This is a genomic window from Acidovorax sp. LjRoot204 (assembly GCF_056175785.1).
On the sequence record NZ_JBGFFF010000013.1, the window covers coordinates 1 to 53,249 of the forward strand.

The 53,249-nt window shown below is 66.4% G+C and carries 60 protein-coding genes, 1 tRNA gene and 1 riboswitch; of the genes, 40 read left to right on the forward strand and 21 right to left on the reverse strand.

Annotated elements, in window-relative coordinates; genetic code table 11:
* Window positions 1–42: 42 nt before the first annotated feature.
* The 12 genes from rplF (at window position 43) to AC04MI_RS04565 (ending at window position 7,081) form a co-directional block, all read left to right on the forward strand.
* Window positions 43–570 (forward strand): 50S ribosomal protein L6, encoded by a 528-nt coding sequence (rplF, locus tag AC04MI_RS04510; protein ID WP_192201780.1) that lies wholly within the window; start codon window positions 43–45, stop codon window positions 568–570.
* 29 nt (window positions 571–599) lie between these two features.
* Window positions 600–956, forward strand: a complete 357-nt coding sequence (gene rplR / locus AC04MI_RS04515) for a 50S ribosomal protein L18 (protein ID WP_055941298.1) — start codon at window positions 600–602, stop codon at window positions 954–956.
* 156 nt (window positions 957–1,112) lie between these two features.
* Window positions 1,113–1,655 (forward strand): 30S ribosomal protein S5, encoded by a 543-nt coding sequence (gene rpsE, locus AC04MI_RS04520; protein ID WP_055941300.1) that lies wholly within the window; start codon window positions 1,113–1,115, stop codon window positions 1,653–1,655.
* Window positions 1,648–1,839, forward strand: coding sequence for a 50S ribosomal protein L30 (gene rpmD, locus AC04MI_RS04525; protein ID WP_055941302.1), 192 nt, complete (start codon window positions 1,648–1,650; stop codon window positions 1,837–1,839). The genes rpsE and rpmD overlap by 8 nt, the downstream gene beginning before the upstream one ends.
* A 5-nt stretch (window positions 1,840–1,844) precedes the next feature.
* Window positions 1,845–2,282, forward strand: a complete 438-nt coding sequence (gene rplO, locus AC04MI_RS04530; protein WP_476497169.1) for a 50S ribosomal protein L15 — start codon at window positions 1,845–1,847, stop codon at window positions 2,280–2,282.
* A 7-nt stretch (window positions 2,283–2,289) separates the two neighbouring features.
* Entirely contained in the window at window positions 2,290–3,651 is a 1,362-nt protein-coding gene (gene secY, locus AC04MI_RS04535; RefSeq protein WP_296279028.1) for a preprotein translocase subunit SecY, read from the forward strand.
* A gap of 341 nt (window positions 3,652–3,992) precedes the next feature.
* Window positions 3,993–4,349, forward strand: a complete 357-nt coding sequence (rpsM, locus tag AC04MI_RS04540; protein ID WP_056878872.1) for a 30S ribosomal protein S13 — start codon at window positions 3,993–3,995, stop codon at window positions 4,347–4,349.
* A gap of 12 nt (window positions 4,350–4,361) precedes the next feature.
* Window positions 4,362–4,754, forward strand: coding sequence for a 30S ribosomal protein S11 (rpsK, locus tag AC04MI_RS04545; RefSeq protein ID WP_476497170.1), 393 nt, complete (start codon window positions 4,362–4,364; stop codon window positions 4,752–4,754).
* A 14-nt stretch (window positions 4,755–4,768) separates the two neighbouring features.
* Window positions 4,769–5,398, forward strand: coding sequence for a 30S ribosomal protein S4 (gene rpsD, locus AC04MI_RS04550; RefSeq protein ID WP_055941309.1), 630 nt, complete (start codon window positions 4,769–4,771; stop codon window positions 5,396–5,398).
* Window positions 5,399–5,457: 59 nt separating this feature from the next.
* Window positions 5,458–6,435 carry a DNA-directed RNA polymerase subunit alpha gene (locus AC04MI_RS04555; protein ID WP_476497193.1) on the forward strand — a complete coding sequence of 326 codons (978 nt, stop codon included), beginning with the start codon at window positions 5,458–5,460 and terminating at the stop codon, window positions 6,433–6,435.
* Window positions 6,436–6,589: 154 nt separating this feature from the next.
* The gene (rplQ, locus tag AC04MI_RS04560; RefSeq protein ID WP_008906513.1) at window positions 6,590–6,982 is read left to right on the forward strand and encodes a 50S ribosomal protein L17; all 393 of its coding nucleotides are present in this window, start codon (window positions 6,590–6,592) and stop codon (window positions 6,980–6,982) included.
* A gap of 22 nt (window positions 6,983–7,004) precedes the next feature.
* Window positions 7,005–7,081: transfer RNA gene (locus tag AC04MI_RS04565), tRNA-Met, on the forward strand.
* Between the two features lie 158 nt (window positions 7,082–7,239).
* Here AC04MI_RS04565 and nhaR read toward each other — a convergent pair.
* On the reverse strand, window positions 7,240–8,136 hold the full coding sequence (nhaR, locus tag AC04MI_RS04570; RefSeq protein ID WP_056065394.1) for a transcriptional activator NhaR: 897 nt from the start codon (window positions 8,134–8,136) through the stop codon (window positions 7,240–7,242).
* Between the two features lie 150 nt (window positions 8,137–8,286).
* On the opposite strand from nhaR, the gene AC04MI_RS04575 reads away from it, so the two are divergent.
* Window positions 8,287–8,835, forward strand: coding sequence for an Rrf2 family transcriptional regulator (locus AC04MI_RS04575; RefSeq protein ID WP_436076906.1), 549 nt, complete (start codon window positions 8,287–8,289; stop codon window positions 8,833–8,835).
* 83 nt (window positions 8,836–8,918) lie between these two features.
* Here the strand turns inward: AC04MI_RS04575 and AC04MI_RS04580 are convergent, their stop codons facing one another.
* From AC04MI_RS04580 to AC04MI_RS04600, 5 genes are all read right to left on the reverse strand, one after another.
* The gene (locus AC04MI_RS04580; RefSeq protein ID WP_015016008.1) at window positions 8,919–9,512 is read right to left on the reverse strand and encodes a MarC family protein; all 594 of its coding nucleotides are present in this window, start codon (window positions 9,510–9,512) and stop codon (window positions 8,919–8,921) included.
* Window positions 9,509–9,922 (reverse strand): VOC family protein, encoded by a 414-nt coding sequence (locus tag AC04MI_RS04585; protein ID WP_436076907.1) that lies wholly within the window; start codon window positions 9,920–9,922, stop codon window positions 9,509–9,511. The genes AC04MI_RS04580 and AC04MI_RS04585 overlap by 4 nt, the downstream gene beginning before the upstream one ends.
* A 51-nt stretch (window positions 9,923–9,973) precedes the next feature.
* On the reverse strand, window positions 9,974–10,348 hold the full coding sequence (locus AC04MI_RS04590; RefSeq protein WP_099729098.1) for a hypothetical protein: 375 nt from the start codon (window positions 10,346–10,348) through the stop codon (window positions 9,974–9,976).
* A gap of 64 nt (window positions 10,349–10,412) precedes the next feature.
* Window positions 10,413–10,784 carry a TraR/DksA family transcriptional regulator gene (locus AC04MI_RS04595; protein WP_056065406.1) on the reverse strand — a complete coding sequence of 124 codons (372 nt, stop codon included), beginning with the start codon at window positions 10,782–10,784 and terminating at the stop codon, window positions 10,413–10,415.
* 123 nt (window positions 10,785–10,907) lie between these two features.
* The gene (locus AC04MI_RS04600) at window positions 10,908–11,555 is read right to left on the reverse strand and encodes a glutathione S-transferase (RefSeq protein ID WP_436076908.1); all 648 of its coding nucleotides are present in this window, start codon (window positions 11,553–11,555) and stop codon (window positions 10,908–10,910) included.
* Window positions 11,556–11,677: 122 nt separating this feature from the next.
* Between AC04MI_RS04600 and AC04MI_RS04605 the strand changes: the two genes are divergently transcribed.
* From AC04MI_RS04605 to AC04MI_RS04630, 6 genes are all read left to right on the forward strand, one after another.
* Entirely contained in the window at window positions 11,678–12,049 is a 372-nt protein-coding gene (locus tag AC04MI_RS04605; RefSeq protein WP_436076909.1) for a DUF2946 family protein, read from the forward strand.
* Between the two features lie 80 nt (window positions 12,050–12,129).
* Window positions 12,130–14,460 (forward strand): TonB-dependent receptor, encoded by a 2,331-nt coding sequence (locus AC04MI_RS04610; protein ID WP_476497171.1) that lies wholly within the window; start codon window positions 12,130–12,132, stop codon window positions 14,458–14,460.
* Window positions 14,461–14,474: 14 nt separating this feature from the next.
* A complete protein-coding gene (locus AC04MI_RS04615; RefSeq protein WP_436076911.1) occupies window positions 14,475–15,035 on the forward strand; it encodes a YcnI family copper-binding membrane protein in 561 nt (186 codons plus the stop codon).
* 63 nt (window positions 15,036–15,098) lie between these two features.
* Window positions 15,099–15,584 carry a copper chaperone PCu(A)C gene (locus AC04MI_RS04620; protein ID WP_099729103.1) on the forward strand — a complete coding sequence of 162 codons (486 nt, stop codon included), beginning with the start codon at window positions 15,099–15,101 and terminating at the stop codon, window positions 15,582–15,584.
* Between the two features lie 105 nt (window positions 15,585–15,689).
* Window positions 15,690–16,559 carry a PhaM family polyhydroxyalkanoate granule multifunctional regulatory protein gene (locus tag AC04MI_RS04625; RefSeq protein ID WP_192421981.1) on the forward strand — a complete coding sequence of 290 codons (870 nt, stop codon included), beginning with the start codon at window positions 15,690–15,692 and terminating at the stop codon, window positions 16,557–16,559.
* 78 nt (window positions 16,560–16,637) lie between these two features.
* On the forward strand, window positions 16,638–17,972 hold the full coding sequence (locus AC04MI_RS04630) for an FIST signal transduction protein (RefSeq protein ID WP_476497173.1): 1,335 nt from the start codon (window positions 16,638–16,640) through the stop codon (window positions 17,970–17,972).
* Window positions 17,973–18,030: 58 nt separating this feature from the next.
* Here the strand turns inward: AC04MI_RS04630 and AC04MI_RS04635 are convergent, their stop codons facing one another.
* Both AC04MI_RS04635 and AC04MI_RS04640 read right to left on the reverse strand, forming a co-directional pair.
* The gene (locus AC04MI_RS04635) at window positions 18,031–19,356 is read right to left on the reverse strand and encodes a hemolysin family protein (RefSeq protein WP_099729105.1); all 1,326 of its coding nucleotides are present in this window, start codon (window positions 19,354–19,356) and stop codon (window positions 18,031–18,033) included.
* Window positions 19,357–19,436: 80 nt separating this feature from the next.
* On the reverse strand, window positions 19,437–20,612 hold the full coding sequence (locus AC04MI_RS04640; protein ID WP_436076913.1) for a rhodanese-like domain-containing protein: 1,176 nt from the start codon (window positions 20,610–20,612) through the stop codon (window positions 19,437–19,439).
* A gap of 221 nt (window positions 20,613–20,833) precedes the next feature.
* On the opposite strand from AC04MI_RS04640, the gene sorT reads away from it, so the two are divergent.
* Both sorT and sorU read left to right on the forward strand, forming a co-directional pair.
* Entirely contained in the window at window positions 20,834–22,048 is a 1,215-nt protein-coding gene (gene sorT, locus AC04MI_RS04645) for a SorT family sulfite dehydrogenase catalytic subunit (protein WP_436076914.1), read from the forward strand.
* Window position 22,049: 1 nt separating this feature from the next.
* Entirely contained in the window at window positions 22,050–22,388 is a 339-nt protein-coding gene (gene sorU / locus AC04MI_RS04650; protein WP_056065430.1) for a SorU family sulfite dehydrogenase c-type cytochrome subunit, read from the forward strand.
* Window positions 22,389–22,444: 56 nt separating this feature from the next.
* On the opposite strand, the gene AC04MI_RS04655 is transcribed toward sorU, so the two are convergent.
* Window positions 22,445–23,764, reverse strand: a complete 1,320-nt coding sequence (locus tag AC04MI_RS04655; protein ID WP_476497175.1) for a D-amino acid dehydrogenase — start codon at window positions 23,762–23,764, stop codon at window positions 22,445–22,447.
* 95 nt (window positions 23,765–23,859) lie between these two features.
* Window positions 23,860–23,971, reverse strand: a riboswitch (glycine riboswitch).
* A gap of 228 nt (window positions 23,972–24,199) precedes the next feature.
* Between AC04MI_RS04655 and AC04MI_RS04660 the strand changes: the two genes are divergently transcribed.
* Complete coding sequence (locus AC04MI_RS04660; protein WP_436076916.1) at window positions 24,200–24,982, forward strand: 2-keto-4-pentenoate hydratase; 783 nt, start codon at window positions 24,200–24,202, stop codon at window positions 24,980–24,982.
* Window positions 24,983–25,048: 66 nt separating this feature from the next.
* Here AC04MI_RS04660 and AC04MI_RS04665 read toward each other — a convergent pair whose 3' ends face one another.
* From AC04MI_RS04665 to AC04MI_RS04695, 7 genes are all read right to left on the reverse strand, one after another.
* A complete protein-coding gene (locus AC04MI_RS04665; RefSeq protein ID WP_436076917.1) occupies window positions 25,049–25,504 on the reverse strand; it encodes a YXWGXW repeat-containing protein in 456 nt (151 codons plus the stop codon).
* Window positions 25,505–25,660: 156 nt separating this feature from the next.
* Window positions 25,661–26,113, reverse strand: coding sequence for a YXWGXW repeat-containing protein (locus AC04MI_RS04670; RefSeq protein ID WP_056065441.1), 453 nt, complete (start codon window positions 26,111–26,113; stop codon window positions 25,661–25,663).
* 203 nt (window positions 26,114–26,316) lie between these two features.
* Window positions 26,317–26,718 carry a hypothetical protein gene (locus tag AC04MI_RS04675; protein ID WP_146872062.1) on the reverse strand — a complete coding sequence of 134 codons (402 nt, stop codon included), beginning with the start codon at window positions 26,716–26,718 and terminating at the stop codon, window positions 26,317–26,319.
* Window positions 26,715–28,046 carry an ABC1 kinase family protein gene (locus AC04MI_RS04680; protein WP_436076918.1) on the reverse strand — a complete coding sequence of 444 codons (1,332 nt, stop codon included), beginning with the start codon at window positions 28,044–28,046 and terminating at the stop codon, window positions 26,715–26,717. Before AC04MI_RS04680 ends, AC04MI_RS04675 begins: the two co-directional genes overlap by 4 nt.
* Window positions 28,033–28,608, reverse strand: coding sequence for a DUF2867 domain-containing protein (locus AC04MI_RS04685; RefSeq protein WP_436076919.1), 576 nt, complete (start codon window positions 28,606–28,608; stop codon window positions 28,033–28,035). Before AC04MI_RS04685 ends, AC04MI_RS04680 begins: the two co-directional genes overlap by 14 nt.
* Window positions 28,605–29,498: a TetR/AcrR family transcriptional regulator gene (locus tag AC04MI_RS04690; protein ID WP_476497177.1), complete on the reverse strand. Its 894-nt coding sequence runs from the start codon at window positions 29,496–29,498 to the stop codon at window positions 28,605–28,607. Before AC04MI_RS04690 ends, AC04MI_RS04685 begins: the two co-directional genes overlap by 4 nt.
* Window positions 29,499–29,786: 288 nt before the next feature.
* Window positions 29,787–30,518, reverse strand: coding sequence for a helix-turn-helix domain-containing protein (locus tag AC04MI_RS04695; protein WP_476497179.1), 732 nt, complete (start codon window positions 30,516–30,518; stop codon window positions 29,787–29,789).
* A gap of 133 nt (window positions 30,519–30,651) precedes the next feature.
* Between AC04MI_RS04695 and AC04MI_RS04700 the strand changes: the two genes are divergently transcribed.
* Both AC04MI_RS04700 and AC04MI_RS04705 read left to right on the forward strand, forming a co-directional pair.
* Window positions 30,652–31,539, forward strand: coding sequence for a hypothetical protein (locus AC04MI_RS04700; protein WP_436076921.1), 888 nt, complete (start codon window positions 30,652–30,654; stop codon window positions 31,537–31,539).
* 55 nt (window positions 31,540–31,594) lie between these two features.
* Window positions 31,595–33,535, forward strand: coding sequence for an MFS transporter (locus AC04MI_RS04705; protein WP_476497181.1), 1,941 nt, complete (start codon window positions 31,595–31,597; stop codon window positions 33,533–33,535).
* Between the two features lie 36 nt (window positions 33,536–33,571).
* On the opposite strand, the gene AC04MI_RS04710 is transcribed toward AC04MI_RS04705, so the two are convergent.
* Together AC04MI_RS04710 and AC04MI_RS04715 are read right to left on the reverse strand one after the other, a co-directional pair.
* Window positions 33,572–34,570, reverse strand: coding sequence for a Bug family tripartite tricarboxylate transporter substrate binding protein (locus AC04MI_RS04710; protein WP_436076923.1), 999 nt, complete (start codon window positions 34,568–34,570; stop codon window positions 33,572–33,574).
* A gap of 124 nt (window positions 34,571–34,694) precedes the next feature.
* On the reverse strand, window positions 34,695–35,711 hold the full coding sequence (locus tag AC04MI_RS04715; RefSeq protein WP_108498710.1) for a 1-aminocyclopropane-1-carboxylate deaminase: 1,017 nt from the start codon (window positions 35,709–35,711) through the stop codon (window positions 34,695–34,697).
* A gap of 162 nt (window positions 35,712–35,873) precedes the next feature.
* On the opposite strand from AC04MI_RS04715, the gene AC04MI_RS04720 reads away from it, so the two are divergent.
* Window positions 35,874–36,389: an Lrp/AsnC family transcriptional regulator gene (locus AC04MI_RS04720; RefSeq protein WP_476497183.1), complete on the forward strand. Its 516-nt coding sequence runs from the start codon at window positions 35,874–35,876 to the stop codon at window positions 36,387–36,389.
* A gap of 22 nt (window positions 36,390–36,411) precedes the next feature.
* On the opposite strand, the gene AC04MI_RS04725 is transcribed toward AC04MI_RS04720, so the two are convergent.
* Both AC04MI_RS04725 and AC04MI_RS04730 read right to left on the reverse strand, forming a co-directional pair.
* Window positions 36,412–37,314 carry an EamA family transporter gene (locus tag AC04MI_RS04725; RefSeq protein WP_476497194.1) on the reverse strand — a complete coding sequence of 301 codons (903 nt, stop codon included), beginning with the start codon at window positions 37,312–37,314 and terminating at the stop codon, window positions 36,412–36,414.
* Between the two features lie 159 nt (window positions 37,315–37,473).
* Window positions 37,474–38,385, reverse strand: a complete 912-nt coding sequence (locus AC04MI_RS04730; RefSeq protein WP_056065468.1) for a LysR family transcriptional regulator — start codon at window positions 38,383–38,385, stop codon at window positions 37,474–37,476.
* 266 nt (window positions 38,386–38,651) lie between these two features.
* Between AC04MI_RS04730 and AC04MI_RS04735 the strand changes: the two genes are divergently transcribed.
* Genes AC04MI_RS04735 through AC04MI_RS04805 form a run of 15 tightly spaced genes read left to right on the forward strand, consistent with a single transcriptional unit; the run spans window position 38,652 to window position 52,029 of the window.
* Window positions 38,652–39,563, forward strand: coding sequence for a SphA family protein (locus tag AC04MI_RS04735; RefSeq protein ID WP_082522512.1), 912 nt, complete (start codon window positions 38,652–38,654; stop codon window positions 39,561–39,563).
* Between the two features lie 25 nt (window positions 39,564–39,588).
* Entirely contained in the window at window positions 39,589–40,077 is a 489-nt protein-coding gene (locus AC04MI_RS04740; RefSeq protein ID WP_099729118.1) for a hypothetical protein, read from the forward strand.
* An 11-nt stretch (window positions 40,078–40,088) separates the two neighbouring features.
* On the forward strand, window positions 40,089–41,261 hold the full coding sequence (locus tag AC04MI_RS04745) for an alpha/beta hydrolase family protein (RefSeq protein WP_436076925.1): 1,173 nt from the start codon (window positions 40,089–40,091) through the stop codon (window positions 41,259–41,261).
* A 38-nt stretch (window positions 41,262–41,299) separates the two neighbouring features.
* Window positions 41,300–42,241 carry a VOC family protein gene (locus tag AC04MI_RS04750; RefSeq protein ID WP_056065477.1) on the forward strand — a complete coding sequence of 314 codons (942 nt, stop codon included), beginning with the start codon at window positions 41,300–41,302 and terminating at the stop codon, window positions 42,239–42,241.
* Between the two features lie 9 nt (window positions 42,242–42,250).
* Complete coding sequence (locus AC04MI_RS04755) at window positions 42,251–42,586, forward strand: Rieske (2Fe-2S) protein (protein WP_476497185.1); 336 nt, start codon at window positions 42,251–42,253, stop codon at window positions 42,584–42,586.
* 16 nt (window positions 42,587–42,602) lie between these two features.
* Window positions 42,603–43,736 (forward strand): FAD-dependent oxidoreductase, encoded by a 1,134-nt coding sequence (locus AC04MI_RS04760; protein WP_436076926.1) that lies wholly within the window; start codon window positions 42,603–42,605, stop codon window positions 43,734–43,736.
* A gap of 12 nt (window positions 43,737–43,748) precedes the next feature.
* Window positions 43,749–44,909: an MFS transporter gene (locus AC04MI_RS04765; protein ID WP_436076927.1), complete on the forward strand. Its 1,161-nt coding sequence runs from the start codon at window positions 43,749–43,751 to the stop codon at window positions 44,907–44,909.
* Complete coding sequence (locus AC04MI_RS04770) at window positions 44,906–45,925, forward strand: tripartite tricarboxylate transporter substrate binding protein (protein WP_436076928.1); 1,020 nt, start codon at window positions 44,906–44,908, stop codon at window positions 45,923–45,925. Before AC04MI_RS04765 ends, AC04MI_RS04770 begins: the two co-directional genes overlap by 4 nt.
* Before the next feature lie 16 nt (window positions 45,926–45,941).
* Entirely contained in the window at window positions 45,942–46,733 is a 792-nt protein-coding gene (locus AC04MI_RS04775) for a cyclase family protein (RefSeq protein ID WP_476497187.1), read from the forward strand.
* Window positions 46,734–46,755: 22 nt separating this feature from the next.
* Window positions 46,756–47,337, forward strand: coding sequence for a cupin domain-containing protein (locus tag AC04MI_RS04780; protein WP_436076930.1), 582 nt, complete (start codon window positions 46,756–46,758; stop codon window positions 47,335–47,337).
* Window positions 47,334–48,305, forward strand: coding sequence for a Bug family tripartite tricarboxylate transporter substrate binding protein (locus AC04MI_RS04785; protein WP_436076931.1), 972 nt, complete (start codon window positions 47,334–47,336; stop codon window positions 48,303–48,305). Before AC04MI_RS04780 ends, AC04MI_RS04785 begins: the two co-directional genes overlap by 4 nt.
* A complete protein-coding gene (locus AC04MI_RS04790; RefSeq protein WP_476497189.1) occupies window positions 48,302–49,048 on the forward strand; it encodes an SDR family NAD(P)-dependent oxidoreductase in 747 nt (248 codons plus the stop codon). The genes AC04MI_RS04785 and AC04MI_RS04790 overlap by 4 nt, the downstream gene beginning before the upstream one ends.
* A 58-nt stretch (window positions 49,049–49,106) precedes the next feature.
* Complete coding sequence (locus AC04MI_RS04795; protein WP_436076933.1) at window positions 49,107–50,042, forward strand: tripartite tricarboxylate transporter substrate binding protein; 936 nt, start codon at window positions 49,107–49,109, stop codon at window positions 50,040–50,042.
* Window positions 50,043–50,053: 11 nt separating this feature from the next.
* Window positions 50,054–51,049: a fumarylacetoacetate hydrolase family protein gene (locus AC04MI_RS04800; RefSeq protein ID WP_436076934.1), complete on the forward strand. Its 996-nt coding sequence runs from the start codon at window positions 50,054–50,056 to the stop codon at window positions 51,047–51,049.
* Window positions 51,049–52,029 carry an NAD-dependent epimerase/dehydratase family protein gene (locus tag AC04MI_RS04805; protein WP_436076935.1) on the forward strand — a complete coding sequence of 327 codons (981 nt, stop codon included), beginning with the start codon at window positions 51,049–51,051 and terminating at the stop codon, window positions 52,027–52,029. The genes AC04MI_RS04800 and AC04MI_RS04805 overlap by 1 nt, the downstream gene beginning before the upstream one ends.
* A gap of 134 nt (window positions 52,030–52,163) precedes the next feature.
* Here AC04MI_RS04805 and AC04MI_RS04810 read toward each other — a convergent pair.
* Window positions 52,164–53,249: saccharopine dehydrogenase family protein (locus AC04MI_RS04810; RefSeq protein WP_476497191.1), on the reverse strand; the 1,086-nt coding region annotated here is incomplete at its 5' end.

Here is a 53,249-nt window from a genome sequence, read left to right on the forward strand (position 1 = left end):
GTGAAGTGCTGTGCTTCGTGGCCTAAGCGAAGGAGCCCAGACATGTCCCGCGTAGCCAAGAAGCCGATCAATCTCCCCAAGGGCGTCGAACTGAATGCCCAGGGCGAGACCCTCAACGTCAAGGGCCCGAAGGGCACCCTGTCCATCGCCAAGCCGGCCGGTGTCGAACTGAACGTCGACAACGGCACGGTGAACCTGTCGCCGGTCACGCCGGCCGACGACGCCATCACCGGCACCATCCGTGCGATCCTGGCCAACATGGTCAAGGGCGTGTCGGACGGTTTCGAGCGCAAGCTCGAACTGGTCGGCGTGGGTTACCGCGCTGCGATGCAGGGCAAGGACCTGAACCTGTCGCTRGGTTTCTCGCATCCGATCCTGTTCAAGACGCCGGAAGGCATCACCATCGCCACCCCGACCCAGACCGAAATCCTGGTGCAGGGTGCCGACAAGCAGCGCGTTGGTGAAGTTGCCGCCAAGATCCGCGGTTTCCGTCCGCCGGAGCCCTACAAGGGCAAGGGCGTGAAGTACTCCGACGAAACCATCATCCGCAAGGAAGCGAAGAAGGCCTAACCGGGCTTTCGGCTTCGAGGAACCAGATCATGAGCATCAAGAACACCGCCCGCCTGCGCCGCGCCAAGTCCACCCGCGCGCACATCCGCGAACTCGGCGTCCCGCGCCTGTCGGTGCTGCGCACCGGCCAGCATATCTACGCCCAGCTGTTCACCGCCGATGGCTCCAAGGTCATCGCGTCGGCGAATACGCTTCAGGCCGATGTGAAGGATGGCCTGAAGAACGGCAAGAACAGCGATGCCGCCGCCCGCGTGGGCAAGGTGATCGCCGAGCGCGCCAAGGCCGAGGGCATCGAGAAGATCGCATTCGACCGTTCGGGCTACCGTTACCACGGCCGCATCAAGGCCCTGGCCGATGCGGCCCGCGAAGGCGGCCTGCAGTTCTAAGTATGAAGGGCATGGGGGCAGCCCCATGTCCTGACCTGCCGGCGCGGGCTGCGCCGGGCGCGGTCGACCTTCTGCATCGACCGTTGCGCCACCGCTTCACACCACAACCATAAGCGGCCACGCCGTACATACCTCATCAATCAAGGAATTCAAGCAATGGCAGAAGAACGTCAGCCGCGGGGCCGCGATCGCGACCGCAACCGCGAAGAGAAAGTCGACGACGGCATGATCGAGAAGCTGGTCGCGGTGAACCGCGTCAGCAAGACCGTCAAGGGCGGTCGCCAGTTCACCTTCACCGCGCTGACGGTCGTGGGTGACGGCAACGGCAAGATCGGTTTCGGTTACGGCAAGGCGCGCGAAGTGCCGGTCGCCATCCAGAAGTCGATGGAGTACGCCCGCAAGGGCATGCTGAATGTCGACCTGAACAACGGTACGTTGTGGCATCCGGTGAAGGCCGGCCACGGTGCGGCCCGCGTGTTCATGCAGCCGGCCTCGGAAGGTACGGGCGTGATCGCCGGCGGCGCCATGCGCGCTGTGCTGGAAGCGGTGGGCGTCAAGAACGTGCTGGCGAAGGCCGTCGGTTCGCGCAACCCGATCAACCTGGTTCGCGCCACGCTGAAGGGCCTGAGCGACATGCAGTCGCCGACCCGCATCGCGGCCAAGCGCGGCAAGAAGGTGGAGGAACTCCTCAATGGCTAACGAGTCCAACAAGACCGTCAAGGTGCGCCTGGTGCGCGGCCTGCGTGGTTCCCAGTCGCGCCACCGCCTGTCGGTGAAGGCGCTGGGCCTGAACAAGCTCAACGATGTGCGTGAACTGAAGGACAGCCCGCAGGTGCGCGGCCTGATCGCCAAGGTTCACTACCTCGTCAAGGTCGAGGAGTAATCAACATGCGTCTCAACACACTGAAGCCCGCCGACGGCGCCCGTACCGAACGCACCCGCGTCGGTCGCGGTATCGGTTCCGGCCTGGGCAAGACCGCGGGTCGTGGTCACAAGGGTTCGTTCGCACGCGCGGGCAAGGGCAAGATCAAGGCGAAGTTCGAAGGCGGCCAGATGCCGCTGATCAAGCGTCTGCCGAAGGTCGGCTTCCGCTCCAAGCTGAAGCTGGATTGCGCCGAAGTGCTGTCGTACCAGCTGGAGAAGCTGGAAGCCGGCGAAATCGACTTCGCCGTGCTGCGTGCCGCCAAGCTGGTCCCCAGCACCGCCAAGCGCGCCAAGATCGTCAAGAAGGGCGAACTCACCAAGAAGTTCGTGCTGAAGGGCGTGGCCGCCACGGCCGGTGCCAAGGCCGCCATCGAGGCTGCCGGCGGCAGCGTGCAGGAGTAACGGACGCATGGCGCAGGGTAATGCCGCCGGTGCGCTGGCAGGCGCAGGCAAGTTCACCGAACTCCGCCAGCGCCTGCTGTTCGTGCTGGGTGCGCTGATCGTCTACCGGATCGGCTGTTTCATCCCGGTCCCGGGCGTCAATCCCGATGCCATGCTTGCGATGATGCAGGCGCAGGGCGGCGGCATCGTGGACATGTTCAACATGTTCTCGGGCGGCGCCCTGCACCGTTTCAGCATCTTCGCGCTCAACGTCATGCCCTACATCTCGGCGTCGATCGTGATGCAGCTGGGCGTGCACATCTTCCCGAGCCTGAAGGCGCTGCAGAAGGAAGGCGAATCCGGTCGCCGCAAGATCACCCAGTACTCGCGCATCGGCGCGGTGCTGCTGGCGGTCGTGCAGGGCGGCAGCATCGCCACCGCGTTGCAGAACCAAGTCGCGCCGGGCGGCATGCCGGTGGTGTACGCGCCGGGCATGGGTTTCGTTCTGACCGCGGTGGTCGCCTTGACCGCTGGCACCATCTTCCTGATGTGGTTGGGTGAGCAGGTAACGGAGCGTGGCATCGGCAACGGCGTCTCGCTGATCATCTTCGCGGGCATCGTGGCCGGCTTGCCGGGCGCGGTCATCCAGACCGTCGGCGCGTTCCGTGACGGCACGCTGAGCTTCATCTCGCTGCTGATCATCGCCGTGGTGGTGCTGGGCTTCACCTTCCTGGTGGTGTTCGTGGAACGCGGCCAGCGGCGGATCACGGTGAACTACGCGCGCCGCCAGGGCGGTCGCAATGCGTACATGAACCAGACGTCGTTCCTGCCGCTGAAGCTCAACATGGCCGGCGTGATTCCGCCGATCTTTGCCTCCAGCATCCTGGCCTTCCCGGCGACGCTGGCCATGTGGTCCGGCCAGAACAGCGGCGCCACCACGTGGTTGCAGCGCATCTCCAATGCGCTGGCCCCGGGCGAGCCGCTGCACATGATCGTGTTTGCGGCGATGATCATCGGCTTCGCGTTCTTCTACACGGCGCTGGTGTTCAACTCGCAGGAAACCGCGGAGAACCTGAAGAAGTCGGGCGCGCTGATTCCCGGCATCCGCCCGGGCAAGGCTACCGCCGACTACGTCGACGGCGTGCTGACGCGGCTGACGGCCATCGGTTCGATGTACCTGGTGGCGGTCTGCCTGCTGCCGGAAGTCATGCGCACTCAGCTGGGCACCTCGTTCTACTTCGGTGGCACCTCGCTGTTGATCGTGGTTGTGGTGGTGATGGACTTCATCGCGCAGATCCAGGCGCACCTGATGTCCCACCAGTACGAGAGCCTGCTGAAGAAGGCCAACTTGAAGGGCGGTTCGCGGGGCGGTCTTGCCCCCCGGGGCTGAGGTATAATCGCGGGCTTCCCGCACCAGTCCGGCCCTCATGGCCGGCTGACTTAGATGGGCGGCCCCCGCAGCGATCCGGTGCGGGGGTGCGAACCGGCCAGTCCCTGCGCCAGAGTAGCGCGGGCGGGTAGGGCAGGGGGAAACCCCCGTCCTGCACCAGGCAGGTTCCGGCGCCGGAGCATGGGCACACTCCCCATGCCGGTCCGAAGTCGGCGTTGCCGCCCCGGRCTTCCCGTAAACACCGGATCTTGTTAGAATTTCCAGTTCACTCCGCCTGTCTGCGCGAATCMCGCCCGGGATGACCGTACACGGGCCAATACTCACAGTTGGAGAACCGCGTCATGGCGCGTATTGCAGGTGTCAACCTGCCTGCCCAGAAGCATGTCTGGGTCGGTTTGCAAAGCATCTACGGCATTGGCCGTACCCGTTCCAAGAAGGTCTGCGAAGCCGCCGGCGTCGTCTCGACCACCAAGATCCGCGACCTGTCCGAGCCGGAAGTCGAGCGCCTGCGCGCCGAAGTCGGCAAGTACGTGGTCGAGGGCGACCTGCGCCGTGAAGTCGGCATCGCGATCAAGCGCCTGATGGACCTGGGTTGCTATCGCGGCCTGCGCCACCGTCGCGGCCTGCCGCTGCGTGGCCAGCGCACCCGCACCAATGCCCGTACCCGCAAGGGTCCGCGCAAAGCCATCAAGAAGTAAGGGGCGACCACCATGGCCAAGCCAGCTGCTGCCAAAGTCAAGAAGAAGATCAAGCGCGTCATCACCGACGGCGTCGCCCACGTCCACGCTTCTTTCAACARCACCATCGTCACCATCACCGACCGCCAGGGCAATGCGCTTTCCTGGGCGACCTCGGGTGGTGCCGGTTTCCGCGGTTCCCGCAAGTCCACGCCGTTCGCGGCGCAGGTCGCTGCCGAAAAGGCAGGCCGTGCAGCTCTGGACTACGGCGTGAAGTCGCTGGAAGTCCGCATCAAGGGCCCGGGTCCGGGTCGCGAGTCGGCCGTGCGTTCGTTGAACAACGTGGGCTACAAGATCACCAACATCATCGACGTGACGCCGATCCCGCACAACGGGTGCCGTCCGCCGAAAAAGCGTCGCGTCTAAGGGGGCGATAAGAAATGGCTCGTTATATCGGTCCTACCTGTAAGCTCGCGCGCCGTGAAGGCGCCGACCTGTCGCTCAAGAGCCCGGCCCGTGCGCTGGACTCGAAGTGCAAGCTGGAGCAGAAGCCCGGCCAGCACGGCGCCACCGCCCGCAAGGGCAAGCTGTCCGACTACGCCACCCAGCTGCGCGAGAAGCAGAAGGTCAAGCGTATCTACGGCCTGCTGGAGCGCCAGTTCCGCAACTACTACAAGAAGGCCTCGACCAAGAAGGGCAACACCGGCGAGAACCTGCTGCAGTTGCTGGAAACCCGCCTCGACAACGTCATCTACCGCATGGGCTTCGCCGTGACCCGTCCGGCCGCCCGCCAGCTGGTCTCGCACCGTGGCGTGCTGGTCAACGGCAAGCCGGTCAACCTTCCGTCCTACCAGGTCAAGGCTGGCGACGCGATCGCGCTGTCGGAGAAGGCCCAGAAGCAGCTCCGCGTGCAGGAGTCGTTGACGGTCGCCGAGCAGCTCGACTTGAACCCGTCGTGGGTTGAAGTCGATGCGAAGAAGTTCAGCGGCGTGTTCAAGGCGGTTCCGGCGCGTTCGGACCTGCCCGCCGACATCAACGAAGCGCTGATCGTCGAGTTGTACTCGAAGTAATTCATTCACGCACCCCCGGGCGACCGGGGGACCGCAGGAGACAAAGCAACATGACGGGTATTACTCAGCAAGTGCTGCGCCCCCGCGGCCCGCAGATCGAGCGCCTGACCGGCAATCGCGCGAAAGTGGTCATCGAACCGCTGGAGCGTGGTTACGGGCATACGCTCGGCAATGCGTTGCGCCGCGTGCTGCTGTCGTCGATCCCCGGCTTCGCGATCACCGAAGTCGAGATCGATGGCGTGCTGCACGAATACAGCACCATCGAAGGCATGCAGGAAGACGTGCTGGAAGTGCTGTTGAACCTGAAGGATGTGGCCATCCGCATCCATAGCGGCGACTCCTCCACGCTGAGCCTGGCCAAGCAGGGCCCGGGCGTGGTGACCGCCGGCGACATCAAGACCGACCACAACGTCGAGATCCTGAATCCGGAACTGGTCATCTGCAACCTGACCAAGGACACGGCGCTGAACATGCGCCTGAAGATCGAGCGTGGTTTCGGCTACCAGCCGGCCGCTGCCCGTCGTCGTCCGGATGAAGAAACCCGTGCGATCGGTCGCCTGGTGCTGGACGCCTCGTTCTCGCCGGTCCGTCGCGTCGCGTACGCGGTGGAAGCCGCGCGCGTCGAGCAGCGCACCGACCTGGACAAGCTGGTCCTGGATATCGAAACCAACGGCACGATCGATGCCGAGGAAGCCGTGCGCACCGCCGCCGACATCSTCAGCGACCAGCTGTCGGTGTTCGGTGACTTCACGCACCGCGATCGCGGCGCGCCGAAGCAGGCAGCGAGTGGCGTGGATCCGGTGCTGCTGCGCCCGATCGACGACCTTGAGCTGACCGTGCGTTCKGCCAACTGCCTGAAGGCCGAGARCATCTACTACATCGGTGATCTGATTCAGCGCACCGAGAACGAGCTGCTCAAGACGCCTAACCTCGGCCGCAAGTCGCTCAACGAAATCAAGGAAGTGCTKGCMTCGCGYGGCCTSACCTTGGGYATGAAGCTTGARARCTGGCCGCCAGCAGGTCTGGACAAGCGTTAAGCCAAAGCTATAATCGAAGGCTGCCCAAATTTTGGGCGCCCGGTTTGATGCCCCCCGCAAGGGGGACTTTTCGTTCCCTCCGGGGAACAGTGCCTCGGACAGTACCTGATACGGCTGCCTGATTTAATTACACAGACAGTAGAAAGAAAGCACCATGCGCCACGGACACGGCCTTCGCAAACTCAACCGCACCAGCTCGCACCGCCTCGCGATGCTGCAGAACATGATGAACTCGCTCATCGAGCACGAAGTCATCAAGACCACCGTCCCCAAGGCCAAGGAACTGCGCCGCGTGATCGAGCCCATGATCACCTTGGCCAAGGAAGACTCTGTCGCCAACCGCCGCCTGGCATTCAACCGTCTGCGTGACCGTGACAGCGTGACCAAGCTGTTCAACGACCTGGGCCCGCGTTTCAAGGTGCGTCCTGGCGGTTACACCCGCATTCTGAAGATGGGCTTCCGCGTGGGCGACAATGCGCCTATGGCCCTGGTCGAATTGGTCGATCGTGCTGCAGAAACCGAAAATAATTCGGCAGCAGCTGAATAATAGGGTATAATTTATTTCTTACCGCGCGATGGAGCAGTCTGGTAGCTCGTTGGGCTCATAACCCAAAKGTCGGAGGTTCAAATCCTTCTCGCGCAACCAAAACATAGCAAGCATTGCTAAAACAAAACGCCCACTCCACAGTGGGCGTTTTTGTTTGTGCTCTCACTCGTTGCTTGTGCTCCTCTATGAGGGCGCGAGTTGGCGTGTTGATGACAACTTGTTCCTCCTGCGCAGAGCGCCATCGCGCACCTACCGGCTCAGTGAGCGAACAGATCTGCCTTGGCGGCCTTGGTGATGGCCACCACACAGGGGTGCGTAATGCGCCTTTCAATGGAGATCGCAAAGAATTCCTCCACCAAGTCTGAGGAGCGGCCGATAACCTCCACGCCAAACTGAGCAGTGGTCTCCTCTTCCAGCACGGAGGGGGATGTGAAGATGCCTCGGCCTTCCCGCCCAAACGCATTCATCAACGCGCTGTCGTCAAACTCGCCGACGAGACGGGGTTGCAGGTGGTGCTTGTTCAGCCAGTGGTCGAGTTGCTGGCGAACGGACGACATGGGACCTTGGATGAGCATGGGCGCACCATGCAGGCACTGGGGGAACGGCCCCTCCAACTGCGCCCGCAGGGCGGGGGCGCACAGAAAACTCATGCTGCTGGTGCCCAGTGGGTGGTTGAAGGCTTTGACGCCGATCTTGTTGGAAACAGGCTCGTCGGCCAACACCAGGTCCAGCCGGTGCAGGCTCAACTGCGCAATCAATTCGGGAAACTTGCCCTCATGGCAGGTCATGTGCACGCGCTGCGGCATGCCCAGTGCGGGCTCCAGCAGGTGGTAGGCCACCGACTTAGCTACCGAGTCGGCCACCCCCACGCGGAATTCCAGCGGCTTCTCTTGTCCACGCGCCAGCCGGATGGATTTTTCCAGCTCGTCGCCCAGCGCGAAGATCTGTTCGGCATACCCCAGGGCCACACGCCCCTCACTGGTCAGCTCCAGTCCCCGTCCCCTTTTCCGGAACAGGTCGTGGCCCAGCCATTCTTCCAGCTGCTTGATCTGGCCGGACAGTGTTTGCGGAGTGGTGTTGAGCTGCTCACCGGCCCGCATCACACCGCCAGCCTTGGCAACCGTCCAGAAGTAGCGGAGGTGCTTGAAGTTCATACTGCCCAAATACTTCGCATAAATCGAAGAATAAAACTCAATAAAACGAATATACGCGAAGTATGAAATTCTCTACATTGACGTTTGGCAGCTTCCGTGGCGATCTGCGCTGCGGCCTGGAGCTGCCTGTGTTCACAAGGAGTAGCAACGATGCGTATCACGACCCGAGGACAGCTGGCGGTGTCCGCCATGACCGACCTGGCCCTGCGCCAGAAGATGCGGCCCGTGCCCTTGTCCACCATCAGCGCACGGCAGGGGATTTCTCTGTCTTACCTTGAACAGCTGTTCAGCGCACTGCGCCGCGCCGGCTTGGTAGACAGTACCCGAGGGCCCGGTGGCGGCTATACCCTGGCGCGGCAAGCGGAGCAGGTATCGGTGGCTGAAATCATCCTGGCGGTAGAAAACCTCAAGACCGACGAGCTGCAGAACCTGGGGCCCAGTCAGGCCGCTCAGGTCAAATCCATGACGGGAGAACTGTGGACCAGCTTCAACTCCCGGGTGATGGAGTACCTGCAGTCGGTGACGCTTCAGGACCTTGTCACCCAGGCGCTGGAGCAGGGCACAGTCGTGGAGGAGAAGGCCCCAGCTGCGCGGGCCAAGCTGTCGCTGGCACCCAAGCCCCGCCCTTTGATGGCGCGGGTCAACGTGCCCAACTCGGTGTTTGCTCTGGGGACCATGCCGATCCTGCAGCGTCGCTGAAGCGGCTGCCATACGGTGCGGCGGGGCGCTGTGAACGGCGCCACGCACACGCGGAGGCCGTGGCCACCGGCTCCTGGCGCGGGCTACAGCTGGTGCGCCAGCTGCTTGATTCCCCGGATCAGCATCTCCACCGAGATCGCGACCAGGATCAGGCCCATCAGGCGTTCAAACGCCATCACCACGCGTTCGCCCACCAGGCGCTGGATGCGTTCGGCCAGCAGCAACACCACGGCACACACGGCCATGGTGACGCACAGTGCGCCCACCCATTCCCATCGCCGCTCGGGGGCCTGGGCCACAAGCAGCATCACCGTGGCCAGCGCCGAAGGGCCTGCCAGCGCGGGGATGGCCAGAGGCACGATCAGCGGCTCGCCCGGTAGCTCCGCCTGTGGTCCGTCCGCCGACGGAAAGATCATGCGCAGTGCGATCAGAAACAACACCACGGCGCCGGCAATCTGCAGCGACAAGTCGCTCAAATTCATGACCCGCAGGAACTCCGCTCCGAAGAACAGGAACACCAGCAGCAGTGCAAACGCAATGAGCACCTCCCGCAGGATCACCCGCGCCCGGCGCTCGGGCGCCACGCCCCGCAGGGCATTGGCAAAGATGGGAATGTTGCCCAGCGGATCGGTGATCAGCAGGAGCAGGATGGTGGCCGACGCGAAGGTGTAGCTCACGTTGCGTACACCGCGTCCAGCGAGCGAAAGCCCTTGATCTCGATCGGGTTGCCGCTGGGGTCGTGGAAGAACATCGTCCACTGCTCGCCGGGCTCGCCTTCAAAGCGCACCTGCGGCTCCAGCACGAAGGCGGTGTCGGCGGCCTTCAACCGCGCGGCCAGTGCATGCCAGTCGGGCAACTCCAGAATGGCGCCGAAGTGCGGCATGGGCACCAGATGGTCTCCCACGTGCCCGGTGCGGGCACTGGCAAACGGCGTGCCCAGATGCAACGAGATCTGGTGGCCGAAGAAGTCGAAGTCCACCCAGGTGTCGGTGCTTCGACCCTCCAAGCAGCCCAGCACGCCGCCGTAAAAGCGCCGGGCGGCATCCAGGTCGGTGACGTGAAAGGCGAGGTGAAAGAGGCTGCGCATCCCACAGAGGATAGCAGCCAGTGCCACGCCTTGGCGTGGCCTGCAGGCCGGTCAGGCGACCGACGGATCGGCGGCCATGTTGTCAAACTTCTTGAAGTACTGGCGCGCCATGGCCACCAGCTGGGCGTCTGTCGGGTGGTCTGCGGCCACCGAGTCCACCACCACGCCGGCCACGGCCGCATGGTGTTTGGCGGCCCAGTCGCGGAACTGGTTGCGCACCAGGCCCGGGCCGGCCAGCAGCACCTCGCGGGTGTGGGTCAGTGTCTGGGCGATATCGGCAAAAAACGGCGCGAGGTCGTCGGCCTTGCCCTGGTGCTTGTGGTGGCTGCGGGACTTGATGCGCTGGGCTTCCGCGTGTTCGCGATCGAACATCACTACATGGGCTTCGGATTGGTCCATCCAGACAACGGCGTGAAAAGTGCTCATGAATCGGCTTTCTTAAAGGAGTGACAAAAAACGGGAAAGGAGCAGCCTGAGTGCGTGCATTCGCTCATGCCGCCCGCCGGTGTTGCTCTGCCTTTTCCTGGCAATGCACACAGCGTGCGGCCTCGGGCGTGGCGTGCAGGCGGGCGGCGGTGATGTGGGTGCCGCAACCCGTGCACTCGCCGTAGGTGCCGGCTTCGATGCGGGCCAGGGCAGCCTCGACAGCCGCCAGGTGTGCGGTCTCGCGTTCGTCCAGGGCAAATTCCAGCTCGCGTTCGGTGGCAACCTGGGCACGCGGGTCTTCCGGTTGTCCGAAGTGGTCGGCGGCGGCCTCGGCGCGGCCGATGACACCACCGCGCTGCGCGGCCAGCTGGGCCAGCAACTCGGATTGCTGGGCCAGTAACTGCTGGCGGAAAGGTGCGGCTTGGGTCTTGTCCATGCGGGGTCTCCTCGGGGTGATCGGATACCTGCATGGTGCGCTTGTGCGCGGCGCGCTGGGTTGACCAAGGTCAAGGGATGGCGCGCGGTGTCCCCACCCTGGTGACACCGCTGCGTGGCGGGCTCAGCGCTTGGGCGGGCGCGCCAGCATCTCGGCGGTGTTGGTCTTGCGGTCCGCGTTCACGCGCTGCACATGGGGGCGTTCGGCCATGCGGGCGAGGTAGTCGCGCACAGGCAGGTCGGCCAGGTAGTCCTTGCCGTAGATGATCTTGGTGGCGGAGCTGACCAGCGGCAGGTGAACGACGGCCGCGCAGTCGGCCATCGTGAAGGTGTCGCCGCCCACGTAGGGGCTGAACTTTGCCAACTGGCCGAAGGCGGCAATGTTCTTCTGCAGCTGTACTCCCACCTTTTCCTTGGCGGTGTCGCTCACGGTGCCGCCAAAGAACGCCTGCGGATACAGGTTGCGTGCCACCAGCTCCAGGTGCAACTCCAGAAAGGCGATCAGCTCGCGCACCTTGGCGGCCTGGAAGGGGTCGGCCGGGATCAGCGGGTGATCGGGGTGGGCGGCTTCGATGTAGTCGGCGATCACCGCCGACTCACACAGCGCTCCCTGCGGCGTGCGCAGGTAGGGCACCTTGCCCAGCGGGCTGGCGCTGCGATCGGTCTCGCCCACCCAGGCCAGTTCTTCGGTGAACGGCAGGCCCTTTTCGAGCAGGGCCAGCTTGACCTTGTTGTAGTAGTTGCTGGCCGAAAAGCCGCAGAGTGTGAGCATGGTGTGTCTCCGATGTGTTGTAGGGGCAAGCGCACATCCTAGGCTCGCACCTGGTGCGGGGCGGTCACGCAGATGACCCGTGCACTGGCTGGCGCGGACTGCGCACCTACAATGGCGCTTCCATGTCGTTGCCGTCCCTCCAAACCATCCGCAGCCTTCGCTGGCTCGCCCGCTGTGTGCTGGCGTGGTTTGTGTTGTCGATCGGCGTGGCCGTGGCGTCGCCGCTGGTGCACCCGCAGGCCATGGAGCTGATCTGCTCCGGCTCAGGTGCGATCAAGGTGCTGGTCAAGACCGACGACGGCGCCAAGGAGCTGCCCAGCCACACGCTGGACTGCCCGCTGTGCACGCATGTGGGCGCTCCCCCTCCCGCATCGCAGGCCCAGCTGCCTGTGGTCCACCCGCTGGCGCATGCCCTGCGCCCCATCCCTGCCGCGCACATTGCAGCGCGCACTGCCGCGCCGCTGCCGCCGCGCGGGCCCCCATCGCTCTCCTGAAATCGCTATTGATTCGATAGCTGCTGGCGCATGATTCACTTGCGCTTGCGGCCTATTTGGTTTGATTTTCAGGAGTTTCCATGCGCAAAAGCCGCATGGCGCTGGCCGTGGCCAGTGCCTTTCCCGTCGTCCTTGGCATCGCGTCCGCCGGGGCTTCATCCGCATTCGCCCAGACCGCTGACAGCACCAGCACCACCAGCCATGCCCCGGTCAAGGAACTGGGCGTGGTCACCATCACCGGCGGCCAGCCCACCTCGCTGCCCACGCAGATCCCCACCACCATCGAGGGCGTGACGCGCGAGCAGATCGAGCATGCGATCAACGCCACCGACAGCGAAGACGCCCTCAAGTACCTGCCCAGTCTGCTGGTGCGCAAGCGCTATATCGGCGACTACAACCACGCCGTGCTGTCCACCCGCGCCTCGGGCACGGGCAACCCGGCGCGGTCCATGGTGTTTRCCGATGGCATTTTGCTGAGCAACTACCTGGGCAACGGCCCCACCAACGCGCCACGCTGGATGCTGGTCACGCCGGAAGAAATTGAGCGCGTGGACGTGCTCTACGGCCCGTTTTCGGCCGCCTACGCAGGCAACTCGGTGGGTGCGGTGGTGGACTACGTCACGCGCATGCCGACAAAGTTCGAGGCGCACGGGCAGGTCAGCTATCAACACCAGCCCTTTGACCTGTACAACACCAACGGCACCTACGGCGGCAAGCAGGTCAGTACCTCGGTGGGCAACAAAAATGGCGACTGGTCGTGGTTCCTGAACTTCAACAAGACCGACAGCGAAGGCCAGCCGCTCACCTTCCCCACGCGCCTCGTGTTTGCGGGGACCGTGGGCAATGCGGGTACGCCGGTGACGGGCGCAGTGCTGGGCAACAACCGCAGCAACCAGCCCTGGTACCTGCTGGGCACGGCCACCCAGTACCACACGCAGCAAGACCACATCAAGGCCAAGATCGCCTACGACTTCTCGCCCACCGTGCGCGCCGCCTACACCTTCGGCTGGTGGCACAACGCATCCGAGGGGCGGCCCACCAGCTACCTGCGCGATGCCAATGGCAATGCGGTGTACGGCGGCACGGTCAACATCAATGGCCGCTCGTTTGCGCTCGCGCCCACGGACTTCAATGTGTCCAACGAAGACCTCACACATTTCATGCACGGCCTGTCGGTCAAGAGCCGCACGCAGGGCGTGTTTGATTGGGAGGTGGCAGCCAGCCTGTACGACTACCAGACCGACACCCTGCGCGCTGCTACCGTGGCGCTGCCTGCCGCGCTGAACGGTGGTGCAGGGCGCATCGTCAACAGCAAGGGCACGGGCTGGAACACGCTGGCCGCCAAGGGCAGCTGGCGGCCCGATGGGCTGCAGGGCACGCACATCGTGGACTTTGGCCTGCAGCGCGACAGCTACCAACTGCGCACTATCGAAAACGCTACGACGAACTGGATCAGCGGTGATGCAGGCGCCCGCAACCAGGCCTTCAACGGCGACACCCAACTGCTGGGCCTGTGGGCGCAAGACACGTGGAAGATCGCGCCACGGTGGAAGGCCGTGCTGGGCGCCCGCGCCGAGCGCTGGAGCGCCAGCAATGGCCATACCGGCAACGCCACCACCACGCTGAGCCACCCCGAGCGCAACGAGACCTATGTCTCGCCCAAGGCTGCCGTGGCCTACCAGGCCAATGACCTGTGGGTGCTCAAGGCCTCCACCGGACGCGCCGTGCGCATGCCCACCGTGGCCGAGCTGTACCAGGGCGGCATCAACGGCAGCGGCACGCTCATCAACAACGACCCCAATCTGAAACCCGAGAAGAGCTGGACCACCGAGCTGACCGCCGAGCGGGACATGGGCAATGGCCTGCTGCGCCTGACAGCCTTTTTTGAGCGCACCAAGGACGCGCTGTACTCGCAAACCAATGTGCTCGTCACACCCAACGTGACCAACGTGCAGAACGTGGATGCCATCCATACCAAGGGCATTGAGCTGTCGTACCAGGCCGCCAACGTMTTTGTGCGCGGGCTGGAGCTGGGCAGCAGCCTGACCTGGACGGATTCCAAGATCACCAAGAACGACAAGTTCCCGGCCAGCGTCGGCCAATGGCAGCCCCGCATCCCCGAGTGGCGCGCCACTGCGGTGGCCACCTACCGGCCCGATGACAAGTGGTCGTACACCCTGGGCGCGCGCTACAGCGGCAAGCAGTACAGCACGCTCGACAACAGTGACCCCAACGGCTTTGCCTACCAGGGCGCGAGCCGCTACTTCACCACCGATGTGCGCGTGCGCTACCAGATCACCAAACAGGTCAGCGCCGCCGTGGGCATTGACAACCTCAACAACTACCAGTTCTGGAACTTCCACCCCTACCCGCAGCGCAGCTACATGGCGGAGCTGAAGGTAAGCCTCTGAAAGGAAAATATCCCATGTCTCTGAATACTATGAAAAAGATAGCTGCTGCCGCATGTTTGACTAGCGCTACAGCCCTGTTTGGCACTGCATCTGCCCATGTGGTGCTCGAATACCAGGTGGCCCCGGCCGGCGCCAGCTACAAGGCCGCGTTCAAGGTCGGCCACGGCTGCGGCGCGTCGCCCACGCGGCAGGTCGTGGTGGACATCCCTGCAGGCATGCGCGGTGCGCGCCCCATGCGCAAGCCGGGCTGGACGCTGGATGTGCAGCGCGACAAGCTGGCCCAGCCCTACACCAGCCACGGCCGCAGCATCACCGAAGACGTGGTGCGCATCACCTGGACGGCCAAGACGCCGGACGACATGTTACAGAGCGCGCACTACGACGAGTTTGTGCTCGTGGCCCAGGCGCCGGAGCAGGCGGGCACCGTGTACTGGCCGGTGCGCCAGGTCTGCACCGAGGGCCGCAACGATTGGACCGAGGTGCCCAAGGCAGGCCAGCAGCTGTCGGACCTGAAGTCCCCTGCCGCGGCGCTGGAGATTCTGCCCACCGGTGGCGCCGCTGCCCACAATCATTGACAGTCGGACCCAGAGTCTGTTGCCGCTTCCCTTTCTTCTCTCGCAAACCGAAAGACATTCACCATGAAAAAACTGCTTCACACCGCTGCCGTCTTTGCCGCACTGCTGAGTGCCCCTGCATGGGCCCAGACCGCCGCCGTCAAGGTCGAAGGCGCCTGGGCGCGTGCCAGCGTGCAGGGCCAGAAGGCCACGGGCGCATTCATGCGCCTGACCGCCAAGGACGGTGCTCGCCTGGTACGTGCCGAGTCGCCCGCTGCCGGCCTTGCCGAGGTGCACGAGATGAAGATGGAAGGCGACATCATGAAGATGCGTGCGGTGCCTACGCTGGACCTGCCCGCAGGCAAGACGGTGGAACTCAAGCCCGGGGGCTACCACATCATGCTGCTGGACCTGAAGGCACCCCTGGCCAAGGACAGCGCGGTGCCCATCACCCTGGTGTTCCAGGACGCCAAGGGCGTGGAAAGCAAGCTCAACCTCACGGTGCCGGTGGGCACCGCTGCACCCGGTGGCGCCACGGCGGGCAGCATGATGGATGGGCATAAACACTGAGGTGACAGCCGCCGCAGCGCCTTCGCGGGCGCAACGCATTGGAGTAAGCTGTGACTCCTCAGAACCTTCAGCAGGTTCTCACGACCCACCTCTTGCGGAGCGGCCATGAGCGACACATCCAACTTCGGTTTCGGCAAATTCGTCCCCGGTTTTGACTTTTTGCAAAGCCTTGCCAAGGGGGCGTCCAGCAGCATTCCGCAGTTGCCCAACCTCAGCAATTGGGTGGCGCCCACCATTAGCGTCGAAGAGCTGGAAAAGCGCATCGACGAGCTCAAGGCCGTGCAGTTCTGGCTGGAGCAGAACTCGCGCGCGCTGGCCGCCACCATCCAGGCGCTGGAGGTGCAGAAGATGACCCTGGCCACGCTCAAGGGCATGAACTTCAGCATGGGCGACGTGGCCAACGCCTTCAAGCTCAAGACCGCCGACACGGTGATGAGCGGCGTGCAAAAAGCCGCTGACACGGTGACCGGCGCCGCCGAGGCCGTGGCGGGTGCTGCCGCCCGCGTGACCGGCCGCGCCAGCGCTGCCGACGAGTCCGAGGAGGAGCCCGCTGACACCGAGCCCGCCCCTCAACCCGCCAAAGGCAAAGCCAAGGGCAAGACAGCGGCGGCCGCCGAGCCTGCCGTGGTGGACCCGATGCAGTGGTGGGGCGCGCTCACGAGCCAGTTCCAGCAGATTGCCACCAACGCCATGAAGGACGCGGCCAAGCAGACCGCCATCGACACCACCAAGAACATGGCCACCGGCCTGGCCAAGGAAGCCCTCAAGACGGCCACCGGCATGGCCAGCCAGTTTGCCGCCAAGGGCATGCAGACCATGCAGGGCGGCGCCAAGCGCGCCGCCGCGTCATCAGCGGGCACTGCCAAAAAGGCCGCTGCCGCCAAGAAGCCCGCAGCCCGCAAAACCACTACGAAACCCGCCGCCGCAAAGGCCGGCAGCACCCGCAGCCCTGCGGCACGCAAGCGAGCGGGCTGACGCCAAAGCGGGCCGGTGTGGCAGCCCGCAGATGGCGCAACACTGCCCCACCCCCGCCCAGGCCTGGAGACCATCACCATGAAACTCTTCCCCACCGGCCATGCCACCCACCCGCARTGGCGCATGGCCGCYGCGCTGGTACTGGCGCAGTTGCGCGCCCAGATGGCACTGCCYGACTACGCGKCGKCGCCCACSCTSGGSCTGCTGTACATCACCGACCACTATGCCAACGAGGCCCAGGCGCTGCTCGACTACCTGAGCAGCGAACTGCCCGAGGTGACCGACTGGAGCGGTACCGTGGGCGTGGGCGTATCGGCCAACAATGCCGAATACTTTGACGAGCCCGCGCTGTCGGTCATGCTGCTCGATGTGCCGGCCGACCAGTACCGCGTGTTTTCTGGCGTGGCGCCGCTGCCCGCCCACGCGCCGCATGCCGACGCAGGTTTTGTGGCCCATACCGCGCTGGTGCATGCCGACGGCCACACGCCGGAATTGGGCGAACTGCTGACCGAGATGGCCGCGCGCACTGACACCGGCTACCTGTTTGGCGGCCTCAGCGCCAGCCGCACGGCCAGCGTGCAGTTTGCCGTGGGCGGCGACGGCAACATGGCTGGGCAGGGCGGTGCCAGCGGCGTGTTTGACGGGGGCCTCTCGGGCGTGGCGTTTGGCGCGGGCGTGTCGCTGGTGTCGCGCGTCACGCAGGGCTGCCAGCCCGTGGGCGCGCTGCACACCATCACGGCCGCGCAGGAGAACGTGGTGCTTGCGCTGGATGGCGAGCCGGCGCTGGATGTGCTGCTCGATACGCTGCAGGTGTCGCTCGACGGTGGCGACCCGCAGCCTGCCCTGCGCAAGGTGCGCGCCACGCTGGCCGGGCTGGTCAGTGCGGGTGAGCAGCCACAGGGCCAGCGCCGCACGGGCCACTTTGGCACCGACACGCGCGTGCGCCATATCCTGGGGTTGGACGGCTCCCGCCGGGGTGTGGCCCTGGCCGACCATGTGGAGCCCGGCATGCACCTGGCGTTCTGCCAGCGCAACGTGGCGGCCGCACGGGCAGACCTCATGCGCATCTGCGCCGAGATCCGCGAGGAACTATCGCCGGAGGAGCTGGAGCCCGCGCCCATGGTGGCGTCCGGCGCGCCAGGGGAACTGGCCGCTGCACCGGGCGTTGACGGACATGCTGGAGCGCAACCCCAGACGGGGCGGCGCATTTGCGGCGCGATCTATGTGAGCTGCTCGGGCCGGGGCGGGCCGCATTTTGGCGGGCCCAGCGCCGAGCTGCAGATCGTGCGCCATGCGCTGGGCGATGTGCCACTGGCCGGCTTTTTTGCGGGCGGCGAGATCGCCCACCACCATCTGTACGGCTACACCGGTGTGTTGACCGTGTTTGTGGACGGCGAGCCCTTGCCGTCCTGAGGTAGACGAGGGGAGGGGGGCTGGCTGGCGCAGCAGCCCCCGCCATCGTCAACGCCGGTCAGCCCGCGCCGTTCTCGTCGGACTCGGCTTTTTCCTCGGGCGTCAGCCGCGTGGCCAGGATCTTGTCGATGGTCTTGCCATCCATGTCCACCACTTCCAGCTTCCAGTCCTCCCACTGCACCGTGTCGGTCACCTTGGGCAGGCGGCCGGTCAGCAGCATGATCATGCCGCTGAGTGTGTGGTAGCGGCCGCGCTCTTCCTCGGGCACGGCGTCCAGGTTCAGGCGGTCCTTCAGCTCGGGCACGGGAATGTGGCCGTCCAGCAGCCAGCTGCCGTCCTCGCGCTGCAGCGCCCACGAGGTCTCGGGGTCGCGCGGCTGGAACTCGCCGGTGATGGCCTCGATGAGGTCCTGCAGCGTCACGATGCCCTGCACCTCGCCGTATTCGTCGATGACAAACGCCATGTGCACGTCCGACAGGCGGAAGTTGTCCAGCAGCTCCATGCCCGTGATGGTTTCGGGCACATACAGCGCCGTTTGCAGCGGCTGGTCGGCCAGGCCCCCACGCGCCTTGTCGCGCAGGGTGCGGGACAGCCACTGGCGCGCGTTGATCACCCCCAGGATGTTGTCCATGCCGCCGCGCACCACCGGGAAGCGCGCATGGTCGGACTCTTCAATGCACTGGAGGTTGTTTTCAAACGGCGCATCAATGTCCAGACACACCACATCCCCGCGCGGCACCATCAGCGAGCCGATCTGGCGGTCGTCCAGGCGGAACACGTTGCGCACCATGGTGTGCTCGTGCGACTCGATCACGCCGGCGGTGGTGCCTTCGACCAGCATGGCGTGGATCTCTTCTTCGGTCACCGGGCTGCCACTGGTTTCCTTCACGCCCAGCAGGCGCAGCAGGGTGCGCGTGGACGTGGACAGCAGCAGCACAAACGGCTTGGTGGCCAGCGCCAGAAAGTTGATGGGCCGTGCCACCAGGCGGGCAAAGGTCTCGGGGTACGACTGGCCGATGCGCTTGGGCACCAGTTCGCCCACCACGATGGAGAAGTACGTGATCAGCACCACCACCAGGCCCGTGGCCGCGTAGCCGCCGTAGGGCAGTGGCACCCCCAGGCGCTCCAGCCACGAGGCCAGTGGCGCGGCCAGCGCGGCTTCGCCCACGATACCGTTGAGCACGCCGATCGACGTGATGCCGATCTGGATGGTGGAGAGGAAGCGCGTGGGGTCTTCGCCCAGCTTCACGGCCGCGGCGGCACCGCTATCGCCCTCATCAATCAGCTTTTGCAACCGGACTTTGCGGGCCGTGACCAGAGCGATCTCTGACATGGCAAACAGGCCGTTGAGACAGATGAGGGCGAACAGTATTGCTATTTCCATACAAAGGGCGCCTTGCGCGCCCTTGGGAGTTGAGAAGCGACCAATTGTAAGGACAGGGGCCAGAGGCCTTGCGCAGACTCCTAGCCACCTTCGGTTGGCAGGCCGGTTTCGTCCCATTCGGGCAACCCGCCGCGCAGCCAGTACACCGACTGGAAGCCCTTGGCGGAGGCTACCTTGGCGGCCTTGTAGGACTTCCAGCATTCGGCGCCATTGCACGCAAAAATCACCGGCTTGGCTCTGTCCAGCCCTTGGAGCTTGTCCAGCGCCTGGAAGTCATCCTGCGCGGCATTGAAGGCCACGTCCTTGAGGCTCTTTTCCACATACGCAGCGAATACGGCCCCGCGGATGCGCTTGGTCTTGAATTCCTTTTCGGTGCGGGTGTCCACCAGCGTGGCGCCCTGCGCCAGCAGGGTCTGGGCCTCGCGCGCGGTGACACGGTTGACCCCAGGCAGGTTGGTGGGCGTGAACAGTCCCAGCTCGGCCACGCGGCGGTATTCCACCGCCTCTGGGCGCACGGAGACTGGCGGCAGGCCGCTGGCGGAGGACGACGCGTTGAACCACTGGGCCAGCTTGTTGCGCGCATCCGCCGGCAGGTCTTTTTTCACCACGATGGAGAACCCGCCCGGAACGGGCTGCGACGTGGCCAGCACCCGCGCGATGCCGGGGTGCGCCGCAGACCATTCGGCCCAGTCGTCCTCGCGCACCACGGTGGCATCGGCCGTGCCCAGGGTCAGGGCGGTGAGGCCCGCCTGGGGAAATTTTTCGTACTGCACGGCACGCAGGTCCTGGAACGACAGCCCTGCCTCGTTCAGCATGCCGCGCGCCATGTAGGTATAGACCGAGTCCTGCTGGGGCAGGTAGAGCCTGCGGCCCTTCATCGCAGGCATTGCCGCCAACTGCTGCAGCCCGACCAGCAGGTATCTGTCTGATTTTTGCGTAGCGCCCACCAGTTCGTAGCCGCGTTGCAATGCAGACGCAGCCACCTGGGCAGGGCCAATGAAGATGTCATAGCCCGCGCTGCGGGTGGCGCGCATCACGTCGGCCATATCGTCGCTGGTCGTCAGTGCCACCGACTGGCCCGCGGCTTTCGACAGGCCTGATTCGGCAGCGGTGCGCAGGATGGAATGCGCCGCCTTGCGGGCGGTGGGTTCCACGGCCACGATGGCCGTCAGCTGGGCCTGTGCTGCGCTGCATCCCAGCCATAGGACAAGTAGCAGTCCCAGCGGGCCTCGGGTCGGTTTTCTGGTGGTGTTCATTGCGCTGCTCCTCTCCCCAAAACAAAGCGCGAATATGCCCACGCCCCCCGCACCTGCGTACGAATGTTTCCGATCTTTTGTTCTTGTTACTTCTGCTAACGATGCCGTGCGTGCGGCAGGAGGAGTGACCGCACAGAATGCGGGCTGACCCGATCCCCCGTCCCCGCCCAATGGCGAGGGGCCACAAGGTTTTGTCCACCCCACTATTTGGAGACGTTTCCATGAAAGATTCGATGACCCTGCCGCGCCGCCACATGTTGGCCGGAAGTGCTGCCGCCCTGAGCGCGCTGGGCCTGGCCGGATGGACGGGCAGTGTGCGGGCCCAGCAGGCCGCAGCCTCTGCGGCCAAGCCGCTGCCCGCCTATGCGGGGTGGAAGTCGCCGGATGCGTTGATCGTGCACAGCAGCAGCACCCTGGAGACGCGCCGCTCCGCGTTCGGCACCAGCGTCATCACGCCGTCCAACCAGCTGTACGTGCGCAACAACCTGCCTGCGCCCGACGCGGCCATCCTGGACAACCGCGACGCGTGGACGGTGTCCGTCGAAGGGGTCAAGAGCCCGCGCAGCCTGACCCTGGCGGAGCTCAAGACGCTGGGCGTGGAGACCGTGGCCACCGTGCTGCAGTGCTCGGGCAATGGCCGGGGCTTTTTCCCCAGCAAGCCCAGCGGCACCCCCTGGTCGGTGGGCGCTGCCGGTTGTGTGGTCTGGAGCGGTGTGCCGCTGCGCAACGTGGTGGCCGCCCTGGGCGGGCTGGCCGATGGTGCCGCCTACCTGACCGGCACGGGGGGCGAGAAGCTGCCCGAAGGTGTGGACCCGCTGTCGGTACTGGTGGAGCGCTCGGTGCCCGTGAAGGCGATGGACGACGCCCTGCTGGCCTGGGAGATGAACGGCGAGCCGCTGTCGCTGGCGCATGGCGGCCCGCTGCGGCTGGTGGTGCCCGGCTACCAGGGCGTGAACAACATCAAGTACGTCAAGCGCGTTGCGTTTACCAGCGCACAGTCGCAGGCGCGCATCATGTCGCACGGCTACCGCATGTCGCCGCCCGGCAGCAAGGCCAGCCCCGACCAGCCTTCGGTGTGGGAGATGGGCGTGAAGTCGTGGATCAACGGCCCCTTGCCCGACAAGGGGGCACTCAAGCCCGGACAGGTGCAGGTGCATGGCGTGGCCTTTGGCGGCACGCGCGGCATCAAGGGCGTGGAGGTGTCGGCCGATGGCGGCAAGACCTGGTTGGCGGCCAAGCTCATCGGCCCCGACCTGGGCCCCTTTGCCTGGCGGCAGTTTGCGCTGCCCGTGCGCCTGGAGGCGGGCACCCATGTGCTGGCCAGCCGCGCCACCGACACGGCGGGCAATGTGCAGGCCGAGCAGCGCGAGGAAAACCTGGGCGGCTACAACAACGCCAGCTGGCGCGACCACGCCGTTACCGTGACTGTGGCCTGACATGGGTGGATTGAACCGAGCGCGCCGCCTCGCCGTGGCGGTGTGGTCGGCTGGCGCCTGTGCGTCGGCCTGGGCCGCCGACCCTGCCGAACTGGCGCGGGGCAAGGAGCTGTTCACCAAGATCCAGCCCGCCTGCGCCGTGTGCCACACACTGCAGGCCGCCGGGGCCGAGGGCCAAGTAGGCCCGGTGCTGGATGAGCTGAAACCCGACGCCGGCCGTGTGCTGCGTGCGCTCAAGGCAGGCATCGGCGTGATGCCGTCCTATGCCGAGCGCATGAGCGAGAAGGACATGCTGGCCGTGGCGCAGTTTGTGGCACACGCCACAGGCGCCGCCAAGTAGGCGCAGCCTCTCGCGGCGGTTGCAGCAGCCTTGCCTCGCTGCAATCGCGCGCTGCTTCAGGCCGCCGTGCGCGACGGCACCAGCGCCGCGCCCGCCGCGCGCCCCTGCAAGCCCTGGAACGCAAAGTCCACCTCGGGCACGCGGCCGCTCACGATGTCGGCCAACGCCTTGCCCGAGCCGCAGGCATGCGTCCAGCCCAGCGTGCCGTGGCCGGTGTTGAGGAACAGGTTGCCCACCTTCGTCTTGCCGATCAGCGGCACGTTGCTGGGCGTGGCGGGGCGCAGGCCGCTCCAGAACTGGGCCTGGCTCGCGTCGCCCGCGCCAGGGAAGAGTTGCTCCACGCGCCGCACGATGGCCTCGCAGCGCACCTGGTTCAGGTGGCGGTCATAGCCGTTCAGCTCGGCCGTGCCGGCAATGCGCAGGCGATCACCGCCGCGTTCGCTGGTGTAGCGCGAGAACACGAGCTTGAACTCGTCGTCCGTCAGGCTCACCTGGTGCGCCTTGCTGGCGTCCTTGACCGGCATGGTCACCGAGTAGCCCTTGGCCGGGTAGATGGGCAGCTGGATGCCCAGTGGCTGCGCCAGCAGCGGGCTGAACGAGCCCATGGCCAGCACAAACGCATCGCCGCGCACGCGCTCGAAGCGGCCTTCGGCATTGGTCACTTCCACATGGTCGATGCGGCCGCCTGCCTCGCGCAGCGCGGTGATGTGGTGGCCCATGCGGAACTGCACGCCCGCCGCCTCGCACAGCTTGGCCAGCTCGCGCGTGAACTGGTTGGCGTCGCCGGATTCGTCCTCGGCCGTGAAGGTGGCGCCCGCCAGCTGCGGGCGGATGTGGGCCAGCGCAGRCTCGATGCGCACGGCCTCGTCGGCGCTGATGACCTGGCGCTCGCAGCCGAGTTGGCGCATTTGCTCGGCAGGGGCCAGGGCGCCGTCGAATTCTTTTTGGTTGGTATAGAAGTGCAGGATGCCCTGCGTGCGCTGGTCGTACTGGAGGCCGGTGGCCGCGCGCAGCTGCTGCAGCGTGTCGCGGCTGTAGGTGCCCAGGCGCACGATCTGCTCGATGTTGTGGCGCGTGCGCGCGGGCGTGCAGTTGCGCAGGAAGGACAGGCCCCACAGCCATTGCCGCATGTCGGCGCGCAGGCGGAACAGCAGCGGAGCATCCTCTTTGCCCAGCCACTGCAGCACCTTGAGCGGCGCACTGGGGTTGGCCCAGGGTTCGGCGTGGCTCACCGAGATCTGGCCGCCGTTGGCAAAACTGGTTTCGGCGCCGGGCGCACCCTGGCGGTCGATGACGGTCACCTCGTGGCCGAGTTGCGAAAGGAAATAAGCCGAAGTCACGCCGAGCAAGCCGGCGCCCAAAACGATCACGCGCATGATTTTCAAAGCCTTTCTGGGCTCTGGCGCTAGAACAACATGCGCTGGCAGCTATGAATTCAATAGCGTGCAGCTGGCGCATGAATGCCCTAGCTGCCGCTCCCCCTGTCCTTGGTACCTGAGAGATTCACCGCCACCCACCCGGGCTGCGGCTTGCTCCTTCGGTGCGCTTCGCGTTGCGCGAAGCGGCTCTCCAGACGGCTTTGATGAATGGTGCAGTACGGGACCTGAGCGTGTATGGGAGTTTGCGCCTTCGGTGCAGCGGCGGCCTGTGGCTGCCGTGCTCTCCTGCGAGGCCGATTCTAGGGGCCAAGCCTGCGCGCAAGATCAACTCCGGCTGCTAATGGGGCGCAATCGTTGCTGATGCAGCGGGGCGGGGCCGCTGGTGAAGGTGCCGATAATCCGCCGACCCCTCGTCCCACTGAGAGTTTTGCCATGCCCCCCGCCACTTTGGACCCTGTCGCCAGCGCCGCCGTCATTACCCAGGCCCGGGAGGGACGCACCCCCCGCCCGCTGGACTTTCCCGCAGGGCTTCGCCCACGCGATGCCGCCGAGGCCTACGCGGTGCAGGACGCCGTGGTGCGTGCGCGCGGGGAGATCGCAGGCTGGAAGGTCGGCGCCGCGTCGCCCCAGGCGCAACCCGCGCGGGCCGCTCTCACGCGCGATTCGGTGTGGGTGGCCGCAGAGGGTGAGGTGGTTGCTCTGTCTGCCGCGGGTTTTGCCGTGATGGGCGTGGAGGCGGAGCTGGTGTACGAACTGGGGGCTGACCTGCCCGCCCGCGCCACCCCCTACAGCGCCGCCGAGGTGCTGGCGGCGGTGGTGTCGGTGCGCGCCGCCATTGAGGTGTGCGACACGCGCTTTGCTGCATGGGCGCAACAGGGCGAGTGGAGCCGTCTGGCCGACCAGGCCTGCCACGGGGCGCTGATTGTGGGGACTGGCACCAACGATGTGGCCGCCGTGCAGCCCCTGGCGCAAGCGGTGACCTTGTCGGTGAACGGGGCAGTGGCCGTGCAGCATGCCACCTGGGGCAATCCGGCGGGCGACCCGCTGCGGCTGCTGGTGTGGCTGGCCAACGAAGGCGCGCGCAGCCTGGGCGGGCTGCGCGCGGGGCAGTGGGTCACCACGGGGTCGTGCACCGGCACCGTGCTGGTGGCGCCAGGTACCGAAGTGGTGGCGGACTTTCCGGGGCTCGGTCAGGCTGTGTTGTTGCTGCGGTAGCAGTGTCTGCCGCTACCGCGGGGACGGAGCCTGCTCAGCGCCCTGGTCGCGGCGGGAGCTGCTCCCTCAATTGCGGCGCGGGTTGTCCGGCTGGCTGTCACGGCGGTTGGGCACACCGTCGCCATCGCGGTCCCGGTCGTTGCGGTTGGAGATGCCGTCACCGTCGCGGTCCCAGCCACCGCGTAGCATCTCCCACCGGCCTTCGCGTTCGATCCACTGGGGCTGGCGATATTGGTAGCCGTTGCGCGCTTGCACCCAGTGGCCGCGCACCCAGTGGTGGCGGTTGCCACGCCATTCCCAGTGGCCTTCTTCCCATACCTGGCCTCGGCGAGGGCGGGGCATCGCTTCATTGCGCGGAGGTGGCGGCGCAGGAATCACCTGGTAGGTGGGCGCAGTCTGGTAGCCGCGCTCGGGTTGGCCGGACTGAATGATGACAGTGCCCTGGGTGGCGGCCTGCGCAGGAGCGAAGGCCAAAAACGCCATAAGCGCGAGGGATGCTGCAGTGAGCGGGTGGCGGGCCATGAGTGTCTCCTGTGGGTGGTTCGATGCGGAACCGGGTGTATCGATGGTGCACGGGTACCTTGCGCCGCGCTGTAGGCGCGATGCCGCCCCTGGCGTAGGCGCAGGGGGGCGCTCTGGGGCTGGCCTGCGCGCTACCGCAGGCGGCTGCCCCTCGGCTTAACGGCGGTATGGGTTGTCCGGGCGATGGTCGTAGCGGTTGGGCACGCCATCACCATCGCGGTCCCGGTCATGGCGGTTCGGTACACCGTCGCCATCGCGGTCCCAGCCCCCGGGCTGCATGTTCCACCGGCCGCCGTGTTCGACCCAGCGGGGCTCGCGGTAGTGGTAGCCCGGGCGGGCCTTCACCCAGTAGCCCTGCATCCACACATGGCGGTGGCCGCGCCACTCCCAGTGGCCGGGCACCCACACCATGCCGCGGCGCGGGTGGGGTGCCACCTCGTAGCGGGGTGGGGGAGGTGCCTGGTACTGCACAAGTACCGGGGCGGGTTGCCGGTAGACGGGTGTACCAGCCTGGATGACAACGGTGGCGCTGGTCTGCGCCTGCGCCGCGCTCGCGGCGCCCAGCGACAGCAGGGCGATGGACACAGCGGCAAGTGCTTTGCGGGCCATAAGGTTCTCCTCAGATGTGATTCCTTGCGGAACCGGAGACTTCATGGTGCGCAGGCTGCGTCAAGCCGGTGTAGTCCCATTGCGAAGCTTTGTGAAGTTGTGTTGCCGACTTCGGAGGCAAACGGTTGCAGCGTGATGTTTGTCACGCTTGCCCAGGCAACCTGCGTCGGCGTCCCCCATTCACCCGCCCCCGATGGCTTGCTTCAGCGCCACCACACCAGAGCCGCAATCACCAGCAACGCACACCATGCCGGGTGTCTGCCATGCGTGGCAAAGAACACCAGCACGCCACTGGCCAGGGTGGCAAGGCCCACCACATCGGCGGCCCAGGCGCCCAGGGCAGCGTCCCAAGGCGCGGTGCCCAGGCGCCAGAGCAGGGCGCTCAACGCCCAGCTCAGCACCGAGGCCACATGCCAAGTGCCCCACAGGATGCGCAGGTGCGGGGTATGCAGCACCTGCCGCGCAGTGCCGGGCTCCATGCGCCCCGCCGTTTGGTGCCCCTGCGTGCGCAGGCTGCGAAACAACAGAAGCTCTCCCAGCACCGAATGGGCCACACCCACCAGGGCCAGCCCGGCTGCCGCCAGGGTCAGCGCCGTGTTGGTCATGGGTGAATGGCCAGCGCCTCGTTGGCTCGGGTGTGCACGCGGGCACCCAGCTGCGTCAGCAGGTGCATCAGCCCCATCCACATGCGCTCGAATGCGGGCATCTCGCCAGGGACGTGGGCCAGGTGCTGGCCCAGCACGCGCTGGTGCTGGCCGGGGGTGATGGGCGGCGGTGTCTTGGTGCCAAAGTCAAACACCGGCTGGGTGAAGGGCTCCATCTGCCAGGCCTGCATCTCGGCCAGTGCGGGGGCGAGTTCGCTGGTGTAGGCCTGCACGGTCAGGTCCTTGCGCAAGAGCCCCAGCGCCTGGTAGGCCTGCAGCACCTGCGCGGTGCGCGCGGGGTCGGCGGGAGCGCGCAGCAGGGCCGACCACGCCTGCACCACCTGCGCCCGGAATGCGCTGGGCAGGGCACGCGTGCAGCCAAAGTCGAGCACGCCCACCGTGCCATCGGGCGCGAACAGAAAGTTGCCCGGATGCGGGTCGGCATGCACTCGCCCCAGCACAAAAATGCAGTGCATGAACCAGTCCCACAGGTGCTGCCCAGCCTGGTCACGCAGCGCCTGCGATGGCTGTGTGGCCAGCCAGGCCTGCAGCGGCTGGCCTGGCAGAAACTGCTGCGTGAGCACCTGGGCCCGCGTGTGCGAGAGCAGGGGCTGCGCCATCACCACGCCTGGCCTGGCCGCGTGCTGGGCGAACCACTGCATTTGTTCAGCCTCCTGCAGGTAGTCCACCTCGCGCAGCAGCGTGGCCTCGATCTCGGCCATCACGCTGTCCAGTACGGCATCCGCAGGCAAAGGCATGTCGGTGTGGGCCAGCGCGCGCAGCGCGGCGCGCATCAGTTGCATGTCGCTCGCAATGGTGGCGGCAATGCCGGGGTACTGCACCTTGACAGCCACCGTGCCGTGGCCGGCCAGCTGTGCGCGGTGCACCTGGCCCAGGCTGGCGGCGGCAAACGCAGTGGGTTCAAAGTGGTCGAACAGCGCCTCTGGCTCCTGCCCGAAGGCCTGGCGGAACACGCGGCCCACCAGGGCTCGGTTGAGCGGCAGGGCTTGGTGGTGGGCGCGAGCCAGTTCGCTGCGCACGCCGTCGGGCAGCAGGCCCGGGTGCATGCTGAGCAGCTGTGACACCTTGAGCGCCGAGCCGCGCAGCTGCCCCAGCGCACCAAACAAGATGCGGCCCAGCGCCGCCTCGTGCTCGGTCTGCGCCTGGGCCGAGCGCTTGCGTGTGCGGTGCGAGAGCTCGGCCATGCCGATGCGCGCTGCTGCGAGCCCCGTGATGGCACTGCGGGCCAGCTTGCCGGTGCGGGGTGCTTCCGCCTCAGTTTTGGCCATGGTCTGCCAGGCGCTGCGCTGTGCCGCGCGCTATGACACGGTGGATCGGCGTGATCACCGCCATGTAGGCATGGCCGAGTGTGTTGTGGATGTGCACCACCGTGCTCAGCACCACGCGGGGCGTGGCGCCAGGGGCGGCGGGCTGTTTGCAGATGGACACCTGCACGTCCAGGTGTTTGTCGTCCTGGCCCATCACCACCTCGGTGTCGCTCAGATGCCGGATGCGGAAGATGCCGACGCGGTCGCCCACGCGGTAACTGCGCGCGTCGCGCAGAGGCTGGCCACTGGCGGGTGGATGGTCATCGTGCAGCTGGCCCAGGTCCTTCAGGCCCACCAGGCGCACGGCCTTGTTGCGCACGAACATGAGGGCGCGGGTCCATGCCGGGGTGCGGGCCGCCACGTCCAGCCACGACTGCAGGGCAGAGCGTGTGGGGTGCCGGTCGGCCACCTCGTAGGCATCAAAAAAATCTGCGCCCGGCAGTGTGGCGTGGATGGCGGTGCCGGGCGGCACTTGTGTGGCGCGCGCGGTGGTGGGCGCGGCGAGGGCAGGGGTCGCATTCATGGAGCGCTCTTTTTCTTGCGAGGCGTGGCTTTGGGCTGGGCGGCCGGTGCCTCGGTGGGGGGCGTGGCAGCGCGGGGCTTGCGCTGCGTGCGAGGGGGCAGCGAAGGCGTGGTGGCCGGGCTTGCGGCGGCGGCTGCCATGGGAGCAGGTGCCCGGGCTGTGGGGGCGCTGGCCATGGCCTGCTGGGCCATGTGCAGCATGCCCATCAGGCCGCTGCCGTGTTGCACCACGCGGGCCATCTGGCTGCGCAGCACAAAGCCGCCCAGTTGCAGCACGCGGTTGACCAGCCCGCCGCGCAGCGCCTGCACCAGCACGCCCAGCGACAGGTCCACCAGCTGCGTGGTGTCGGCAAATTCGTCGGAGGTGTCGGCCAGCCAGTAACTCACCACACCCGCCAGGTAGTCGGTGTAGAGGCTGCCCGCCAGGCCCTTGAAGTCGCAGGGCTCGATCTCGCCGCTGGCCTCGGCGGCTTCCAGAAAGCTCGCCACCGCATCGCGCAGGTTTTGGCGCGCTGCCAGCGGCTCGGCCAGCATCGACAGCGGCGAGCGCCGGGYCAGGCCGCGCACCTGGGCCACGAACTCGCGGTCGGCCAGCAGGCGCTCCAGCACGGCATCGGTCAGGCGCTGCAGCTTTTCTTGCAGGCCGTAGCCCGCAAAGCCCGGCGTCTGCAGCGTGTCGGCCAGCGCCTGGTGGGCCACGTCGTCCAGGTAGCCCAGCACGATGCGATCCTTGGTCGGAAAGTATTTGTAGATCGTGGCGTCGCCAATGCCGGCGGCCCGCGCGATGTCTTTCATCGTCGTGCCGTCAAAGCCCTGGCGGGTCATGAGGTCCACCGCGCTGGCCACGATCTGGCGGCGCGTGGCGTCTTGCTGCTGGCGGGTGGTTTTCATTTGACTATTCTTAAATTGATTAAATTTACAATTTAAAGAATAGTTATTTCTGTTTGTGGCGTCAAGCCACCTCTTGCCGGGCGCAAGGAGGTTTTTTGAGGCGTTTTAGCCCCAAGCGCATATATTTCATGTGCTGATAGCTATCAAAAAGATAGTGATTGGAGGCTGGTTCATGGCACTGCGGCCAGTCCCCGCACCTGTGAGGCGGCCGCTGCGCTCAACCAAGGGCAGAAGTTGGCTGGCAGCGACGGCTGCCGCTTGCAGGTGCCCGCGAAATCGGCGGGACGCTTACCGCCGCATGCTGGCAAACGCCTCGAACTCCCAGCTSCGCATSSCCAGCAGCAGSGTGTAGCCCTCGCGCTCGCGGTCGGGCAGCTTCTGGTCGGYCWGGTGCTGCTGSGCAAAGTCCTGCGCCACGCGCTGCATACGCTCCATGAAGGCGGGTGCCAGGCTGCGGCTGATGTTGCCGTGCACCAGCAGCACGCCTTCGCCCAGTCCGTCAAAGCCACCCGCAAAGTAGTCCAGCAGCGCATGGTCGCGGAAGTAGTTCATCACCGGGCCGTGCGGGCGCCAGCGGAAGGTCTTGGCCAGCTTGAGGCGGTAGCGGTTGAGCGGCCGCAGCTCGATGATGCCGATGCGGTCCAGCTGCGCCAGGTACTTGATGCCTTCGGCCTCGGTCAGGCGGTAGTAGCCGGTCACCTGCTCCAGCGTCCACTGGCTCAGCACACAAATTGCCATCAGCAGCAGCTTCTTGTCGGCCACTACGGCCTTTTCCTGCTCGTGGGTCAGCTCTTTCAGCAAGGGCTGCTCGTCGGCCACGCGCCGCGCCAGGTCGGCAAAGTCCAGCGCCAGCGCGCGGCAGATGGCGTCGATGCGCGACAGCGGCATGTCTCCCTTGGCCAGCATGCGCTTGACGCTGGACTCGGCCATGCCCAGCGCCTGCGCCAGGTCGGCGTAGGTCATCTGCGCGGTCTTGAGTTCTTTTTTCAGGGCGGTGACGAGGTCGGCGGTCGTGCTCATGGGTTGGGGACTCCTGGGTATCAATTATCAATACCTGAAGGTGCGTGGGTAGCCCCTTGCGCGACTTTTTAAGGCGGCCGATGCGGCCGCTGCCCACACTGCGCGGCATCGTTCACTTTCTACGGTGTGTGTGATGTCTTCTTCCCCTGTGACTCCCCTTCGTGCGCGCGGCCTGGCAACGCTGTCGCGACTGTCGGGTGCCGAAACCGGCTTGCTGCTGGGCGCGACTGCACTACTTGCCCTGGCGCTGTTCGGCCCGGTGCTGCCCGCCAGTGCGCACCAGCATGACTTTGCCGACCAGCGCACGTTATGGGGCATCCCCTGTGCGCTGGATGTATTGAGCAACCTGGCCTTCGCCTTGGCAGGTGCATGGGGTTGGTGGGTGCTGCGCCGTGTGCCGCCGGCCACGCTGGACGCCACCTCCCGTGCGCTGGCCGCCCTGTTCTTTGGCGGGCTGCTGTGCACCGCCGCAGGCTCTGCTCTGTACCACTGGCAGCCGCAGGACGCAGGCCTGCTGTGGGACCGTTTGGGCATGGTCCTGCCCTTTGCGGGGCTGCTGGGTCTGGCGGCTGCCAGCCGGGTGAGCGCGCGGGCGGGCGTGGCCGCCGCTGGCGCCGTGCTGCTGGCCGGGCCGATGGCCGTGTGGGTCTGGGTGCACACAGGCAACTTGTTGCCCTGGGCCGTGGTGCAACTGGGCGGTCTGCTGGTGGTGCTGGGGCTGGCATGCCTTCCACGCCGGGTCGATGGCCTGGCGCTGCACCTGGGCGTGGTGGTGGTGCTGTACGCCCTGGCCAAGCTGCTGGAGGCGGCAGACCACTCGGTGTTCGAGGCCACGGGCGGATGGGTGTCAGGCCACAGCCTCAAGCATGTGCTGGCGGCGGGCGCGGCCTGGCCGGTGCTGACGGCACTGGGGGCGCTGGTGGCTTTGCGCCACAGTGACGCGGCGGCGATGCCGCTGGTCATGCCGTCCGGGCAGAATGGCGCCCACGCCGTGGGTGTCGCCCGCAGATCCGGCGCATGAAGCGCAGGTCCGGAAAATTCCAACAAGCCAACCCATCGGAAACGAGGAGAAACGCATGAGCCCCGACACCGCCTCCACCAGCGTGGCCCCCGCACCCACGCACGAGGACCCGAACCAGTTTGCCCTGCTACGTCAGCGGCGGTTTGCACCCTTCTTCTGGACGCAGTTTTCGGGTGCGGCCAACGACAATCTCTTCAAGTTCGCCTTCACGGTGATGGTGACCTACCAGCTCAGTGTGGACTGGCTGCCGCCGGCCATGGCGGGGCTGGTGATCGGCGCCCTGTTCATCCTGCCGTTCTTGCTGTTCTCGGCCACGTCGGGCCAGCTGACCGACAAGTACGACAAGACGAAGATGATCCGCTTCGTGAAGAACCTGGAGATCGCCATCATGCTGGTGGCGGCCRTGGGTTTCATTGCGGGCAATATCCCCATCCTGCTGCTGTGCACCTTCTTGATGGGCGTGCACTCCACGCTGTTTGGCCCGGTCAAGTTTGCCTACATGCCCCAGGTGCTCAACGAGCGGGAGCTSACGGGYGGCAACGGCATGGTCGAGATGGGCACSTTYGTSGCCATCCTGCTGGGCAATGTGGCGGGTGGACTGCTGGTGGCCATCCCGGGCATCGGCCACACCACGGTGGCCGTGGCCTGTGTGGTGGCGGCACTGGTCGGGCGCGCGGTGGCGCAGTTCATCCCCTCGGTGCCGGCCACCGATCCGGGCCTGACCATCAACTGGAATCCCTTCACCGAAACCTGGCGCAACCTCAAGCTSGCCCACGAGAACATCGTGGTGTTCCGCTCGCTSCTGGGCATCAGCTGGATGTGGTTCTTCGGCGCGGTGTTCCTGAGCCAGTTCCCCAGCCTGGCCAAGAACGTGCTGCATGGCAACGAGCAGGTGGCGTCGCTGCTGCTGGTGGTGTTCTCCATCGGCATTGGTGTGGGTTCGCTGCTGTGCGAGGTGCTCTCGCGCCGACACGTCGAGATCGGCTTGGTGCCGCTGGGCGCCATYGGCATGAGCGTGTTCKCCATCGACCTGTAYTTYGCGTCGCGCAGCCTGCCAGCGTCCGAGATCATGGGCCTGGCCGCCTTCATGGCCCAGGGCGCGCACTGGCGCGTGATGSYSGACCTGGCGCTGCTSWSSCTSTTYGCGGGCCTGTACAGCGTGCCSATGTAYGCRCTGATCCAGMTGCGCAGCCAGCCCACGCACCGYGCRCGCATCATCGCGGCCAACAACATCCTSAAYGCGCTGTTCATGATCGGCAGYTCGCTCATCGCSGGCGCCTTGCTGGGCGCSGGTTTCACGRTKCCGCAGATCTTCCTGTTCACCGGTWTWGCCAACGCSSTGGTGGCGTTCTACATCTTCATGCTGGTGCCCGAGTACCTGCTGCGCTTTATCGCCTGGGTGTCGTCGCGGTTCGTATACCGCTTCAAGGTGCAGGGCGACGAAAACCTGCCGTCCACCGGCGCGGCCATCCTGGCCTGCAACCACGTGAGCTTTGTGGACGCCGTGCTGCTTATGGCCGCCAGCCCACGCCCCATCTACTTCGTGATGGACCACCGCATCTTCCGCGTGCCCGTGCTGGGCTGGCTGTTCCGCCTGGCCAAGGCGATCCCGATTTCGTCGTACAAGGAAGACCCGAAGACCTACGAAGCGGCCTTTGACCGCGCGGCCCAAGTGTTGCGCGAAGGCGACCTGCTGGCCATCTTCCCTGAGGGGGGCATCACCAAGGACGGGCAGTTGCAGGAGTTCAAGGGCGGCATCATGAAGATCATCGAGCGTGCGCGTGCAGAGGGCGTGGAGGCGCCGGTGATCCCCATGGCGCTGACCAACCTGTGGGGCTCGTACTTCAGCCGCATTGAAAAGGGTGGCGCCATGGTGCGGCCGTTTCGCCGGGGGTTCTACAGCCGGGTGGGGCTGAATGTGGGCTCTGCCGTGGCATCGACCGAGGTGCAGCCCATACTGCTGCGCGAGCGGGTGCAGAAGCTGCTGGCGGCCTGACGGCCAAGAGTGCAAGCCGCCCGTGGCTGGGCGGGCTCAGTCCGCCCGAATTTGCGCGCGCTGGGCAATGGCGCGCATGCGTGGCAACTCGTCTTCGATCTGCGCCAGCACGGCATCGCCCGTGGCGTAAGACGGCTCCAGCCCTGCGGCGATGAGCTTGCTGCGGATTTCGGCGTCCGCCAGGGTCTCGGCCAGGGCCTTGTGCAATTTGGCCTTGGCCTCGGCGGGCAGGCCGCGCGGCGCGACCACGGCCAGCCAGGAATCGGCCGAGAACCCCGGGAAGCCACTTTCTGCCACCGTGGGCACGTCGGGCAGCTGCGTGGCCCGCGTGGCGCCCGTGACGGCGATGGCCTTGATCTTGCCCGCCTTGAGCTGTGGCAGTGCTGCCGCCACGGTGTCGATGGTGAAGGGGATCTGCCCGCCCATCAGGTCGGCCATGGCGGGGGCGCTGCCCCGGTAAGGCACGTGCATCAGCTTGATGCCCGCGGCCGACCAGGTCAGCTCGGCTGCGAAATGCCCCGTGGTTCCGTTGCCAAACGAGCCGTAGGAGAACTTGTCGGGCGTGCGCTGAACGGCAGCGATCAGCTGCCGGAGGTTGTTGACCGGCACATCGCGGTGGGCCAGCAGAATCAGGGGCACACGGGCGACGAGGCCAACGGGCTCGTAGCTTTTGACGGGGTCGTAGGGCAGCTTGGCGTTCAGCGCGGGGTTTACGGTGAAGGTGGAGCCGGAGCTGATCAGCAGCGTGTAGCCATCGGCAGGCGCATTGGCCACATACGCCGCACCCACCACGGTGCCCGCGCCCGCCTTGTTCTCGACCACGATGGGCTGGCCCAGGCGGTTGCCCAGCTTCTTGCTGATGGTGCGGCCCACGATGTCTACGGCGCCCCCTGGCGGAAAGGGCACGACCAACTGCACCGGCTTGGCGGGATAACCGTCGGCATGGGCGAGCCGTAACGTGCCGAGTCCCAGCCCTGCGACGGCTGCCGCCACGAGGATCACGCTACGCCGACTGACAAGCTGCAAGCACTTCATGGGGGCTCCTTGGATCGGGGGTACGGACGGGGCCCTTGCCTGGCGGTCAAGGGCCCTTTGAATAGGTGCTTAGATCAACGACAGCCCGGCCAGCTGTGCCAGCCGTCGCTGCTCGCTGGACGCATCAGCCGTTGCGAAAAAGAAAGCTGTAGGCGTTCAACGCCGGCACCCCTCCCAGGTGCGCATAGAGCACGCGGGAGCCTTCGGGGAATTCGCCCTTGCGCACCATGTCGATCATGCCGTGCATGGACTTGCCTTCGTACACCGGGTCGGTCAGCATGCCCTCCTGGCGGGCGCACAGGCGGATGGCTTCGAGCGTGCCCTCGTTGGGCAGGCCGTACTCGGGGCCGCCGTACCGGGTGTCCAGGATCACGTCGTCGGCCGTGATCTCCTGGCCCAGTTCTACCAGCTTGGCCGTGTTCTGTGCGATGCGCAGCACCTGGGCATGGGTTTTTTCGGGCTTGGCGGAGGCGTCGATGCCGATCACCTTGCGCGCCCGGCCGTCGGCCGCAAAGCCCACCACCATGCCCGCCTGCGTACTGCCCGTGACCGAGCACACGACGATGTAGTCGAACTGGAAGCCCAGCTCTTTTTCTTGCTGGCGCACTTCTTCGGCAAAGCCCACAAAGCCCAGGCCACCGTACGGGTGCTCGGAGCAGCCTGCGGGGATGGGGAAGGGCTTGCCGCCGGCCTTCTTCACGTCTTCCATGGCCTGCTCCCAGCTGGGGCGGATGCCGATGTCAAAGCCCGCTGCGTCCAGGCGTACGTCGGCGCCCATGATGCGGCTCATCTCGATGTTGCCCACGCGGTCGTACACCGCGTCGGAGTAGTTCACCCAGTTCTCTTGCACCAGCACGCACTTCATGCCCAGGTGTGCAGCCACGGCGGCCACCTGGCGCGTCTGGTTGGACTGGATGCCGCCGATGGAGACCAGCGTGTCGTAGCCGCCCGCAATCGCCTCGGGGATCAGGTATTCGAGCTTGCGCGTCTTGTTGCCGCCGAAGGCGAGGCCCGAGTTGCAGTCCTCGCGCTTGGCATACAGGTGCACCTTGCCGCCGAGGTGGGCCGACAGGCGCGGCAGCGCCGTGATGGGAGAGGGGCCGAAGGTGAGCGGGTGGCGGGCAAATTTCTGCAGGTTCATGGCGGTGTTCCGGTCGATGAAGAGGGGGCGCAAGCGGGGGGGCTTGCAGTGCCTTCATCGTAGAAAAACACGCGCGTCAAGTGGTTGCAAAATTTTCCAAAATTTCAGTGTTTCAGGTTGATGGATCAGAATGTCAGGGATAAATATTTCTCTGGGTGACCTATGAGCGCAACAAAAGTTCGTCCCAAGAATGCGCCGCAGGCTGATGTCTCGGCCGAGCTGGACCGTACCGACAAAGCCATCCTGCGCCAGCTGCAGCGTGATGCGTCGCTCTCCAACGTGGCACTGGCCGAGAAGGTGCATCTGAGCCCGCCCGCCTGCCTGCGCCGGGTGGAGCGCCTCAGGCGCCTGGGACTCATCGATAAGGTGGTGGCGCTGCTCAACCCCCAGGCGGTGGGTGCGGGAATGCTGGTGATGATTGGSGTGGTGCTSGACCGCTCCACGCCCGATTCMTTYGCCGAKTTYGARAAGGCSGCGSMMAARGTMTCSGGCTGCMTSGAATGCCAYGTGGTCACSGGCGAGTTCGACTACTTCATGCTSGTGCGMACGCGCGACAACGACAGCTTCAACCGCCTGCATGCCGAGCAGCTGCTSTACCTGCCGGGSGTGCGGCAGGTCCGCTCGTTCATGGTGCTGCGCAACGTGCTCTCGACCACCGAGTTGCCGCTGGCGGTGTAGCGGCCTGCGTCCGACCGACCGCTTACTGGGCGCCGCGCAGCCGTCCCATCATGGCCGCCCAGGCCGGGCCGCCAAACACGTTGACCACCAAGCCCGCCATCAAGAGCCCGGCGCCTGCAAAGTGCACGGGCAGCAACTGCTCGCCAAACGCCACCCAGCCCGTGGTCAGGCCCACCACGGGCACCAGCAGCGTGAAGGGCGCCACGCGGTTCACGGGGTAGCGCGACATGAGGTAGGTCCACAGCCCGAAGCCCAGCAGCGTCGAAATCCACGCGATATAGGCCACGGCGGCCATCGATTGGAAGGACAGGTGCTGCACGGCCGCCCACACCGTGGCGGGCCCATCCAGCCACAGCGACAGCGCCACAAAAGGCAGCGGCGCCACTACGCTGGACCAGACGATGAAGGCAAACTGGTTCATCGGCCCATACCGCCCCACAGCGCGGGTGACGATATTGYCGCAGCCCCACATGGCGGCTGCCGCCACGGTCAGCGCAAAGCCTGCCAGGGGCATGGAGGCGCCATGCGCGCTGCCGATCAGCACCAGCCCGCAGCCTGCCAGCGCCAGGCCCGCCACCTGGTTGCCATGCCATTTCTCGCGCAGCCACCACGCGGCCAGCAGCAGGGTGAAGAACGACTGCGACTGCAACACCAGCGATGCCAGGCCCGAGGGCATGCCGATGTGGATGGCGGTGAACAGCAGCGCAAACTGGCCCACGGCCATGGTCATGCCGTACAGCAGGTACAGCCGTAGCGGCACCTTGGGCGGCTTGACAAACAGGAGCGCCGGGAAGGCTGCGAGCAGGTAGCGCAGCGCTCCCAGCAGCAGGGGCGGCACACCGGCCACGCCCACCTTGATGACGGCGAAATTGAGGCCCCAGACCACGATGACGAGCAGGGCCAGGGCGAGGTCGCGGGGGCGCAGGGAAGAGGGCATGGTGTTGCGGAAGTGGCCGTGGACGGGCTCCGATTGTGGCTTGCACACCTCGGCCATAGCGGCGGTGTTCGGCCAGGTTTCCGATCAAAACGGGACATTTTGCGCACCCCCCCACGCACCGCACTGCAGCGCAGCGGCATGCGTGGGCTAGATGCGCGCGGCCACGGCCATGGCCCGCTCGCGCAGCCACTCCAGCCCAGGGTCCTTGTCGCGGTGCCGGTGCCACTGCAGCTTCTGGCGCATGGGCGGAATCTCCAGGGGCGGCTCCCAGATGCGCACGGGCAGGCCGAGCTGAACGGCACGCAGGGCGATGCGTTTGTGCACCGTGGCCACACGGTGGGTGCCAATCACCAGGCTGGGCAGGGCGGCCATGGTGGGCGCCGAGATCTCGATGCGGCGCTTCACGCCAAAGCGTTCGAGAAACCAGCCGTCGAACGCCGGGATGTGCCGCGCGCCCGAATAGTCGGCCACCACATGGCCGGCGGCCAGGTAGTCGTCAAAGCTCAGCGCTTCGGAGATGTGGGGGTTTCCCTCCCAGGTGATGCACAGGTAGGTTTCCTCGAACAGCGTGACGCTCGGGTGCCTGGGCGAGGCGTATTGCTCGGGAATGATGAGGACGTCGGCCCCGTATTCCTCCAGCTGCTCGACAGGCCGGTTGTTCTGCGCACGCAGGTGCAGTTGCACCCCTGGCGCTTCCTGAAACAGCTGCTCGATCAGCGGTTGCATGAGCACCGTGGTCGTGAAATCGGACACCAGCAGGGTGAAGCTGCGGGTGGATGTGGCGGGGTCGAACCGGGGCTTTTCTGCGATGGTGCTGTCGATGCGCATCAGGACCTCGCGCACGGGGTCCAGCAGCCCCTCGGCACGCGGCGTCAGCACCATGGTGCGGCCTTGCTGCACCAGCAGCTCATCGTCGAAATAGGTGCGCAGGCGCGCCAGGGCGTTGCTGGTGGCGGGCTGGCTCAGGTGCAGGCGTTCCCCGGCGCGGCTGATGCTGCGTTCGGTGAGCAGGGCGTCCAGTGCCACGAGCAGGTTCAGGTCCAGTTTGTTAAAGCGCATGGGCAGCAGGGATCGATCAAGGTATGTGGTTTCTTCCGCGCTCCCAGCCAGATGCAACAGGGGCCCGCAGAGTCCTTGATGTATTCATGGGATCAATACTTCGAATGGAATCAATCCATTTGATCTAAGTTAAGGCCGATCTTAATCTCGCTCCCGTCCTGCCACTTGGCAGACCCGATGAGGGGCCCACCTGTGCTACCGAGGCCCTGTCGAGCAAAGCGAAAACACGCCCAGCCTGGCTGGATGCGTAGAAAAAGGAGACAACGATGAAGACGGTACTTTCCCGCGCCGGGCAGGCGGCGGGCTGCATGTTGCTGAGCCTGTTGGGTGCACCCCAGGCCCAGGCTTTCGAAGGGGGCGTGTCGCCCTTCCCGGTCGGATCGACCGGCGAATACGTGGCCGGCCTGCCGCCCATTCCCGGGTTGTTTGTGCTGGAGCAGGTGCACCACACCACCTCCAGCGGTCTGTATGACAACCACGGTGACAAGCGACCCATCCCGTTCAAGCTGAGCGCAACCTCGGCCACCACGCGGCTGCTGGCGTCCTACGACATGACGGTGCTGGGCGCGCGGCTGTATTCGCAGCTGGTGATTCCTGCCGTCTCCTTGCGCACCGACGTCGCCGGCCACAGCGAGCGGCACAGCGGGGTGGCCAACATCACCGTCTCGCCCGCCGTGCTGCGCTGGAGCCTGACAGACAAGACCTATGCCGTGGCGGGCCTGGACATCGCGCTGCCCAATGGCTCCTACGACCCGCACCGGCCCAGCGTGTCCACCGGCTACACCTCGGTCCAGCCGGTGCTCGGGATTCGCCACACCGATCCGAGCGGCCTGGATATTGGCCTCATCAACCGCCTGATGGTGAACCGTGAAAACAGCACCACCCATTACCGCTCGGGCAGCGGCTATGTGGGCGAATTCACCGCTGGCTGGAACGTCGGCCCCTGGAAGATGGGCATGGTGGGTTCGTACCTTCACCAGTTCACGGACGACAAGCAAGGCGGCGCCACCATCCAGGACAACCGCGCACGCAGCTTTGCGCTGGGGCCCTCGCTCAACTACAACGCCGGCCCCTTCAGCGTGAGCCTGAGCTACCAGCGGGGCCTCTACGCCGCCAATACCACCAAGAACAACGTGCTGGGCATCGGGATCGCCATTCCGCTGTGGATCAAGCACTGACCTCGCGCATCTCGCACGGCACACCATGATGAAGAATTACCTGATGGCGTCCCCGCTGCTCGCCGCCAGCGCGCTGGTCCATGCAGCCGCGCCCGCTGAGCCGCAGGCGGTTTTCGACCGCTATGTGCAGGCCGTGCACGCGGCAGACATGGGTGCGGTGCGTGCGCTGATCGCCCCGGATGTCGAGCGATCGGACTACCCGGCTTGCACTGCGCCGATGGACAACCCGACCTGCCTGGCGCTCTACATCGACCAGACCGTGGTGCAGCCGCGCGCACGGCTCGCCGTGCTTTCGGTGGAGGTGCGCGCCAGTGAGTTGACCGCCCGGCTGGAGGTGCGCAGCCCGCTGTACGAGCAGGCGGGCGTGGAGCGCATCGTTGGCAGCGATGTGCTGCGCATCGAGGGCGGCCAGATCCGGGCCTTCCGCTTTGTGCCGGACTTCGCAGACCCCGCCACGGCCCGCTTCTTCGCCAGCATCGGCATCACGCCGCGCCCCCGCAGTTCCCAACCCTGAGTCTGAAATAGATGTTCAAGTATTTCCCCACCAACTACGTCTGGAACCTGTCCGTCGATCTCGCCATTGAAATGGGCGCGCGCATCGGCGAGATCGAGGAGATGTGCGCCCCCCTGCAAGAGGCCGCCAAGGCCCCGGATGCTGCTGGCACGCAGGCCTTTCGCGAGACCTGGGTGCGCATGGCCGACAAGCTCTGCGGACTGGCCGAAGAAGACGAAGCCCGGGGTCGCATGCTTTCGGCCGGTGAGAAGTACCGGCGCGCTGCGAGCTACCTGATCACCGCTGAGCGGCTGCAGGCGCACAACGCACCGGGCCGCCTGGCCATCTACCGCCGCGAACTGGAGCTGTTCCTCAAAGGCTCGGCCCTGCTGGGCGATCCAGTGGAGCGCGTGGAAATTCCGTACGAGGGAACCCACCTCTCTGCCCTCTATTACCCGGCCAAGGGGCTCCGGCCGGGCCAGCGGGCGCCGATTCTGGTGCAGCTCAACGGGCTGGACTCGACCAAGGAAATGAAGCACCTGGTTGGACTGCCTGCGTGGCTGGTCCACCGTGGCGTGTCCTCCCTGGTTGTGGATCAGCCAGGGACCGGCGAAGCCCTGCGTCTGCACGGACTGACCGCGCGGTACGACACCGAGCACTGGGCCAGCCGCGTGGTGGACTGGCTGGAGCAACACCCCGCCGTGGACCCGAAGCGCATCGGCTGCGAAGGCGTGTCCCTGGGGGGCTACTACTGCCCGCGCAGTGTGGCGATGGAGCCGCGCTTTGCCTGCGGCGTGGCCTGGGGCGCGAACCACGACTGGCGGGACGTGCAAGAGCGCCGCTTGCAGAAAGAAGGCGACTTCCCGGTGCCGCACTACTGGGCCCACGTGTGCTGGGTATGGGGTGCCAAGGACATCGACGACTTCATGCGGATCGCGCAGAACGTGCACCTGGACGGCGTGGTCGAGAAGATCCGCGTGCCTTTCCTGGTCACGCACGGCGAGCGTGATTCGCAAATCCCGCTGAAGTGGGCGCACCGCACCTACGAGCAGCTGGTCAACAGCCCCCGGCGAGAACTCAAGGTGTTCACCGACCGCGAAGGCGGCTCGCAGCACGCGAGCTTTGACAACAGCATCAATGCGGGCCACTACATCGCGGATTGGGTGGCAGAAGTCCTGGGCGGACACACCGCCTGCAGGGCTTGAAGCCCCACCGCACCACTGACACCACAAAGGATCAAGAGATGAACATCATTGGACCCGACGCGCTGGTTTTTGGCGTGGACGATATCGCCGCCTGCGCGCAGTACCTGACGGACTACGGGCTGACCCCGGTCGGGGTGACAGCACAGGGCGGGCGCTTCGAGGCACTGGACGGGACAGCCGTGGAGATACGCGCTCAGGACGACCCGGCGTTGCCGCCTTCGCTGGGCACAGCCAGCCTGCTGCGCGAAACCATCTACGGCGTAGCCGACGCGGCCACGCTCGATGCCATCGAGGCCGAACTGACCCGCGACCGCGTGGTGGTGCGCCAGGGCGACGTGCTGCGCACCACGGACGACCTGGGCTTTGCCCTCGCGTTCCAGGTCACCGTGCGCAAGCCGCTTTCGCTGCCTGCCGAATCCGTCAACGCCCCCGGGGCCGCGCCGCAGCGGGCTCCCAACGCGCTGGGTCTGCCGCCAGACCTGGTGGCGCGACCCCGCTCGCTGTCGCATGTCGTGTACTTCGTTCCGGACGCGGCCAAGGCCGAGGCGTTTTATGCCCGCCTGGGTTTTGTCTGCACAGACCGGTTCACAGGCGTCGGCCCCTTCCTGCGCCCTGCGGGCACGCAAGACCACCACACGCTGTTCATGATCCAGACGCCCCCGTTCATGAAAGGCTGCGAGCATTTCACCTTCCACATGGGCGGCCCCACTGAGTTGCTGCTGGCCGGCACCCGCTTTGTGGAGAAGGGCTACCAGAGCTTCTGGGGCCCCGGGCGCCACCGGTTCGGCAGCAACTGGTTCTGGTACTTCAACTCGCCCCTGGGCTGCCATGTCGAATACGACGCAGACATGGACCAGCACGACAACACCTGGGCGCCGCGGGAGGTGCCGATGAGCGCCGATGCCTCGCAGCTGTTCCTGTTCCAGCACCGCGAGAAGTGGGCGCCCTCGGGCCCGCCGCCAGCGCAGGCGCACCATTGAGCCGGCACCATGAGGCTGTGCCACTGGAGCGACCTGCCCGACGGCGCATCGCGGGGCTTTGACCCCGCAGGCCACGGCCAGGACACGGTCATCGTCGTGCGGCAGGGCCTGCGTTTGCATGCCTATGCCAACGTCTGCCCCCACGATGGCGTCCCGATGGCATGGCGCAAGGACCGGTATCTGAACGCGGCTGGTGACCRCATCGTCTGCGCGGCCCACGGCGCACTGTTTGACATCGCCACCGGGGTGTGCACTCTGGGGCCGTGCCTGGGCGATGCGCTCACCCCCGTACCCCTGGTCCTGCAAGCCAATGGCGACGTCCATCTGGCGAATCCAAAAAAATGAACAAGGAGACAAACCCATGAGCCTATCTTCCCAACGCATCCTGGTTATTGGCGGCGGATTTTCCGGCATGGCAGCGGCCATTGAGCTGCGCAAGCAGGGCGCCCAGGTGGATCTGGTCGAGATCGACCCCGGCTGGCGCAGCTATGGCGCCGGCATCAGCCTGGGTGGCGCCACGCTGCGGGCGTTTCGACGCCTGGGCGTTCTGGAGGCCTTTCTGGCCCAGGGCAACGCCTCGGACGGCGTGAACCTGCACCTGCCCCATGGCCCCCTGGTGGCCACACTGCCCACGCCCCGCATCGCGGGCGACGATGTGCCGGGCGGCGGTGCCATCCTGCGCCCGGTGCTGGCCCGCATCCTGGCCGAGGCCACCCGCGCAGCGGGTGCCCATGTGCGCCTGGGGTGCACCTTCGCTGCCATCGACCAGCAGGCCGACGGGGTGCTGGTGACTTTCACCGACGGCCAGCGCCAGCGCTATGACCTGGTGATCGGCGCGGACGGGCTCTACTCCAAGGTGCGCGAAGCCGTGTTTGAAAACGCCCCACGGCCGCGCTACAGCGGCCAGGCGGTGTGGCGCGCCGTGCTGCCCCGGCCGCCAGAGATCGAGACGGCCACCATGTGGATGGGGCCCCAGATCAAGCCCGGCGTGAACCCGGTCTCCAAGACCGAGATGTACCTCTTCGTCACCGAGCCGCGACCCACCAATGAGCATGTCGATCCAGCGACGTTTGTGGACACCCTGCGCGCGCTGCTGGAGGGCTTTCCTGCCCCCACGCTGCAGGCCATCCGCAGCCAGATCGGCCCGGACTCGCAGATCGTGTACCGCCCGCTGGAAGGGTTGCTCATGCCCCGCCCCTGGTCACGCGGTCGCGTGGTGCTGATCGGCGACACGGTGCATGCCACCACGCCGCACCTGGCATCGGGCGCCTGCATTGGCATCGAGGACGCGCTGGTGCTGGCCGACGAACTGGCGCAGTCAGCGGGCGACGTGCCGGCCGCGCTGGCGGCCTTTGAAAGCCGCCGCTGGGAGCGCTGCCGCATGGTGGTGGAGAACTCGGCACGCCTGGGCGAGATCGAGATCGACGGTGGCGACAAGGAAGAGCACTCGCGCATCATGCGGGAGTCCCTCATGGCGCTGGCCCAGCCCATCTGAAGCGAGGTCGCCATGATCACAACCAATTCGCTGCGGGGCCGCGTGGCCCTGATGGTGGGCCATTGCGCGGGCATGGTCGATCTGGTCGCGTTGCCGGTCTGGGTGGGCACGCTGATCTCGGTGTACCGCTTCGACCCGCAGCAGGCGGGCCTGCTGGCTACTTTGTTTCTGGCCGGGGCCGTCGCGGCCAGCCTGGTGCTGGCGCCGTTCTTCCAGTTGCTGCGCGGGCGCAGCGTGGCTACCACAGGGTTTGCTGGCGCTGCCGTGGCATTTGCCGCAGCCTCCACCACGCAACAGTTTGCCTTGCTGGCCCTGTTGCACGGCGTTGCCGGGGTGGCAGCGGGTGCGGCCCTGAGCGTGACGCATGGCACCATCGCCCGCAGCCAGAACCCCCACCGCCTGTTCGCGCTGGTGGGCATGGCGCTGGGGGTGTTTGCCATCGTGTTCCTTGGCGGCACGCCGGTGCTGGTGGCGCAGCAGGGCGGGCCGGTGCTGTTCCAGGTGTTTGCCGGTGTCATGGCGGTGGGGGCGATGACTGCGGCAGTGGCGTTTCCCGCGCCTGACATAGCGGGTGGTGCGGAGCGTTCACGGACGCCTGCCACGCCTTTGCCTGCCGCCGTCTGGTGGGGCGTGGCAGGCATCGCGGCCCTGGGATTGGTGCAGTCCATGACCTTCAGCTTTCTGGAGCGCGTGGGTAGCGACCGTGGTTATGGCATGCAGGCGGTCACCGGGGTGCTCATTGCCCTGGGGGTGGTCAACCTCTTCCCTGCGGCCCTGGCGGCGGTGCTGGAAAAGCGCTGGGCAGCCCGCAACGTGCTGCTGGCGGGACCTGCGCTGCAGGCTTTGTTGGTGGTGGTGATCATGAACTCGCCCATGTTTGCACCCTATGCGGCGGCCGCCGCCGTGTTTGCGGCCGTGATGATCTTCACGCACACCTTTGCCTTTGGCGTGCTGGCGCGGCTGGACCCTAGTGGCCGTGCGCTGGCTGCGACTCCTGCCATGCTGATGTTTGGTGCGGCCATTGGGCCCATCCTCGGTGGCACGCTGGTCAAGGCCTGGGGCTATGGCAGCTTGGGGGTGGCCGCCTTGGTGATTGACGCAGTGGCGATCTATGCATTTGCACGCATTCATCGTGCTCCGGGTACTGCAGTCGCAGTGAAAGGCATGGCATGAGCACGCCTTTTTCCTCAGTGCAGACCCAGCAGGCTCGGCTCAGCCGCCGCGCCTGTCTGGTGGCAGCGGCAGCAGGCATGGCTGCGCCGTGGGTCCGAGCGCAGTCGGGGCGGCACGTCACCTTCATCGTGCCCCAGCCTGCGGGCAACCCCAGCGATGTGTTCGCCCGCAAGCTGCAGACAGTGATGCAGCGCGAACTGGGTCAGACCATCGTCATCGAGAACCTGCCGGGCGCCGGTGGCTCCATCGGTGTACAGCGCATGCTGAACGCGCCTGCCGATGGTGCGACGGTGGTGGTGGTTTCGCAGACCGAGCCCATCCTCACCCCGTTGTCGCTGGCCAGCGCGCGCTACAAGCCTGAGCAGATGCGTGCCATCGGCACACTGGGGCGCACCAGCTACGTGCTGGCAGGCCGGGCCGACATGCCCGCCACCACCCATGCACAGTTGCTGGATATTGCGCGGCAAGCGGCGGCCGCTGGCAAGCCACTGACCTTTGGGCACATCGGTCAAGGTTCGATGATCCACCTGATGGGGACGCAGTGGGCGCGCCTGTGTGGCGTGCCGCTGGTGCATGTGCCGTACCGGGGTGTGCCACCGGTCGTGCAAGACCTCATGGGCAATCAGATCGATCTGTCCTTTGTGCCGCAGGGCGGCGCGTCGCTGAACATGCTGGAGACGGGCAAGCTGCGCGCCTTCGGCAGCACCGCCGCCAATGCGCCTGCGCTGCTGCCGCACGTCGCGCCCTTGAGCCAGCAGTCTGCGGCGCTCAAGGGCTTTGAATACACCGCCTGGGGCGCGCTGCTGGTGGCGCGCAATACCCCCGACGCGGCGGTGCGTCGCCTGCACCAGGCCTTTGGTGTGGCCCTGCGCGACACCGAGGTCCAGAGCTTTCTGCGCGCCAATGGCACCGAGCCCCAGGAGCCTCTGTCACTGGCCGCCCTGGACCACTTCTACCAATCCGAAATCCAGATCCACCAGGCCCTCGCCCGCACCGTGGGTGTGGTGCCTGAGTGAGCTTTGTACCCCTGCCATGACCAAACCCCAACGCCGCTTTGTGGACCTTTCCATCTACCTGGAAAACGATGTCCTCTCCGACCCGCCCCCCCTGGCGCCCAAGATCACGTACCAGAAGCACGCCGACACGCTGCCCGAGTTCATGGCCATGATCCCGGGCACTCAGCCTGAGGACTACCCCGATGGCGAAGCAGCTGYCGCCGAATGGGTGACGCTGACCACGCACAACGGCACGCACCTGGATGCGCCGTGKCACTTCCACTCCACGCAGGACGCGAAGAACGGCGGAGCCCGCCCCTCCATCACGATTGACGAAGTGCCGCTGGAATGGTGCTTTCAGCCGGGTGTGAAGCTGGACTTCCGCCACCTGCCCGATGGCTATGTGGCCACCGCTGCCGATGTGGAGGCCGAGCTGGCCCGCATCGGCCACACACTGCAGCCGCTCGACATCGTGGTGGTCAACACCCGCGCGGGCTCGCGCTACGGGCACAAGGACTACCTGGGCGCTGGTTGCGGCATGGGCTACGAGGCCACCATGTAYCTGCTGGARCGCGGYGTGCGCCTCACGGGCACCGACGCCTGGAGCTGGGACGCGCCGTTTTCATACACCGCCCAGCGCGTGGCGGAAACCGGCAACAAGGCCCTGATCTGGGAGGGCCACAAGGCGGGCCGCGACATCGGCTACTGCCACCTGGAGAAGCTTCACAACCTGGAGGCGCTGCCGCCCACGGGCTTCACCCTCAGCTGCTTCCCCCACAAGATCCGCGGCGCCTCGGCAGGCTGGACGCGCGCGGTCGCCATTTTTTGAAGATTGAGTCAGGAGTTCATTCATGGGTTTTCCATCCATCCACCGCGTGGTTACCGGTCACAACGCGCAAGGTCGGGCCATCATTGCCAGCGATGGGCCGTTGCCCACGGTGGTCGAGATCGCCGCCATCCCAGGCACCGTGTTCCACGAAGTGTGGAGCACCTCCGAATCGCCCGCGGTCGTGGACAACGGCCCGGACCCGACGCTTGGCCCGCTGGTGCTGCCGCCCCCGCAGGGTGGAACGCGCTTCCGGTTTGTGGACATCCCGCCGGACACGCCGGAGTTTCTGGCCTACGGTGCCGAACGCATGCACGACGCCTTCCGCCAGGTGGGCGACGCTGCGGCGTCTACGGTGAAGGCCGACTCCCCCCACCCGCTGATGCACCGTACCGAATCGGTGGACTACGGCGTGGTGATTGAAGGCGAACTGACGCTGGTGCTGGACGAAGGCGAAGTGCCACTGCGCCCCGGCAGCGTGGTGGTGCAGCGGGGTACCAACCACGCATGGGCCAACCGTTCGGGCGCGCCGTGCCGCATGCTGTTTGTGCTGGTGGATGGGCGCTTTGATGAGTCAGTGGCCGCACCTGCCAAGGAGCAGCCATGAGCACGCGCCGTCAATGGCTGGGCGCTGCAGCGTCCGCAGCGGTGGTCCCCTGGGCATGGGCACAGGCCCCGTATCCCGCGCGCCCGTTGAGTTGGGTGGTGCCTTACCCCGCCGGGGGCTTTGGCGACGCGATGTCGCGCCTGCTGGTGCAAAAGCTGGGAGAGCGCGTTCAACAGGCGGTGGTCGTGGAAAACAAGCCCGGCGGTGCGGCGCAACTGGCGGCGCAGTACGTCAAGCAGCAGCCTGCCGATGGCCACACCCTGCTGTACGCAGACATCGGCCCGCTGGCCATGTACCCGGCGCTGTACGCCAAACTGAGCTTCAGCCCCCTCAAGGACTTTGCGCCCCTCACGCGCCTGTTCAAATCACCGTTGGTGGTGGTTGTGCCTGCCAACAGCCCATTCCAGACGCTGGCCGACCTGTTGCGCGCCGCCGCTGCGGGCGATGGCCTCAACTATGGCTCTTACGGGCAGGGCAGCCAGCCCCATGTATGGACAGAGCAGCTGCGCATGAAGACGCGCTCGCGCATGACCCATGTGCCCTACCAGGGTGCAGCACCCGCGCTGCAGGATCTGATGGCCGGGCGCCTGGACTTCATGTGTGATGTGGTGGCATCCAGCCTGCCGTTCGTTCGCGAAGGCAAGTTGCGCGCGCTCGCTAGCGTGGGCAGCGAACAGCGCCTGCAAGTGCTGCCCCAGGTGCCCACGCTGACCGAGGCGGGGCATGCGGACCTCGATATCCCGGGCTGGAACGGTGTCATGGTGCGGGCAGGTACCCCTGCGCCAGTGGTCGATGTGCTTCACAAGGCGGTGGTGGCTGCGCTGGAATCTCCTGAGGTGCTGGGCCGATACCGGCCGCTGGGCCTGGAGCCTGCGTCACTGGCGCCAGCGGCGTTTGGCGAGTTCATCCAGAGCGAGTCGCGGCGGTGGTCTTTGGCCATCCGCCAAGCCGGGATCAAGGTCGAATGAGCCTCTTTGATCTGCATGGGCGCGCCGCTCTGGTGACTGGTGCCACCCAGGGCCTGGGCCTGGCGATTGTGCGCACCCTGTCCGCCCAGGGCGCCCGCGTGGTGGTCTCCGACCTCGATGCACTCGCTTGCGAGCAGGTCGCTGCATCGTTGCCGAACGCCCTGGGCATCGCCGCCGACATGGGCGTGCCTGCGGCTTTGTCTTCGCTTGTGGAGCGGGCAGGCCCCTTGGACATCCTCGTGTGCAACGCCGGTATCCAGGGGCCGGCCGGGCCGCTGGCCGATGCCAGTGATGCCGACTGGCAGCAGGTCTTCGAGATCAACCTGCGCGCCGCCGCGCGCCTTTGTGCGCAGGTGCTGCCCGGCATGGCGGCACGGGGCGGCGGCAGMGTCGTGCTCATCTCCARCATTGCCGGCCTGCGTGGCAACCGGTCGATTGGCCTGTACGGCTTGACCAAGGCTGCGCTGGCCCAGTTGGCGCGCAACCTGGCAGTGGAATGGGGCCCTTCGGGCGTGCGCGTCAATGCGGTGTCGCCCGGCCTCATCCGCACGCCACTGGCAGAGCACCTTATGGCCGACGGCGCCTTCATGGCGCGGCGCATCCAGGCCACGCCCCTGCGGCGTGCCGGAGAGCCCGATGAAGTTGCCGGCGTGGTCGCCATGCTGGCCAGCCCCGCCGGGGCCTTTGTAACTGGACACAACCTGGTGGTCGATGGCGGCACCACCATCAGCGATGGGAGTTAAAACCGTGCACTGCAGATTGAACCGTAGAACCCTGTTGGCGAGTGCGTTGGCACTCCCAGTGAGCACCTGGGCTGCCACCTGGCCGTCGCGGCCGTTGCGCATCGTCCTGCCGTTCGCGGCGGGAGGCAGCTCGGACCTGGTGGCGCGCCTGCTGGCCGACAAGCTGGGCCAGGCCCTGGGCAGCCCGGTGGTGGTGGAGTCGCGCGCAGGGGCCAACGGCATCATTGCCTCAGAGGCCGTGGCGCGCAGCACCGATGGTCATTCCCTTTTGTGGGTCAGCGCGGCCCACGCCATCAATGCCAACCTTTACCCCCGGCTGCCCTACAACAGCCAGCGTGACTTTGCCCCGGTAGCCCTGGTGGCCAGCCCCGGTCCGATGGTCGTTGCGGTGCCAGCAGCCCTGCCGGTGCGCAATCTGCCCGACCTGATCGAGCTGGCCCGGCGAAAGCCGGGTCAGGTCAGCTACGCATCGGCCGGGATCGGCAATGTGCTGCATCTGGCGGGCGAGATGCTGGCGCAGCAGGCCGGTGTGCAGCTGCTGCATGTGCCCTACAAAGGCGCTGCGCCCGCCCTCAACGACCTGGCGGCCGGGCAAGTCAATCTGATGTTCAACAGCGCCCTGGCCGTGGCCCCGATGGTCAAGGACGGGCGTGTCCGCCTGCTGGCGCAGACCGGCGCACAGCGCTCGTCCTCCTTGCCCGCCGACCTGCCCACCGTGGCAGAAACGCCAGGTCTGGCGGGCTTTCAGGTCACCGGATGGTTTGGTCTGCTGGCGCCTTCGACCATGCCTGCTGATGCCGTGGGGCGGCTCAATGCCGAATGCGTTCGCATCCTGGCCCAGTCCGAGCTGCGCGAAAAGCTGGCCCTGCTGGGCAGTGCCGACGCCCCCACCCAGAGTGCGCGTGAGTTTGGCGCATTTCTGACTGCAGAGACCGACCGCTATGCCCGCGTGATCCGGGCGGCGGGGCTGCGACTGGAAACACCTTCTTCCTGATAGGACTGGCGATGCGATTTGCAACTCTGAAAGACGGCAGCCTGGACGGCCGCCTGGTACTGGTTTCTTCCACCGGCTTGCAGGCCGTCGAAACCGCCCCGATAGCGACCAGTTTGCTGGCAGCCTTGCAGAACTGGGATGCTGTAGAGCCCGCCCTGCGCGAGCGCGCTGCTGCGCTGGAGGCGGGCACGGCAACCGGCAGCTTTGCGTTCGATCCCGCCGCATGCAGCGCCCCCTTGCCGCGCAGCCCGCAGTGGCTGGATGCGTCGGCGTTCCTCAACCATGGACGCTTGATGGAGCGCGCCTTCAACACGCCGCCCATCCCGCATTTCGACACGATCCCGGTCATGTACCAGGGCGCGAGTGACGACTTTCTGGGCCCGCACGATGACGTACCGATGCCCAGCGAGGCCGACGGCATCGATTTCGAAGGCGAGTTCGGCGTCGTCTGTGGCCCGGTACCCATGGGCGTGACGCCTGAAGCGGCATTGAGCTGCGTGCGTCTGGTCGTGCAGATCAACGACTGGAGCCTGCGCGCGCTGGGCCCGCACGAAATGAAGACGGGCTTTGGTTTCTTGCAAGCCAAGCCTTCCACCAGCTTTGCACCGCTGGCAGTCACCCCCGACGAGCTGGGCGATGCCTGGCAGGACGGGCGGGTGCATCTGCGGCTGCATGTGGATTCCAACGGCAAATGGTTTGGCCACCCCCATGGCGGCGAAATGAATTTCAGCTTTGGCCAGCTCATTGCCCACGCCGCCCGCACACGGCGGCTCACGGCAGGCACCATCATCGGTTCGGGCACGGTGTCCAACCAGTCGCGCGATGCGGGCTCTGCCTGCTTGGCCGAGCGGCGTGTGATCGAGATCCTGGACGAGGGCGCCGCCAAGACGCTCTTCATGCGCTATGGTGACAGCGTGCGCATGCAGGCGCGTTGGCCCGATGGCCGTGAGGGGCCTTTTGGCGTGGTGCACCAGCGCGTGGTGGCTGCAGGCACGGGGGCACGCTGATGCATGTGCTCGTCACCGGCGCTGGCGGGTTCATTGGTTCCGCCCTGGCCGAGCGGTTGCAGTCCGCCCCACTCGTGCCCGGTACGCCCTTGCGATTGACGCTGGTGGACCGCGTCGGGCCGGTTGCATCTTGCGCGCCGGGCGTGCAATGGCATGTCGGTAGTTTTGCCGACCGCGCATTGTTCGACGCGCTGGAAGACGATCCGCCCGACTGCGTATTTCACCTGGCCAGTGTCCCGGGATCGCTGGCCGAGCGTGAACCTGCGCTGGGTGTGCAGGCCAATTTGCTGGACACCGTGGACTTGTGCGAAGGGCTGGCGCGCCCGGTGCGCGCAGGGCGGGCACCCGTCCCGCGGCTGGTGTTTGCCAGCTCGGTGGCGGTGTATGGCGCGCTGGGCGCCCAGGCGGTCGATGAGCGCCAGTGGCCGCAGCCCACGCTCAGCTACGGGGTGCACAAGTGGATGGCGGAATTGCTGGTGGCGGACTACAGCCGGCGTGGCGATATCGATGGTCGCAGCCTGCGGCTGCCCGGCATCGTGGCGCGGCCCCCGGCGGAGACGGGCCATGGCTCCGCATTCATGAGCCAGATCTTCCATGCCCTGCGGGCGCGGCAGGCGTACACCTGCACCGTGTCGGCGCAAGCCACGGCATGGTGGATGTCGCTGGGGTGCTGCCTGGATAACCTGGTGCATGCCGCACGCTTGCCCGCAGAGGGCATGCCGGCCGAACGGTGCTGGCAACCCCCGGTGCTGCGCGCGTCAGTGGAAGAGGTCGTGCAGGTCATTGCCCGCGCGGTGGATGCCGATCCCGCCGAATGGGTTCGGTATGCGCCCGACGCCCACATCGAAACGCTGTTCGGCCGCCTGCCCGCCTTGCACACGCCCCGTGCGGAGGCTGCCGGTTTTCAGAACGACGGCTCGCTGCAGTCCCTGGTCACACGCGTGTTGGGCGGGCTGCAGGGCGGTGGGGGAGTGAAGTAGGGGGCGACAAGAAAAGGGCGCGCCACGGGACGCGCTGCGGGGCAGGCGCCGGACTGGTGGGCGGCGCCGCGTGCTGCAGCGCTCCCGTGACGCGCCGAGCCCTCAGCCGATGCGGGCGTCGGCCTGCGGTGCGTTCAAGGCGTCTCGACCGCGAAGTCCAGGCCCGCATTCGCCTGCAGCCGCGCGATGAGCCGGTCGCCCATCGCCGGGGCGGTGGTCCAGATGCCGCCTGGGGTTTCCGTGGCTTCCTGCAGCAGGCACACCGCCGCTTCGGTGATCATCTTGGAGGTGGAGCCGTAGCCGGGGTCGCGGTCGCCCTTCACGCCCACGCGCAGGGTGTTGCCAGCAGCGTCGGTGCCCAGGAACAGCACGTCGTAAAAGCCGTTTTCGCGTTCCTCGCGCGAAGGGCCTTCGCCCGGCTTGGGGCCTTGGTCCGAACCCAGCGACTTGTCGCCCGCCACTGCGTTGGCGATGGCCTCGCCCTTTTCGCCGGGGCCGGTGATGAGCATTTCGTCGTAGACAAAGTCGGTGCCGTAGGCGTGCTGCAGCAGGAAGTTGGAGCGGTGCACGTTGCGCGTGTTGATGGCGGCCATCACGAACGGGGCCACCCAGACGCCATCGCCCAAAGCCTCGTCCACCATGGGCTTGTTGCCCGAAGGCTGGCGCGGACCTTCAAACCCGGGGGTGAGCGAGAAGGGGTTTTTCAGCAGGTCCAGCACACCGGGCTGGGTGGCAGCGGCCGCCATGGTGGCCTTGAGGCTGGCGGCGGTGCCGCCCGAGAAGGTGCCCTTCATCTTGCGCACCCGGCCGCGCACGCGCGGGGCCGGGTGGCCGAAGCGGTGGCGGAATTCCTTTTGCAGCAGGAACACGCCCAGGTCGAACGGGATGGAGTCGAACCCGCACGAGAACACGATGCGCGCGCCGCTGGCTTTGGCGGCGGCTTCATGCGCGTCGATCATCTGGCGCATCCAGGCGGGCTCGCCGCACAGGTCCACATAGTCCACCCCGGCCTTGGCGCAGGCGGCCACCAGTTCGTTGCCATACAGCTGGTAGGGGCCTACGGTGGTCAGCACCAGGCGCGTGGCGTCCATCAGCGCCTGCAGGCTGGCGGGGTCGCTGGTGTCGGTTACGACCAGTGGGGTGTCGGCGGGGGCGCCCACTTCGTCGCGCACGGCGGCGAGTTTGTCGGCATTGCGGCCCCCCATGGCCCAGCGCAGGCC

Coding starts and splice junctions, on each gene's coding strand:
- rplQ (WP_008906513.1), top strand. CDS start 6,590: ATGCGCCACGGACACGGCCTTCGCAAACTCAACCGCACCAGCTCGCAC.
- AC04MI_RS04700 (WP_436076921.1), top strand. CDS start 30,652: ATGTCTTCTTCCCCTGTGACTCCCCTTCGTGCGCGCGGCCTGGCAACG.
- AC04MI_RS04635 (WP_099729105.1), bottom strand. CDS start 19,356: ATGGAAATAGCAATACTGTTCGCCCTCATCTGTCTCAACGGCCTGTTT.
- AC04MI_RS04780 (WP_436076930.1), top strand. CDS start 46,756: ATGGGTTTTCCATCCATCCACCGCGTGGTTACCGGTCACAACGCGCAA.
- sorU (WP_056065430.1), top strand. CDS start 22,050: ATGGGTGGATTGAACCGAGCGCGCCGCCTCGCCGTGGCGGTGTGGTCG.
- rpsD (WP_055941309.1), top strand. CDS start 4,769: ATGGCTCGTTATATCGGTCCTACCTGTAAGCTCGCGCGCCGTGAAGGC.
- AC04MI_RS04675 (WP_146872062.1), bottom strand. CDS start 26,718: ATGACCAACACGGCGCTGACCCTGGCGGCAGCCGGGCTGGCCCTGGTG.
- AC04MI_RS04760 (WP_436076926.1), top strand. CDS start 42,603: ATGAGCCTATCTTCCCAACGCATCCTGGTTATTGGCGGCGGATTTTCC.
- AC04MI_RS04770 (WP_436076928.1), top strand. CDS start 44,906: ATGAGCACGCCTTTTTCCTCAGTGCAGACCCAGCAGGCTCGGCTCAGC.
- rpsM (WP_056878872.1), top strand. CDS start 3,993: ATGGCGCGTATTGCAGGTGTCAACCTGCCTGCCCAGAAGCATGTCTGG.
- AC04MI_RS04715 (WP_108498710.1), bottom strand. CDS start 35,711: ATGAACCTGCAGAAATTTGCCCGCCACCCGCTCACCTTCGGCCCCTCT.
- AC04MI_RS04710 (WP_436076923.1), bottom strand. CDS start 34,570: ATGAAGTGCTTGCAGCTTGTCAGTCGGCGTAGCGTGATCCTCGTGGCG.
- AC04MI_RS04615 (WP_436076911.1), top strand. CDS start 14,475: ATGTCTCTGAATACTATGAAAAAGATAGCTGCTGCCGCATGTTTGACT.
- sorT (WP_436076914.1), top strand. CDS start 20,834: ATGAAAGATTCGATGACCCTGCCGCGCCGCCACATGTTGGCCGGAAGT.
- AC04MI_RS04685 (WP_436076919.1), bottom strand. CDS start 28,608: ATGAATGCGACCCCTGCCCTCGCCGCGCCCACCACCGCGCGCGCCACA.
- AC04MI_RS04670 (WP_056065441.1), bottom strand. CDS start 26,113: ATGGCCCGCAAAGCACTTGCCGCTGTGTCCATCGCCCTGCTGTCGCTG.
- rpmD (WP_055941302.1), top strand. CDS start 1,648: ATGGCTAACGAGTCCAACAAGACCGTCAAGGTGCGCCTGGTGCGCGGC.
- AC04MI_RS04800 (WP_436076934.1), top strand. CDS start 50,054: ATGCGATTTGCAACTCTGAAAGACGGCAGCCTGGACGGCCGCCTGGTA.
- AC04MI_RS04735 (WP_082522512.1), top strand. CDS start 38,652: ATGAAGACGGTACTTTCCCGCGCCGGGCAGGCGGCGGGCTGCATGTTG.
- rplR (WP_055941298.1), top strand. CDS start 600: ATGAGCATCAAGAACACCGCCCGCCTGCGCCGCGCCAAGTCCACCCGC.
- AC04MI_RS04805 (WP_436076935.1), top strand. CDS start 51,049: ATGCATGTGCTCGTCACCGGCGCTGGCGGGTTCATTGGTTCCGCCCTG.
- AC04MI_RS04575 (WP_436076906.1), top strand. CDS start 8,287: ATGCGTATCACGACCCGAGGACAGCTGGCGGTGTCCGCCATGACCGAC.
- AC04MI_RS04600 (WP_436076908.1), bottom strand. CDS start 11,555: ATGCTCACACTCTGCGGCTTTTCGGCCAGCAACTACTACAACAAGGTC.
- AC04MI_RS04750 (WP_056065477.1), top strand. CDS start 41,300: ATGAACATCATTGGACCCGACGCGCTGGTTTTTGGCGTGGACGATATC.
- AC04MI_RS04590 (WP_099729098.1), bottom strand. CDS start 10,348: ATGAGCACTTTTCACGCCGTTGTCTGGATGGACCAATCCGAAGCCCAT.
- AC04MI_RS04745 (WP_436076925.1), top strand. CDS start 40,089: ATGTTCAAGTATTTCCCCACCAACTACGTCTGGAACCTGTCCGTCGAT.
- AC04MI_RS04680 (WP_436076918.1), bottom strand. CDS start 28,046: ATGGCCAAAACTGAGGCGGAAGCACCCCGCACCGGCAAGCTGGCCCGC.
- rplO (WP_476497169.1), top strand. CDS start 1,845: ATGCGTCTCAACACACTGAAGCCCGCCGACGGCGCCCGTACCGAACGC.
- AC04MI_RS04620 (WP_099729103.1), top strand. CDS start 15,099: ATGAAAAAACTGCTTCACACCGCTGCCGTCTTTGCCGCACTGCTGAGT.
- AC04MI_RS04765 (WP_436076927.1), top strand. CDS start 43,749: ATGATCACAACCAATTCGCTGCGGGGCCGCGTGGCCCTGATGGTGGGC.
- rpsE (WP_055941300.1), top strand. CDS start 1,113: ATGGCAGAAGAACGTCAGCCGCGGGGCCGCGATCGCGACCGCAACCGC.
- AC04MI_RS04640 (WP_436076913.1), bottom strand. CDS start 20,612: ATGAACACCACCAGAAAACCGACCCGAGGCCCGCTGGGACTGCTACTT.
- nhaR (WP_056065394.1), bottom strand. CDS start 8,136: ATGAACTTCAAGCACCTCCGCTACTTCTGGACGGTTGCCAAGGCTGGC.
- AC04MI_RS04665 (WP_436076917.1), bottom strand. CDS start 25,504: ATGGCCCGCCACCCGCTCACTGCAGCATCCCTCGCGCTTATGGCGTTT.
- AC04MI_RS04605 (WP_436076909.1), top strand. CDS start 11,678: ATGTCGTTGCCGTCCCTCCAAACCATCCGCAGCCTTCGCTGGCTCGCC.
- AC04MI_RS04625 (WP_192421981.1), top strand. CDS start 15,690: ATGAGCGACACATCCAACTTCGGTTTCGGCAAATTCGTCCCCGGTTTT.
- AC04MI_RS04740 (WP_099729118.1), top strand. CDS start 39,589: ATGATGAAGAATTACCTGATGGCGTCCCCGCTGCTCGCCGCCAGCGCG.
- AC04MI_RS04595 (WP_056065406.1), bottom strand. CDS start 10,784: ATGGACAAGACCCAAGCCGCACCTTTCCGCCAGCAGTTACTGGCCCAG.
- secY (WP_296279028.1), top strand. CDS start 2,290: ATGGCGCAGGGTAATGCCGCCGGTGCGCTGGCAGGCGCAGGCAAGTTC.
- AC04MI_RS04660 (WP_436076916.1), top strand. CDS start 24,200: ATGCCCCCCGCCACTTTGGACCCTGTCGCCAGCGCCGCCGTCATTACC.
- AC04MI_RS04785 (WP_436076931.1), top strand. CDS start 47,334: ATGAGCACGCGCCGTCAATGGCTGGGCGCTGCAGCGTCCGCAGCGGTG.
- AC04MI_RS04585 (WP_436076907.1), bottom strand. CDS start 9,922: ATGCGCAGCCTCTTTCACCTCGCCTTTCACGTCACCGACCTGGATGCC.
- AC04MI_RS04730 (WP_056065468.1), bottom strand. CDS start 38,385: ATGCGCTTTAACAAACTGGACCTGAACCTGCTCGTGGCACTGGACGCC.